This is a genomic window from Desulfohalobium retbaense DSM 5692, from assembly GCF_000024325.1.
In the GTDB taxonomy this organism is placed as follows: domain Bacteria; phylum Desulfobacterota; class Desulfovibrionia; order Desulfovibrionales; family Desulfohalobiaceae; genus Desulfohalobium; species Desulfohalobium retbaense.
In genome coordinates this window covers 1-57,671 of record NC_013223.1, presented here as the reverse complement: position 1 = coordinate 57,671, position 57,671 = coordinate 1, and the positions used below count along the sequence as shown (strand labels likewise).

The following is a 57,671-nucleotide window of genomic DNA, read 5'->3' as shown; positions in this document are numbered from 1 at the left end:
TTTCAATGGCCTCGAGATCTTCCGGGGTAAAAGAACGTTCAAAATCGAAATCGTAGTAGAAACCGTCCTCGATATCCGGGCCGATGGTCACCTTGGCCGTGGGAAACAACGACTTGACCGCTTCGGCCATGACGTGGGCCGTGCTGTGGCGAATGACGGCCAATCCTTCCGGGCTCTCGGCAAAGACCGGCTCCAACTCACTGCACCCTTCCGGCACCGGATCGCGCAGGTCCAGCACCGTTTCGCCGCACTTTCCGGCCACCACCTGCTTCATCTTTTTCTTGCTCACGGCCTGGGCCAGGGCTTCAGCGCAGCTCTGTCCGGACGGGACTTCGACCTCGTTGTCGGCAATTCGTACCTGCACGGTCATCCTCCGATTCGATCCTGCCAGCGAACACCACCGGTGCCGTTTCCTCAAGCCGGTACAACGGCCCTCCTTGCCCGGGACACTCAAACAGGACAACAAAGGACGGGATGTTCGGAAGGGCGTCTGACGCGGCGAGGTGCTGCGGCCCGCTGGCACAAGTTTAGAACAGCTCAACCCTCCAAGCGTACCACCCCACCAGGACGCGGCGCTGGTCGTTGCACCGCCGTCCTTATCGGAGGCACCGCCAAGAGGGGTTCTGAAATGAAATAGGGAGGCGCGGGGCCTCCCTATAGTGTAAGCTTCGTGGTAGGCGCGAGGAGATTCGAACTCCTGACCCCTTGCGCGTCAAGCAAGTGCTCTCACCCCTGAGCTACGCGCCTACGTGAAAACGAAGTTGGGATATATACCTGCGCCTGCTGGCTGTCAAGGGAAAATCGGGGAGAGGGTGTCGAGTATCAAATATCGGTTCGCGGAGAACGAGTGTATCGGGATCGGGATCGCTATAGCTATCGAAATCGATTCTTGGCTTCAGGTTTTGATGTAAATCCATAGAAAAATTGAGGGATTGAAGAATTGAGGGATTCGAAAAAGCGGAGGGCGAGATCCTGAAATTTGTATCAACGAAGTACGCGAAGGCACACGAAGACAAGAGGAGACGGATGCCAGATGGCCGAGCACGCCTGCATCCAAATCGAAATCGGGATCGCTATCGGGATCGAATCCGCTGCGTCGAGTGCAGCAACGCAGACTTCATCCAATTTCTCAATTGGACCACAAGCAACTACTTCAGCAGCCGATTGATAATATCCTGATACTTCTGCTCAATGACGTGCCGTTTTTTCTTCAGCGTGTTGGTCAATTCCTCGCCAAGCTTGAATTCCCTGTTCAAAAAATGGATCGAATGGAGCTTTTCATAAGGCTTAAAGCCCCGCTTCGGCTTCAACAGCTTGTTCATTTCCCGCTTGAGACTTTCCACGATCTGCTTGTCCTGGAGAACATCCCCGGCCTCGTTCACCACATGGTTGTACTGCTCAGCCACATACTGCCGGAGCTTTTCCAAATCCGGAACAATCAAGGCGCCGAGGCCTTTTTTGTCTTGTCCCACGAGAACGGCGTCCTGGACAAAGGGAAAGGTCGAAATGGTGGCCTCAATATTCGTGGGATCGATATTTTCGCCGCTGGCCAGGACAATGATCTCCTTGGCCCGGCCGGTGATGACCAGTTCCCCATTGAGGGTCTTTTTGCCCAGGTCACCGGTGCGGAAAAACCCGTCCGGGGTGAAGGATTCGGCATTGGCCTCATTGTTGTGGTAATAGCCGTGGAAAACCTGGGGGCCGCGGACCTGGATCTCCCCTTCCGTTCCGGTCGGGACCTCAATGTCGTCCTGCCCCGCGATGCGGACTTCGGTGTAGGGAAAGGGCGGCCCCAGGGTGCCGAATGTCCGGCAGTCCAGACCGCGACCGGCAATGCCCGGCGAGCATTCGGTCATCCCGTAGGCGTTGGTGATCCGTATCCCGATGGCATCAATCCATTCGTCAAGAAACGGCGGCAGGCTTCCCCCGCCACTGATAGCCAAGCGCAACCGGCCACCGAACTTCTTTTTCACCGGGGCCAACTTGGCCCGGGCCACGGCATACAGGGGCGCCAAAGCGACAACGCAAGCCAGGGCGCGGGCCTTGCGTGGGAGCACCCGCCACCACGGCTCATGCTCAAAGCGCGGCAACCGTCCCGAAATACGCCGGCTATTGAGCCGAAAGGAGGACGAAACACTCACCAAAAACTGAAAGAGCCGGGCTTTTCTGGGGCTTTCCTTTTTCAGTGCGGCATTGACCTTGCCGTAGAGCGACTCCCAGATACGCGGCACTGTGGCCACCAGGGTCGGCTTGAACCGCTCCAGGTCTGCGGCAAAGGTCCGGATGGAGGAGTAAACGATGCACGACCCCCGCGACAGGGCCACATACTCCACGGTCCGCTCGAAAATATGCCAGGTGGGCAAGATGGACAGCCAGCGATCCTCGCTGGTGAGCCGGATGAGGTCGGGCAGATTCTGCACATTGTGCATGATATTGGCGTGGGTCAGCTTGACCCCCTTGGGAGTCCCGGTGGTGCCCGAGGTGTAGATGATGGTCACCAGATCGTCGCCCCCGACCTGACGCTTGACCTGCATGAGCTGTCGCAAATCCTCAAGGCTCAAACTCCGGTTGGCCAGGAGCTGGGAATAGGTCAGCATCCCTGGTTCCGCAGGGTGTTCAGAGGCGATGACGAAAACCCCTTGCAAGGCGCGCTGCTCGATGAGTTCCCGGTGCTGGTTGAAAAGCCCCTCGGTTTCCAGGATCAGATAGGCGCATTCCGAATGGTCCAGGATATAGGCGAGTTCTGACGACGGGGTGTCGCTGCCGCGCGGCACACTGACCGCGCCGAGGGCCATCAGGGCCAGGTCGGTGACGATCCAGGCGTACCGGTTGTCCGAGAGCAGAAAGACCTTGTCCCCTTTGACGATTCCCTGTCCCCGGAAGGCCTTGGCCAAGAGCAGCGCGTCCTCGAAGAGTTTTGCATACGAAACCTCGAATTGCTCGTCGCCCACCCGGTAGATAAACGCCGTCTGGTGCTTATAATTCTTGTAGCTTTCCAAAAAAGCATCAAAAAGGGTGGGCCGGGGCGCCGGATTGGTCATGGCTGCTTCCAATGTTTGGCCGAGGTGTCGCGGGTGTACAGCAATTCGGAACATGGTTGAGGACGGAGACTGTTTGTAGAAGGACGGAACGTTTGTATCGCCTTGTGAAGCCTGAAACCAGGAATTGGAACAAACCAGGGCGGTTTTAGAAAAGCGCTCCGAACTTGGCAATAGGAAATTTGGGACAGGACGAAGGCCAATGTCGCAGTTCGAGCATGGTGGTCTGTATCAGTGCAGATCAGCGGCATCGACGTCAGTTCCCCACTTCGAATTCAGGTCCCTAGTCCTTTGAGGCTCCATGGCCTAAGTAATTTAATTTCTTATCTTTTCAGTACGACATGCCACCCCATACACCGACGGATCGAAATCGATCCCGATACCGAAAAGACTGCCCTGGTCCTCCGTCTTCAGTCCGCCGTCTTCCGTCCTCCGCCTTCCCCCTACCGGCCGCTGGCAGCCGTCACTTCAGCCAGCCAGGCAGCCACGTCTTCGTGCAGTGCTTCTGAGGAAGTCCGCCAGATCCAATTGCCCTCGGGGGCCGCGGGTACGTTCATCCGGGCCTCGCTGCCGAGCCCCAGCACATCCTGTAGCGGGAGGATCGCCGTCCGCGCCCGGCTCTCCAGGGCCAGGCGGACGAGATCCTGGGCCACGTGCGAAGCAGCGGGGGCATGACCGAGATGACGGCGGAGCTGAGACCGCTGCTCCGCAGTGATTTCTTCTTCGTACCATCCCCGAACGGTGTTCGTATCGTGCGTGCCGGTATAAACGACCAGATTGGGGTCGTGATGCTCCGGCAAAAAAGCGTTCTGGGGATCCCCATCAAAGGCAAAGACCAGCAGCGCCATGCCGGGCAAATCGAAGCGTTGCTTGAGATGCCGGACCTCGTCGGTAATATATCCCAGATCCTCGGCCACAAGTGGCAGTCGGCCCCAATGCTCCTGCAACAAGGCGAACAACGCCTCGCCCGGGACGTGGACCCAAGAGCCGTTCTCAGCGGTCTCATGTTCGACCGGCACCTCCCAGCAGGCGGAAAAGCCCCGGAAATGGTCCAAGCGCAGGACGTCGCACAGCTGCAGTTCGCCCTCCAGGCGATCCACCCACCAATGGAAGCCGTCCTGACACAACTTCCGCCAATCATAGACCGGATTGCCCCACCGCTGGCCGGTAGCGCTGAAATAGTCGGGCGGCACGCCGGCGACCACAGGCGGACGGAGCGTTGCATCGAGCTTGAAATATTCCGGATGACTCCAGACATCAGCGCTTTCATAGTCGACATAGATGGGAACATCGCCCATCAAGGCCACCTCCTTGGCGCGGCAACGGGCCTGCAGGCGGCGCCATTGGCGGAAAAACAGACATTGACCGAGCTTTTCACGTTCAATGGCCAAGGCGAGTTCCTGGCGCATCCACTGCAACGCTCGTGGCTGCCTGAGGCGGATCTCCTCAGGCCAATACCGCCAGGACCGCCGGGGACCAAAATGGTTTTTCGCAGCGCTGAACAACGCAAAGTCGTCCAGCCAGCCGCGCTGGGTGCGGCAGAAGTCCTGGAATTCGGCCTCAAAGGCGGGAAGCAGGCGACGATGGAGGCGATCCTGGACCACAGCACAGCATTCGCGTTTGGCGGCCTGAGCCCAGTCATAATGCGCCTGAGATTCCCCGGCCTGGCGCCGCCAAGGCCGGATGTGGCTTTCCCCGAGCAGCCCCTCCGCGACCAGATCCTCGGGGCTGATGAGCAGTTCGTTGCCGGCATGGGCGGAGGTGCTGCTGTACGGGGAGTGACCGGCCCCGTCCTGGGTCGGGTGCACGGGGAGAACCTGCCAATAGCGCTGGCCGGCGGCGGCGAGAAAATCCACAAACCGCCTGGCCTGCGGTCCGACATCGCCCACGCCATAGGTGCCGGGCAGGGAGGTGATATGGAGCAGGATACCGCTGGCGCGATCGGTGAGCATAGGGGCTCCATTGCAATATTTATGGATTGAGGGGATTCAAAAATTGAGGAAGTGAAAGGCCGGAGAAGGAAGAAGGGAAACAGATAACAGTGGGGGAGGGCAATACAGGCCCCGGTTACGCCGTCATTGCCCGGCCAGGGACTTTGAGTGCTGAAAAGACGCTGCGCACCGGGCAATCCAGCGCCACCGTCTGCGTTGCTGCACTCAACGCAACGGATTCGATCCCGATAGCGATCCCGATTTGGATGCAGCTGTACCTGGCCATCTGGCATCCGTCTTCTCTTGTCTTCGTGTCCCTTTGCGTCCTTCGTGGATGCAAATTCCCAGGATTTCGCCCTCCGCCTTCTTCGAATCCCTTAATGCCTCAATTCTTCAATTCCCTAATTTTTCCGAAGACTTTTACCCAAACCAAGAATCGATTTCGATACCTCTCGCCGGCCTTCTTCGAACTTCTTTTCCCTTACTTCTTAGAAACTTAAAACGTAACACTTAACACTTTAAAACGTGACACTTTAAACCGGACACTGCCCCCCTTCACGTTCGGTGACCCAGAGCGCCAGGGGCAGTTCCTGGAACACCTGCTGCACCGGAAGCCGCTGTCCGGTGGTGTGGCGGGCCCCGGTCAATTGGCAATGCCACTCCCCGCAGGTCACCCGAGGCAGAACGATCGAGGTTTCCCCCCACCGCTCTCCCACCGGCCAGGCTTGTGCCCCGGCGACACCCCTCGGCAAGCGCGGTACAGCCGCCAAAACCCAGGTGTGACCGTAATGGCGCAAAAATGCCAACACATGGTCCTGAAATTCGCCCTCCACCGACAGGGACACGAATTCGCCCTGGACAAAGGGGTCAGGATACCGGTTGCGAGTCTGTAAACAGAGGTGCAAGAGGAGCTGTTTGATCCGGCTGTCGGTCCAGGTGGCGCACACATCCCACCAGCATTGCACCGGATCCTCCTGGACAGCCTGCCGTACGGCGGCCAGACTCTCCCGTCGGCGATCAAAGTCCACGTCACGCCGATTGTCCGGATCGACCAGGGACAAATCCCAATACTCGCATCCCTGGTAGACATCCGGAATCCCCGGCAATGTGCACTTCAGGACCACCTGGGCCAAACCGTTGAGCATCCCGCCAAAACCGATCCGAGCGGCAAAGGGGGCCAGAGCGTCCCGTAACGGAGCCCCTTCCGGGGCCTCAAGCAATCGGTGCACAAACCGGGCAACCGTCGCTTCGTACTCGGTATCTGGAGCTGTCCAGCACGAATGGCGCTTCGCCTCCCGCAGGGCCTTATACATGTATTCCTGCAGACGACCGGTATACGAGGCGTCCGGGTCATGATCCAGCGGCCAGGTCCCCAGAAGGGTCTGCAGAATGAAATATTGTTCCGCAATGTCGGGCGTGCGGACGTTGCCGACAGTTTCGCACAGCGGCTCCATCAGCTCCCGCCATTTTGGCCACATCTGTTGCCACTCCTGATGGAACTCCGACAAGGCCGTTAACCGGGCCCGCACGTCCTCGCCACGCTTGGTGTCATGGGTGGCTGTGGTGTTCATGGAACGCGGCCAGCGGGCCACTCTGTTTTGCATCCAGTCGGTAAACGCGGCCGGAGTTCGTGCGGGTGCGGAGGGTTCGCAGCCGACCTCGGCGCTGGCAGCCACAGGAAAATAGCGATACAGCAGGGTGTCTTCGATCCCCTTGGCGGTCAGCGGGCTGGCGAGTTGCTGAAACCGCTGCCAGAAATCGCGCCACAACCGGCGCGCCCGCGGCAGCACCTCCGTGAAACCGTGCCAGCGCAAAACGGACTCTAGAAACATGATCTCGTTGTCGAGTTCCGGGCGCCGGTCCCGGGCCCGAGCAACAGCGGTGTCCACCGCCACAGATTCTTGGCCGGACAGGGTCTCGTGCTCGCCGTACAAACGGTAGATCGGCATGCCCGCCAGGACGGCCGCCAGGGCGTTTTCCAGACGCGAACCGAGCATATCCCGCCCCGCCGGAAAATGCGCGGCCAACTGCCGCAAGACTGCGGCCACGTTGTGCAGATCGCCTTCGAATTCTTCATACAGGACCTGTTCTTTGGCCTCGAAAGCCAGCGCTTCCGGTTCCCGGTCCCCATTAAGGCGGGCAAAGTCGTCGCGCATCGCCTCGGCACCCGCCGGGTCTGTGAGCACCCCCTGTGTCCAGGCCAGAAAGTCGTACCCCGTGCTGCCGGCGATCGGCCAATCCTGCGATAGCCGTTCTTCCGGCCCGAGGATCTTCTCCACCCAGACCGGTCCGGCTCCGAGTGTCTGCAGTCGATGCAAATACTCCTTCGGTGCCCGCAATCCGTCGATATGGTCGACCCGGAGCCCCTGAACACGATTGCGGCGCAGCAGGTCACGCAAGAGCGTGTGCGTGGTCTGAAAGACATCCGGATCTTCAACACGAACACGGATAAGATCGTTGATAGAGAAAAAACGGGTGTAGTTCAGGCATACGGCAGCGGTCTTCCACCACACCGGGGCATAGGCCTCGTTAGCGATAACGCTGTGCCGCGACCCCACCGCCATCTCCGAACAGGTCCGGTCCAAGGCCTTTTCCAGGTCGGGCTTGGCCGCACATTGCTCGGCCAGCCACTGCGCAGCCTGGTCAAAACGGGCATCAGCCAGCAGATGCAGCGCCCGGGTCACCAGAGTGGCCACCTCCCCCCGCTCAAGCCGGGGCAGCGTCTCACGAAGGATCGCCCGGACCCCTTTTGGTCCCAGAGGAAACCGGTGCTCGAAATAGGCCAGAACAAGATGGCCGTTCTCTATCTCAAAGTGCAAACGCCCGGAATGCAGTGCCTCTCCGTAAGGTTCGCCCAGCACCGGGAGGCTGAGTCGGCCGTTGAAGACGGGATCGGGGTGTTCCCAATTGATGGCAAACAGGCCGCTGTAGCGGCTCTCTGTCCCCTTGGCCAGGACATCGCGCACAAAGGGGTTACGGCTGTCCAGGGCCATATGGTTGGGAACAATATCCTGGACCCAGGCCAGTCCCAGATCGCGAGCGTTCTCCAGCACCGCCTCAAAACCGTCGGCGCCCCCCAATTCCCCGCGGATTCGGGTCGGATCAAAAATATCGTAGCCGTGGGTACTGCCGGGACGAGCTTCGAAAACCGGCGAGGCGTAAACGGCATGGATCCCGAGATCACGCAGGTACTCAAGATCCTTGTCCAGGGAGGCAAACCCCCGTTCCGGATGGAGTTGGACGCGATAGGTACTGCGAATCATGCGGCGCACACCTCCAGCAATCCGCCCAGCCGCTCGACCACCGCGACCCAGGACTTCGCCTCCGGTTCACCATCCTGAACCCGCTGGCGCATGGCCTCCAGCCAATCCTGGGTCAAAGAGAAATAGACATTCTGCGCTTTCCACAGATCGACCTGAAGGCCGAGTTCGCGCAACAGACGGATCAACCGTTCAATATCGGTCAGTAAAACGGTGTCCTGCGGCTTTTCGCGCAAACGCTCGAAAAGGGCCCCGATCCGCCAGCTTGCCCGATAGCGCAAATCCTGTCTGGCCAAAGGGATCTCCCAGCGTTGCATTTGCTGTACCAGTTCCTCGAACCGCTCCAGATCGGGCAGATCCTGCTCCAGGATCCACCGCAGATCCTCATTGAGAACATATTCCGCGGATACGGCAAGGGGTTTGGGCAACGGTCGGGGCATATCGCGCAAGAAATTGATCAAGGTGTAATTGGCGTCCACAATCTGCCGCAAATTGACCCCGACCTCGTCCAGGGTGGCTCGCATGATCTCATCCAGGACCTTTTGCTGCGGATCCTTGAACAGGTGCCACAAGGTATAGCGGTCCTCAAAATGGGCATCCATGCTCCGCACCAATTCCGGGACATCACTGCGACTGAATGCGGCGCCCAGATCCTTGCGCATGGCTTCGAAGTCACCGCTCTCACGGGCCTGCCGAATCCCGGCGATGACATTGTGGTCCCCTAGGTGCAGGGCGGCGAACCCGAAAGACGCGCTTTCCCCGGTGATCTCGGCCACAATACGTGCCCGGCCCGTGCCGAGCTTGAGAGCCCCGGCCTCCTGCCGCTGGAAATCTTCGCACTGCACGGAATAGCAATAAATGCGAATCTGCTCGAGATCAGACTCGAACAGGGACGAAATGGCGTAATGGGCCCCAACGCGGAGCAAATCGAGCTTGGCTGGAGCGACCAGGCGACGGAAGACCTCCGCGCCGTGACCGTAGGCGAGCACGTTGGAGGGGGCCTGCTCGAGATATTCCAGGAATCCGTTCTCAAGATCCAGCCCCGCGGTCTCCTCAGCCAATTGGAGCACACGGTCGGCGTACATCAAAATCTGGGTCGTCTCGATGCCTGAAATCTCATCGAAAAACCAACCGCAGCTCGCATACATGAGCATGGCGTAGCGCTGCATTTCCAGCAATTTCAAGGCCTGGACCCGTTCCTGCTGGGTCAGAATCCGCCCGGCCTGCTCTTCAAGAAACACAGCCGTGGCGTCCCAGTCCTTGTCGAAAAGCCGCTCGATATACGCGTCTCTGGCCTGCCAGGGATCAAGAAAAATCCGGGAGGCCTCTGCGGCGTACACAGGAGCGACGCTGTCCCGGACCCAGTCCAGGCCTTGGCGCAAGGGTTTACGCCATTTTTGCTGCCACCCGGGGTTAAGACCGCTGTGGCAGCCGCAATTCCCCCGCCACCGTTCCACACCGTGGACGCAGCTCCAGGAACTCTGCTCCTTGATCATTGCCTCGCGCTGCGGAGGGTGCTGGGCCAAATGGGCCCCGTAAATCGTGACCTCGGTATCGGTGTACTCCCGGATGTAGTGCAGACAATAGGCCAGGGCCATATCCCCCAGACGGTGGTGGTGGCCGTAGGTCTCGCCGTCAGTGGCGATATGCACCAGCTGGCCGTTTTCTTCCTTGGGATCGAAAGCTCCCAGGAGCCGGTGAGCAAACTCCTCGCCATTGTGGAGCAGACCGCCGAAGGCCACATCCTGGGAGATCGGCCCGTCATAGAAAAAAACGACGATGGAGCGCCCGGAAGGCAAATGGCATCGATACGGGAACTTGGGGTCCACACGGCCGCCGTCGACGTCCTCCCAGGACGTCTCGTCCAACAACCGAACCTTCTTGGCCTGCGAAGGAGCCAGGATGGTGAACTGAATGCCCATCTCCGCCAGAACATCCAAAGAATCTGTATCTGCGGCGGTCTCCGGCAGCCACATGCCCTCTGGTGTGCGGTCAAAACGGCGCTCAAAATCCCGCAACCCCCAATAGACTTGGGTCGCCTTGTCCCGTTTATTGGCCAGAGGCATGATCATGTGGTTGTAAACCTGGGCCAGGGCGGAACCGTGGCCTCCAAACCGTTGCAGGCTCTGCCGGTCAGCTTCGAGGATGGCCTCGTAAACCTCGGGCCGGTGGCGCTCCATCCAGGAAAGCAGTGTCGCTCCGAAGTTGAAACTGATATGGGCGTAGGTGTTGACCAGGTCGATGATCCGGCGCTTGCCGTCCAGGATCCGGGCTGCGGTGTTGGGGGCGTAACATTCGTCGGTGACCCGGTCGTTCCAGTCATGATACGGATGCGCCGATTCCTGCAATTCGACTTCTTCCAGCCACGGATTTTCCCGCGGCGGCTGATAAAAATGGCCATGTATGCAAATCGAACCGGACATGAAGATCCTTTACTTGGAGAAAATTTTCGCTGTGAGGAATATTGAAGAATGTAAAAATTAAATGCGTATAAAATTGACAGATTGAGGAATTTAAAAACATGAAAAATAGAGAAAGGGCCGTTTCAGTGGTCTCAGTAGAGCGGCCCAGGAATACCGACTACCAGAGACCTGATGACGGATAGCTGCTCCACCGTTGTGCCGAAAACCAAAGAGCCAGGACAGCGTATGATGGTCCGAAGAGAAGACAGAAGGCAGCGATACAGAGCGTCCTGCTCCCTGCTTCAGCCATCAGCGCCAATCTGCGGTCTCAGCTTTTGTCGGCTTCGGCTTCGTCGGAGCCGACCTACGTGATTGCTGATCCCACCGCCACCATTGCCGTCTGCAGAAATCCTAGGGCCATGACACAAAAATCGATTTCGATCCCGAAAAGACCGTTTTCTGTCTCAACCTCGGCGACCCCTTCAACTCCTCAATTTTCCTCATTTGTTAAATCCTATTCTTTCCTCGCTACTCTCTCCCAGAGCTGGACCTGCCGGGCGTGGAATTGCGGGGCCTGGGGGTGGCAAAGTTCTTCCGGACCGTGCGTTCCCGGACCGCCCCAACGACGGGCGCTGCTGTCCTCCAACCGCTGCCACGTTCCTTCAGGCAGCTCCCAGGGCGCCGGCGCTTCCGGCTGGTCCCCAAAGGCGAAGTACAGCACCACTTCAGTCTCTGCCCGCCGGGCATGGACCCACAAGCACGCCGGCGTCGCACTTTCGCGGACTTCTCGGGCCACGGCCATATCCGGCCCCAGGACCGGATGCGACCGGCGCAAGGCAAGGAGGCGCTTGTACCAGGCCCACAATTGCCGGGCCCGCTCGTCTTGGGTCTCCCAGTTGAGAACCGCGCTGGTAAAGGTTGTCTCGGCCTTGGGATCAAGGGGCGTGCCACGCCAAAAGGCCTGAAATTCTTTTTTCCGGCCCTGGCGAACAGCCTGCACAAGCTTTGGATCGGTATGGTCGATGAAATAGGGAAACGGCCGCTTTTCCCCATATTCCTGGCCCATGAACAGCATAGGCTGAAAGGGGCTCAGACACAGGGCCGCGGCTACCACCTTGAGGGTCTCGAAGGAGACCATCGTGCTCAGACGGTCACCGCGCAACCGATTGCCGACCTGATCGTGATTCTGGCTGCAAACCACAAATTGCGATTTGGCCCGGTCCACAGCGCAGTTACCGTGGCGGCGCTTACGAAACGGCGAATACTGCCCGCTGTAGACATAATTTTGCCGCCAAGCTTGGCCCAGATCCTCCACCCGCCCGAAATCTTGATAATAGCCATGCCTCTCCCCGGTCACCAAGGCGTGCAGGGCATGGTGGAAATCATCGTTCCATTGGGCATGCAGGCCGAGGCCACCCTGCTCGGAAGGGCGAAGAAAACGCGCATCATTCCGGTCGGATTCCGCGATGAGCCACCGCTGGCGACCGCTGTCCAGCGAAAGGGCGTCAACCTCGCGAGTGAGCTCTTCGAGAAAAGGCACGGCCGCAGCATCATAAATGGCGTGAACCGCGTCCAGGCGTAATCCGTCCAGATCACAGGTCTTAAGCCAGTACAACGCGTTTTCAATACAATATTTGCGCACCCCATCGCTGTAAGGGCCGTCAAAATTAACCGCCTCCCCCCAGGGCGTGTGGTAGACATCCGTGAAATAGGGCCCGAAATCGCGCAAATAATTCCCCTCGGGTCCGAAATGGTTGTAGACGACATCGAGAACAATCCCCAGGCCGAGACTGTGGCAGGCGTCCGCCAAGCGTTTCAATCCCTGCACCCCGCCATATGTGGTATGGGCTGCGAAGGGATAGACACCGTCATACCCCCAGTTGCGCTGACCGGGGAAGTGGGCCACCGGCATGAGACTGAGACAGGTCACTCCCAGGTCCTTGAGCGACGGAAGTCGGCCGATAATGGCTTCAAAGGTCCCCTGCTCCGTAAATGTCCCGACATGGAGTTCGTAAAAAACCGACTCCTCCCATTGCGGACCGGCCCAACTTGCCGCACTCCGTGTCTCCGAGAAATGGTCCACGACGACCGAGGGACCGTGAACCCCGTCGGGCTGGGCGAAAGAGGCCGGATCCGGCCGTTCGAGGTCCCCGTCGAGGACAAAGGAGTACCGTGTACCGGGAGCCACATCGGGCACCTCGGCCCGCCAGCAGCCGTCTCCGGCGGCAAACGCCATTTCCACGCGACGCTCCTCAGGGTCGAAAAGCCGCAGCTCAACGGATGACCGCAACGGCGCCCAGACCGTAAATCGGGTCGCTTCCGGCGCATACCAGGCGCCCAATTCCTGAACCACGTTCATGCTCCCTCCGGAGTAAAGACCTCCACCGCCAGGGGCGGCAAGGTCAACGTCAAGGAATCATAAAAGCCGTGAGCCGGAACAGGCACCGAAGTCACACCGCCCATATTCCCCTGACCGGAACCGCCATACAGGGGGGCGTCGCTGTTGAGCAGCTCATGCCACAAGCCGGCGAACGGGACCCCGATGCGATAGTTGGCGCGCGGCATTGGCGTGAAGTTGGCCACGACGAGAAGTGGCCGTTGGCCGCTGGCATCCCAGCGCAGATAGCTGATCACCGACTGTTCCCAGTCCGAGCAATCGATCCAGGCAAAGCCCCCGGACTGGAAATCCAGATCAGACAACGCCGGGTAGTCGCGGTAGACCCTGTTGAGATCACCGACCCAGCGGCGCAGTCCCTGGTGATCGGGATTATCCAACAGCCACCAGTCGAGCTCCGTGTCGTGATTCCACTCGTTCCACTGCCCGATTTCGCCGCCCATAAAGAGCAGCTTTTTCCCGGGATGGGTGTACATATACCCGAGCATAAGGCGGAGATTGGCCCGTTTTTGCCAGTCGTCCCCGGGCATCTTATTGATCAGGGAACCTTTGCCGTAGACCACCTCGTCGTGGGACAGAGGCAGAATAAAATTCTCGGAAAAAGCATACATGATGCTGAAGGTGAGCTGGTTGTGGTGGTATTTGCGATACACCGGGTCGTTGGCGAGGAAGTCGAGGGTGTCGTGCATCCAGCCCATGTTCCATTTCAGGCCAAAGCCGAGTCCGCCGACATGGACCGGCCGGGTCACCATCGGCCAGTCCGTGGACTCCTCGGCGGCGGTGATGATGTCCGGATGCTCGCCGTAAAGCGCCGAATTGAGATTGCGCAGAAAATCGATGGCCCCGAGGTTTTCCCGGCCGCCGTATTCATTGGGGATCCATTCGCCGTCCTCCCGGGCGTAATCCAGATAGAGCATGGAAGCCACGCCATCGACCCGGAGGCCGTCAGCGTGGTAGCGGTCAATCCAGAAATTCGCGCTAGAAATCAGAAACGACTGCACCTCATAGCGGGCGTAATTGAAAATAGCGCTTTTCCACTCCGGGTGGAAACCGAGCTTCGGATCGGCATGCTCAAACAAGTGCGTGCCGTCGAAATAGACCAGCCCGTGAGCGTCCTGCGGAAAATGCGAAGGGACCCAGTCCAGGATGACCCCGATGCCCTCCTGGTGCAGATACTCCATGAGATACATGAAATCCTGCGGTGTGCCATAGCGGCTTGAAGGCGCAAAAAAGCCCAAGGTCTGATAGCCCCAGGACCCGTAGAAAGGATGCTCCATGACCGGCATGAATTCGACATGGGTAAAACCGCATTCCTGAACGTACGTCGCGAGTTCTTCGGCCAATTCGCGGTAACTGAGGAAACGACCGTCGCGTTGGCGCCAGGAACCGGGATGGACCTCGTAGACCGACATGGGCGCGTTGAGATGGTTCCTCTCGTGTCGCTGTTCCATCCAGGTCTCGTCCTGCCAACGGTAGTCGAGATCCCAGACCACAGAAGCCGTCTGGGGTGCGGTCTCCCAGAAAAAAGCGAAGGGGTCGGTCTTGGAGAACATCTGTCCGTCCTGACCGATAATCGCGTATTTATACAATTCCCCCTGCCCGAGACCGGGGACAAACCCCTCCCAGATGCCAGAACCGTCGCCGCGGACCTGGAGCGGGTGGCTCGCGGTCTGCCAGTCGTTGAAGTCCCCCATGACCGCCACAGCGGTGGCGTTGGGCGCCCAGACCCCAAATTGCACCCCGTCCTGGCCGTCGAGTTGCATCGGGTGTGCGCCGAGTTTGTCATAAAGCTTGTAATGCCGCCCCTGTTTAAAAAGATAAATATCCATATCAGTCAGCAGGGTGTGGTCGTAGCGCATGCGTGTCATACAGAGACCTCCCAATAGGGGATGGCTGGTTCGTGGCAATGGGGCTTGCCTGAGTTAACTGTCCACATCGGGCTCCTTGCCCAGCAGGCGCAACAGGCCGCCGAGAGGGAGCCAAATCCAGTGGGGACGGTTGTTGGCTTCATAGCCGACTTCGTAGACCGCCTTCTCAATCAAAAATCCTTCGAGCAGACGCCAGATGTCCTCCGGATCCCTGGGGACGAAAGCGGCGTCTTCAACCTGGTCGAGATACCCGCGCAGATACGTCCGGCAGACCGCGGCGTACCAGGGGGCGGTCCAACTCCTGCCGACTGCTGAGGTCACCCCGCTCTCTTGCCGCGAGAGCGAGGTGTGCACCGCGTAGTCGAAAGAGCGCAGCATCCCGGCCACATCCCGCAGTGGAGACCGCTTCAACCGCCGTTCGCTCAGCGGCCTGGCTGGCTCTCCCTCAAAGTCTATAATCCAGAAATCCTCGCCGGTGTAAAGCACCTGACCGAGGTGGTAATCGCCGTGGATGCGAATCTTCTGGGCCTCGACCCGATGGGCGGTCAGTCCGCCCAGGCGTTCGAGCACCAGATGCTCATTGACCAGCAAGGCCTCTGCCTGTGGACGGATCGCCTCGGGAAGCTCGTCCAGATGGCGACGCACACTGTGCAGCGTTTTACGGACCTGATAGCGCACCGACTGGTACAGCGAGCGCTGATAAAGCTTGGAAAACGGTTCGGGGGCGAAGGGAGATTCCGGGTCCGAATCGGTCAGCGCCCGGTGGAGTTCTCCGGTCCGCCGCCCCAGGAGCTCGATCTTGTCCAAAAACTCCTGGCCGACCCGATCCAGCAGTTCCTCCGGCATCGCGGCATTGCCGGCCCGGGGAAGCCAGCCGGGTTCCGGGCCCTGCCAGCGCGTTTCATCACGCGCCACGCGATCCCAAAAACTGTCCAACTCCGATAGGACAAAGGTCCAGGCATCGCCGCGGCTCGGCACATACTGCTGGGCCAGGCCAAGGGTCACAGGTTCCTGGTCCTCCCGGCGGTATTCGAGCAGGCCCGCGAAGCCGGGAACCTTGGGCCCGTGACGCAACCGGCCAAGATGACGAGTGATCTCCGCGTCCGGATTCGTGCCCTGCTCCAGACGGCGGTACAACTTGAGGATCACCGACTGGCCATAGAGGATGGAACTGTTGCTCTGCTCCGCGGCCAAAACTCGAGAAGCGGGGATATGGTGGCCGTCCTTGATCAGGGATTTCAGACAACGCCCCCGCACACCGTGGACCTCGCCGCCGGGACCGCTCTTTTTGCGCTGTCCGAGGATCATCTCCAAAAGCACGGTGCGGAAGCTGGCGCTGAAAAGCCCATCATAGAGGACGCCGCTGCTGTCCTGAAGCTCAAGATAGGCGATCACCGCCTGGGGATGTTCCTGCAGCAGGGATTCCGCCTCGGCCCGGTCCGTATAGGACAAGGGCAGGAGATAGTGTTCCATCCCTCCTTCGGTATAGTCGACCCGCACAACGAGCAGATGGGTCTTCTCCCCGTTGTGGCCCATGTTCACGTCTTCCACGACCTGCAGATGGCGCATGGTTTTGGCCTTGGAACCGAACCAGCGGCTCTGACGCAAAAACCGCGGCAGCACTTCCATCTCCAGATACTCACGGAAGGTCCCGTGCAGCAGGTGCTTCCAGTCGGTGTCCATCTCCAGGCGCGGCGGCCCCTGCGGTGTCTGCAGTCGGGATTGCGGCTCGCGCAGCACGAACCAGAAATAGTCGTTGAATCCCAAGGTCAATGGATAGGGGTCCTCGCCGATCTCCGGGAACCGGTTGCCGCTGAAGAGTTCTTCCGGCACCCGGCCCGCGTATTCCGAGAGGTCCAGGCGTACCGATTGCGAAAACCGGGAGAGGTTGACCACGACAAGGATGTGCTCCTCGCCGTAGCTGCGAATGAAGGTCAGGACCTTTTCATTGTCCGGCAGGAGAAAATCGATTGCACCACGGCTAAAGGCCCGGAAACGCCGCCGCATGGCGATGACCCGCCGCATCCACCACAACAGGGAGGAGGGGTTTTTTTCCTGGTTTTCGACGTTGATGGACTGAAAATGGTATTCGGGGTCGTGGATAACCGGCAAATACAACTGCTGGGGATTGGCCGTAGAGAACCCGGCGTTGCGGTCCGGCGTCCACTGCATGGGCGTCCGGACCCCGTTGCGATCGCCGAGGAAAAAATTGTCGCCCATGCCGATCTCGTCGCCATAATAGAGCACCGGCGTGCCCGGCAGGGAGAGCAGGAGCAGGGTCAAAAGTTCCAGTTTGCGCCGGTTGTTGTGCATCAACGGGGCCAGTCGCCGCCGAATGCCCAGATTGATCCGTGCCCGGGGGTCGCTGGCATAGACGCGGTACATATAGTCCCGCTCTTCGTCAGAGACCATTTCCAAGGTGAGTTCGTCATGGTTGCGCAAAAACAGCGCCCACTGGCACCCGGCCGGAATCTCCGGTGTCTGCTCAATCATGTCGATCAAGGGGAAGCGGTCTTCCATCCACAGGGACATGAAGATGCGCGGCATGATCGGAAAGTGGAAAGACATGTGGCATTCGTCGCCGTCGCCAAAATAGGCCACCGCATCTTCCGGCCATTGGTTGGCCTCAGCCAGGAGCATCTTGTTCCGATGTCTGGCATCGACATGGGCCCGGAGCTTTTTCAAAAACGCGTGGGTTTCCGGAAGATTCTCGCAATTCGTCCCCTCACGTTCGTAGAGATAGGGGATCGCGTCCAGCCGCAGACCGTCGACGCCCATATCCAGCCAGAAATCCAGGGCCTCGAAGACCGCCTTTTGGACTTCAGGGTTGTCGAAATTGAGGTCCGGCTGATGCGAATAGAACCGGTGCCAATAATAGGCGCCAGCTACAGGGTCCCAGGTCCAGTTCGATTGTTCAAAATCCTTGAAGATGATCCGCGCGTCTTCGTACCGATTGGGCGTGTCGCTCCAGACGTAAAAATCGCGCCAATAGCTGCCGGGTTCGGCTTGGCGGGATTTCTTGAACCACAGGTGATCGCTGGATGTGTGATTAATGACCAATTCAGTGATGACCTTCAATCCCCGTTGATGGGCTTCACGCAAAAAGGCTTTGAAATCTTGTAGCTGACCGTAATCCTTGTGCACGGAAAAATACTCCGCGATATCGTATCCGTCATCCTTGAGCGGGGAAGGATAAAACGGCAACAGCCACAACGCCGTCACCCCCAGGCGCTCGAGGTAATCCAGTTTATGCAAAAGCCCCCGGAAATCGCCAATGCCGTCCCCGTTGCTGTCACAAAAGGACTTCACCGGCACTTCATAAATCACGGCGTCTTTGTACCATTGGGGGTCCTGGGTCACGGGGATCATCTTCTGCAAAGCCATACGTGGGTTGCTCCTGTTTACACACCAGTGGTTCCGACCGCGGGTGGTCCTCTCGATCCGGGCCCCGGTCTCAGCTCAATCTGTTCCCACCCTCCAGCACCGCAATCGAGTCCGCCAGCCTACATGAAATAGTCGAAATCCTGTTCGCGGCGCATCCGTTTGTGGAGCCGAAAGATCCTCGCCGGCTGTGACTGGGGATAGAGGGTCAGCCGCGAGTGGTCTCCCTGCCAGAAGAAATACTCCTCGCCGAGCAGGTCGTGGACCAGATACGGGGCATCCCGGCTGACCCCGAGGTCATCAAGCGGCAAGGAGACAGTGCTGGTCTGGGGCTGAAACGGATCCAGGGAGGCCACGACGAGGATAATATTCTCGGCCTCGGCATCGGTTTTGACATAGGCCAGGACCTGATCGCTGTCCGTATCTACGAACCGGACATTCCAGGTCGAGTGCAAAGCGGGGTTGGCTCGCCGGATCCGGTTGACCGCAGTGATGACTTCCCGCAAATGCCCCGGCCGGTTCCAGTCCCAGGCCTTGAGTTCGAATTTTTCCGAGTGGGCGTATTCTTCCCGACCAGGCACGGCCTCAGCCTCGCACAATTCAAAGGCCGGACCGTACATGCCGTAGTTCGAGGACAGAGTCGCCGCGAGCACCAGGCGCAGCACAAAGGCTGGTCTGCCGCCGTGCTGGAGAAATTCCGGCAGGATATCCGGCGTGTTGGGCCAGAAATTGGGCCGGAAAAAATCCCGCGGGGCCCCTTCGACGAGGTCCTCGAGGTAGTCCCGCAACTCGGTCTTGCTGTTGCGCCAGGTGAAATAGGTGTAGGATTGGTTGAAGCCGCCCTTGGCCAGGCGGTACATGACCTTGGGCCGAGTAAAGGCCTCGGCCAGAAAAAGGGTGTCGGGATAGACTTTTCTCACCTCGGCGATGCACCAGTCCCAAAACCGCAACGGTTTGGTATGCGGGTTGTCGACCCGAAAGATCCGGACGCCGCGTTCACACCAGAACAGGACCACGGACTTGAGTTCCTCCCAGAGGTTCTCCCAATCCGCGCAGTCGAAATTCAGCGGCACCACATCCTGGTATTTTTTAGGGGGATTCTCGGCGTAGCGGATACTGCCGTCCGGCAGCCAGGAAAACCATTCCGGGTGTTCCCGGACATAGGGGTGGTCGTAGGAACATTGAAAAGCCAGATCAAGAGCGACTTCCAGTCCTTGCCGCTCGGCCTCGCGCACGAAGCCCTCAAAATCCTCAAGGGTGCCGAGATCGGGATGCACGGCCTTATGCCCACCGGATCCGCTGCCAATGGCCCAGGGGCTGCCCGGGTCGCCGGGCTCGGCCTCGGGAGCGTTGTTGCGCCCTTTGCGAAAAGTGTGTCCGATGGGGTGCACCGGCGGCAAATACACGACATCGAACCCCATATGGGCGATGTGGGGCAGCATGGCAGCGGCGTCGGTCAAGGTGCCGTGTGCGCCGGGAAATTCCCCGAACGACCGGGGGAAAAATTCATACCAGGCGCTGAACCCGGCGCGCGGACGGTCGACATCAATGACAAAGCGGGGTGACAGACCGCCGTGTTCCTCGCTACGCCCAGCGTAGCGCAGCAGTCGGCGCAGTCGGTCCCCCTGGGCCGCTGCAAAAGCGTCCTCCGGGGAAGAATCGGCGAAGCGCTCCATGACTCCGGCTTGTTCCAGGGCAAAGGCCTGATCCGCGCCGTTGAGTCGGTCGCTCATTGCGCGCACCAGCTCGCCGCCGGCCTGGAGTTCAACGGCAACATCCTGTCCAGCGTCGTACTTCTTCAGGACGTCACTGAGCCAGGTCTGATAAACATTACGCCAAGCCTGGATGCGAAAGACATACTCACCGCGGTGTTCCAGAAAAATGGAGGTCGTGTAAACGTCGTTCGGCCGTGCTTGCAAGGCATGCCGCTGCCAGTGCCGTTCACCCGGCAGGGCCAGGAGTACCTCGGCCGCGAGGGTATCGTGGCCGTCGGTAAAGATATCGGCCTGAATGGTCACGGTTTCGCCCTGGACCCGTTTGGCCGGAAAACGGCCCCCGTCGACACTGGGACGAACCCGCTCGATGCACACGCGCTGCCGCGTTTTTTTGCCCATGTGGCCTCCTTCTGCTTATGCCCTACTGTGTGACAATGACACGCTGCCAGGGAACTTGCAATCCTGCGCCCCTTGTCTCAAAAGGATACACAGCACTATTCTCTAAAAATTTCCCCCTGGGTTCGTCAAACCGTCTTTTGTGTGGTTTTTTCCACTCACCGGATCAATCCGGGGGCGATTGGAAGTTGGCCAGGACCCTGGTATACACGAGTTGGTATCACGGCAGCCCCCAATCGTTCTTTGTCTTGTCCAGGCTTCAGGTACCAGCGGGTGCCCAAACGGTGGAGGGATCCCCCTTTCTTTCCAACCCACCGTCCCGCTGCCATGATGTTCTCCGGTGGGAGGCGAACACATATCGCCAAACCAGAGCACCATTTTTGAACCAGCTTTTCTGACTATTGAAAAATTCCGTATAACGCAGGGCGTTCACAAATCCCAAGGGACGGCGACTCACAGTTCAAGGTCGCAGCGCACGTATTCGTGCGTAACTGCTTGAACACATTACAACCTTGCTGTCATTGGGAGATTTTCAGCGGCCTGTTCTATGATCCAGAAGCCCCATCGGCCCAGGATACCAACCATACAGGGAGCTTTGTTTGTCCATTTCACCCAGCCCAGCGCAGCCGCAATTTACCCGCCTCGTCGGGCCGCTTGTGCTCATTTCGACCATTTTTTTTCTCAATTTCATTTCCCGGGTGGCCCTGGGTCCTGTACTTTTGCCCCTGCAAGAGGACCTCGGCATCAGCCTCAGCCGCACCGGCCTCATTTTTCTGACCTTGCAGGCCGGCTACAGCGTGGCCTTGCTCAATGCTGGGTGGGTATCCTCCCGATTGACGCACCGGCGGACTATTTTGCTTTCGATTTGGGCCATCGGCGCGGGGTGGATCTGTGTCGGTCTGAGCCCGAGTTTTCCGGTCATGCTCGCCTGCCTCTTTGCCACCGGTCTGGGCGGCGGCCTCTATCTCCCCTCCGGCGTGGCCTCGATCACCGACATCACCCCGAGCTGCCATTGGGGCAAAGGGTTCGCCATTCATGAAATGGCCCCGAGCCTGTCCTTCATCCTGGCCCCGCTGCTCGTCGAGGCCCTGCTCTTTCTGGGGTCCTGGCGCCTGGTGTATATTGTCCTGGGCCTGTCCTGCTTCGTGGTCGGGGCCATTTACCGCAAACACAGCACCGCCGGGCGGTTTTCCGGACAGCCGCCGCGGCTCAAAGCCCTGCGGGCCATCCTGACCCGCCCCGCCTTCTGGGCCATGACCCTGTTTTTCGTCCTTGTCGTGGGCGGAGAGATCGGGGTCTACAACCTCGCCCCGGCCTATTTGGTCAAAAGCCACGGCATCCCGAGGGAATGGGCCAATTTCATCCTTTCGGCCTCCCGGCTGCTCAGTCTGGGAACCGCTTTTGGGGCCGGTTGGTGTATCGATAAGCTGGGCCTGAAACGTTCCCTGACCGTGATTCTCAGCGCCGGCGGCCTGGCAACCATTGGCTTCGCCTGGGGCAGCAGTCTTTGGGTTGCGGCTATGCTCGTTCTCCAGCCGATTTTTCTCGTCGCCTATTTCCCAGCCGGGTTTTCCGCCCTGACCAGCATCTCCGAAGACAAGCAAAACGATCTGACCGTGTCCTTGACCGTGACCAGCGCCTCTTTGCTCGGCGCAGGCGGCATCCCAGCCCTGTTGGCCTACCTGGGCGAACACGTCTCTTTTAGTCTCGGCTTCACCGGCCTGGGGGTCTGCCTCGCGGCCAGTGCCCTGCTTGTCCCCTTTCTCGATTTCCGCAATGCCGCGGCGGTGCAGGAAGGACAGGAATGCCGTCACACGGAGGGGGGCTGAGGAATAAGGGGATGGAGGAATTATGGATTGAGGTATAAGACAATGATGATTGCGTGAACTGAAGAGACCAGGGAATACCAAAAAGGCGGGGAAACGAGACAGGGGGAATTGAAAGACAGAGTCCGGACTATCGAAATCCTGTCTGATGGAGAAATAAAAACATATTGTTGCGGCAAAATAGAATTGAGGAAGTGAAAAACAGTTCACTTCTCCAATTTCGGCATCCGTAATGCCTCATTTTTTTATTTTATTCCAAGAATCGCTTCGGAACCGGAGTCACCAGCGGCACACCGAGCCGGCTCTGCTCCACGAGCATGACACAGCCGTAGGCCTGTTCGAGCAAAGAGAAGGTCATGGTCTCTCCTGGCGGCCCCTGCCCCAGGACACGCCCCTCCTGCAACAAGACGACGTGATCGGCGTACAGGGCCGCCAGATGCAGATCGTGGGAGACAAGGCAGACGCACAACCCCTGCTCCCGGCACAAGCGCTGCAGTAAATCCATGATCCGCACCTGGTGCGCCGGATCAAGCGAGGCGGTGGGCTCATCCAACAGCAGCAATTGCGGCTGTTGGCACAAAGCCCGTGCGAGATGGACACGCTGGCGTTCCCCGCCGCTGAGTTCCTCCAGACGGCGCGCGGCAAGATGATCCACATGGGTGAAAACCATCGCCTCCTCAGCCAATTTCCGGTCGCGCTGCCCCTCCCAACCGAGCCAGCCCAAAAACGGTGTCCGTCCCAAAAGCACGAGTTGCTCGACCGTCAAATGGGGGACCACCGCCTGGTCCTGTTCGAGCACAGCCACCTGCCGGGCGAGTCGCCGCCGCCCCATCCGGTGGACGTCCCCCCCCTCGATCAGGACCCGCCCGCTTTCAGGCTGCAGCCACCCGGCCAGCAACGCCAAAAGGGTGCTCTTCCCGGCACCGTTGGGCCCGATGCAGACATGCAGCCGCCCTTTCTCTGCCGCCAGATCCACGCCGGAGACCACCGCGGATTCCCCGGGACGGTATCCGAATGTAATCCCGCGGGCTTCTACAAACGCCATCGGTCCTCCCGAACAAGCAGCACGATAAACAGCGGCGCACCGATCAACGCCGTGACCACACCGACAGGAATCTCTTGCGGCGGCACCGTCCGGGCAAGAACATCACAGAGCATGACAAAGCCTGCGCCGCCGCAGAAGCAGGCCGGCACCAACTCCCGGTGATCAGTGCCCAGAACAAGCCGCAGAATATGCGGCACGACCAGACCGACAAATCCGATCAAGCCACACAGGGCAACCACCCCGCTGACCATCCAGGCCACGAGGACCAGCAATAGCGCAATCACCCGCCGCACCGGGATGCCAAGCCCCAGCGCGCCGTGATGGCCCAGCAACAGCACATTGAGCGTCGGGGCCAGGCCGAAGAGCACGCCACCGCCCAGGACAACGGTTCCGGCCAAAAGCGCCAGATGGTTTCCCGGAGGCAGGGAAAAATGGCCCATGAGCCAGTACAGGGCCGATTGAAGCTGGAGTTGTGGGCTCAAGGAAAGCAGGAACAGGATGATCGCCGAACAAAAGGCGTTGGCCATGACCCCGGTCAACAAAAGCCCTTCACGCTGCACCACGCGGCGTCCCGCCAGGGCCAACACCAGGGCCACGATGCCCAGACCGCCCGCAAACGCGCCCCCGGCCACACCGGGAAAAAAAGGCCAGCCCAAAAGCAGCCCAAACACAGCGCCCACCCCGGCACCGCCTGAGACCCCAAGAATATACGGTTCGGCCAAAGGGTTACGCAAAAGGACCTGCAACACCAACCCGCCCAGCGCCAATCCCGCCCCCGCGAGGCCCGCCAGGAGGACCCGGGGCAACCGCACCTCACGGACGATACTCACCGTGGTCGGTTCCGCATATCCCCAGAGGGCGGCCCAGACTTGGGCAAGGTCCAATCCGGCCGGACCGCTGCACACGCCGATAACCCCGGAACAGAGCACAAAAACAAGCCCGGTGCAGCAGATGACGATAAGCCGAAAGGGAAAAACAGGCGAGGGCATGGTCAATCCTTACCGCAATCATGAAAGGGGAGTCAGCGACAAGCCTCCACGCTAAGAGCCCGGGGCCGGGGGATTTTGCTCACGGCTTGGCAACACTCCTGCGCCCGTGAGCTATCGTAGTCCGTTGCAAAGACAACACCTGGCGAGCGAACACCGCGACACAACACCACCTCGCGCCTTTGCCAAGCTGGAGCAAAATTCCCGGAACCGGGTCAGCGACAAGCCTCCGCGCTAAGAGCCCGGGGCCGGGGGTTTTGCTCACGGCTTGGCAACACTCCTGCGCCCGTGAGCTATCGTAGTCCGTTGCAAAGACAACACCTGGCGGGCGAACACCGCGACACAACACCACCTCGCGCCTTTGCCAAGCTGGAGCAAAATTCCCGGAACCGGGTCAGCGACAAGCCTCCGCGCTAAGAGCCCGGGGCCGGGGGTTTTGCTCACGGCTTGGCAACACTCCTGCGCCCGTGAGCCATCGCAGTCCGTTGCAAAGGCAACACCTTGCGGGCGAACACCGCGATACAACACCACCTCGCGCCTTTGCCAAGTTGGAGCAAAATTCCCGGACCCGGGCCACCCTGCACAAACCCGATCATTTCGACTCCATAACGGCCTCAGCGCCAGGATGCAAAAGCGCCGTCAGCGTCTCCAGGGCTTGCACGAGACGCGGCCCAGGGCGGTTGAAGCGGTCCGCGTCCACGATATGAACCCGGCCCTGGGTCACAGCCGGCAGATGTTCCCAGCGTTGCAGCCGCTTCTTGGCCTCCACAGCCCGTTCACGGCCGCCCATGCTCGGCAAAAGGACCACATCCGGAGCGAGACGGAGAATGTCTTCATAGCTCAACCGCGGATATCCAGCGGAATCAACGGTGACATTGCTCCCCCCGGCAGTGGCGATGAGTTCGTGCAGATAGGTATCGCCCCCGACCCCGATGAGCGGGGCCAGCCCGGCGAGATACAGCACACGGGGACGAGACGACGCGGCCTCTGCCCGGGCGCGGGCCGCATCAATGCTGTGAGACAGTCTGCGGTGCAGGATCTCGGCCTGATCGGGACAGTTCAGAATCTGTCCCAGCCTAGGGACCATTTCCAGGACCTGCTTCAGGGAATACGGAGCAAAGGCGTAGACCGGGATGCCGAACTGCTCCAGACGGTCGACGACCTGCCGGGGGTTGCCGTCCTTGACCGCCAGGCAGAGATCCGGCTTGCGGGCCAGAATGCGCTCCAATTCCGGGCGCACGTAACTGCCCACCCGGGGCAGCTTTGCTGCCTGGGGCGGGTAATCGCTGAATTGGCTGACCCCGACCACCCGCTCTCCCTGCTTGAGGGCGAACACGGTCTCGGTCAGACTCGGAGCAAGGCAGACCACCCGTTGCGGATCCTCCGGCACTGCCGCCTGGCGCCCGGCCTGGTCGGTGAGCACGGGCCCGGCGTGAACCGGGCCCGCCAGCGCCATAAGCAGCCCCACGAGGAGCAGTGCCAGGAGCCTAGAACGTATATTCGATCCCGGCCGCGACCGAACGCCCGGGCATGGGGTAGCCGTTTTTGTAACTATAACGCTTGTCAAAGAGGTTCTCCACATCCAGATAGACCTGCAAATCAACAACAGGTCTGTAGCTTATCCGGGATCCGAACACAGCAAATTCCGTTTGTCGCCCCACATTTTTTCCTTCCCATGGCCCCCGGATTTCCAACCAGGAATCCAAAGAGAGTTTGGCCCCAAGATCCACAGCTAGTCCAATCTGACCCTCATATTCAGGAAGCTGGAAAATAGTCTGACTGGATCCACCGGAATCCTCCTGCTCCCGTTTCGTATAGTACCGGGCCGTGGCATGGGGGCGGACAATGAGCATCTCGCTCCAATCGAATGCGGTTTGCCCTTGCAGTTCCAGCCCCTGCACAGTCCAGCCGTCGATGTTTACATATTTTCCAGTCTCACCAAAACTTGGTCCTTCTATTTTATCTGTGTATTTCGTATGGAAAACGGTGCCTTCAATGCGGCCATGTTGGCCGCCCCATTCCATACCTGTTTCGTAGGTTACAGAATGTTCCGACTTGAGGTTAGGGTTACCTATATATGTAGTACCATAAGAGGTAAATTTCCCTGTTAACTCCTTGGCCATCGGGGGCCGGAAGGCAGTGCCCACAGCGGCGTGAAGCCCGAGGTTCGCGGTCAGCCAATACTTGCCCCCCACGCGCCAGGTAAGCGCGTCGTAGGTTTCCGTCCCGGTTTCCACGTTCTTCAGTTCCGAGGTTTTTTCGATGCGCGCCCGGTAGTGGTCGTAGCGCGCCCCCACCCAGAGGTCCCAGGGCCCGCTGCCGAAACGGTGCTCAGCAAAGACGGCGGTCACGTCGTATTCGCTGTTGGGCTCATATACCAACGAGCCGGAACGCTCGTCCTGGATCTGCGTGTATTCCGCACCCAGGCTCAGGGTGCCGAGGCGGGCGGTCTGGTGGTTGTACTGACCCCGCACCCCGGCCATCTGGGTTATATATTTGGACATGTCATTTGAATAAAACGCATACTCGTGCTCAGAGTGAAACGGCTGCAAGCGCCAGCTCTGTTTTCCGTCTGTGCTTTCGCCCTGATAGGTAACCAGCAGATGCCGGAGGGTGTCGTCGATATAATTCTCTGCAACATTGTCATCTAGAGGCCCTGGGCTGCCCAGGTCATTGTTCCGACTTTCGAGATACACGCCGTGCAGTTGGTGCTGTTGGCCGGGCCCGGCGGTGAGCTTCCCGCCCCAACTCTGCATATCAATGGCCGTGTTCGGGTACGTCTTGCCCCCACCGATGGCGTAGTCGTCCCGAGTGCGCTTGGACCCGGCCAGGACATAACCGAAGGTTTCCTCCGAACTGCACCCGCTCACGCCCACGTGGGCGGTTTTTTCCTCCCAACTGCCGTACCCCACGCCCACCTGGCCGGCGGTTTCCTGCCCGCCGGTGCGGGTGATCACGTTAACCACCCCACCCATGGCCGAACCGCCGTACAGGGCCGACCCCGGCCCGTGGACGATCTCTACCCGCTGGACCAGATCCAGCGGAATGAGGCTCAATGTCCCGGTAGCAATACGAGTTCCATCAAGCAGGACCAACACCCCAGAGTCGAAGCCAGCGCCCAAGGATTCATAGGATTCAAATCCACGTATTCCAAAGGAGGAATAGCCACCGGGCTGAATCTCGAAATCAGCGGCCATCTCCCGCTGAAGCAACCCCTCCAGATCCCGGGCCCCGGAGCGCTCAATGGCCTCGCGGTCCACAATTTGCGTGCTCACCGGCACATCCTGCTCGGTCGCTGGCGCCGCCGTGGCCGTGACCACGATTTCCGAGAGCTGGGTGGCGTTCTGCGCCCCCACTGACGTCCCCACACACACTACTGCGACACAAAGTGCCGCTGCTAGAACAGAGCGCATAAAAAAACCTCCTGCTTCAAGAGAAGCGGAGGCTCCGAGGAAAACGCGGGGTCTGCGCCGGACCACAGTACGGCGCACCAATCCCACGGGCTCATGCCTCGAAGCCCGATTGGTTACGCCCCTCAGGCTGGTCTCCCGGCTTGAGGATCTGCCGGCCGGACACGCCTTCCCACCTGCTGCAGGCAGTGGCTTATCTGTGTCCGCCGTCCCCTCTCACGGTTGCGGGCCAGCGCCGGATTTTCACCGGACTTCCCATTTCACCCTCACGCGATACGTAAGGCGACCTGGGGGCAGGATACAACAAAGACAAACTCACGCCGAAGGGTGCGAACGCAGCGCTCCGACGCATTTGTCCCAAACCAGAACCAGAAAAAAACAGACCGTCCCGACGGCGATAATACTCGCCCCCGAGGTCAGGTCGAAATAGTAAGCGGCCATAAGGCCGAAAAGACAAAACACAGCGGCCCAACCAGCAGCGGCGATCATCATCCGCCCGAGGGACTGCGCCTTGCGTTGCGCCAGATACGACGGAATAGTCAAAAGGGCAATGACCAGAATAAGCCCTACAACCTGGATAACCATGACGACCGAAACCCCGAGCAACGCGACCAGGAGGAAATGGAGAAACGTGACCGGCACCCCGCGCGTCCGGGCGAATTCCGGATCAAAGGACATGGCTTTGAGATCGCGGTAGTACAGCCCGATAACCAGCAAAAGCACAAGGACGATGCCGGCCATCCAGATCACATCGCGAAGCGGTACGGTCAGAATGCTGCCGAAGAGATAACTCATGAGATCCACATTGTAGCCGGGGGCGAGATCCAGCAGCAGGATGCCAAGCGCCATCCCAGCGGCCCAGAACACCCCGATGACCGTGTCTGTGCGCGATCGACGGTTCAGGGTCAGTCCGGCCAGTCCCAACGAGGCCAGGAGTGTAAAGCCGATCGTGCTCGGCAGGACCGGCCATCCGGCGTAAAAGGCGAGCCCGACTCCGCCGTACGCCATATGGGCCACGCCGCCAGCCAGGAAGACCATGCGGTTGACCACAATCAGCGAACCGATGATGCCGCAGGCGACGCTGGCAAAAAGGCCGGCCAGCAAGGCGTTTTGCATGAAGGGGTAGGACAGGGCGTCGAGCATCAGGACCTCGGTTGCAGGCGGTTCAGAAATCCGGGATGGGAGGGACCAAACCCGGCCATGGGACAGGTGTGGCGTTCATGCATCCCATAGAGCAGGTCAAACATCTCCTGGGTCACTTCAGGACGGGCGTTGTACAAAAGTGTCTTGTTCACACAGGCGATGGAATCGATGTGCGCTGTGGTGATCGAAAGATCATGACTGACCACGATGATGCTGACCGACGCCTTCAACTCGGCGAGAAACTCATAGAAACAGAATTTGGCCTGTGGGTCGATATTCGAGGTCGGTTCATCGAGAATCAACAATTCCGGGTCGGCCGCCAGGGCCCTGGCGATAAAGACGCGCTGCCGTTCGCCCCCGGAGAGGTGGCCCAGTAACCGATCCGTATAGCCGCTCAGCCCCACTTCCTCCAGGGATTGAAGCGCCTTTTCCCGCTCCCGGGCCGAATACCGCATGCCCCACCGCTTTTTTGTCCGCACGCCCATGAGCACCGTGTCCAAGACGCTCACCGGGAAATCGTCACGATTTTCAGCATATTGTGGTAAATACCCAATACGCGGACGGGCCTGGGCCGGGGTCTGGCCAAAAACCGAGATTTGGCCCTGCTGGGGCTTGAGGAGACCGAGCAGGATCTTGATCAGCGTGGTCTTGCCTCCGCCGTTGGGCCCCAACACAGCCAGATACTGACCTTGCAAAATTCGAAGGCTGACGTTCTCGAGAACCTTGGGGCCGTTGGTATAGGCGAAATCCACACCCTGGATGTCCGCCACGACCTGGGAATCGCGCACTTCTGGCGGCTTTGGCGAAGAGGCGTGTCTCATGACAACTCCCTGAGCATGACCTCGGCAACGCGTCGCAGGTTTGACGCCCAATCAGCCGCAAGGGGATCGAGTTCCACGACTTGGCCGCCGATCTGGTCTGCCACGACCTGGGCCGTTTTCCGGGAAAATTGCGGTTGGACGAAGACAGTCTGTAAATCGAGTTCTTCGGCCAAACGTACCAGTTCCTGCAGGGCCCGGGGACTCGGCTGTTTGCCCTCGATCTGCACCGGGGTCTGCACAAGCCCGTACGCCTTTGCAAAATAGCCCCAGGAGGGGTGAAAGACAAGGAAATGGGGGTGATTGGCGGCAAGCGGCGCCAGCTTCGAGGCGAGTTCGGCGTCCAAGGCAGCGACCGAGGCGGCGAACCTGACGTAGCGGCTCCGAATCTGTGCGGCCTGCGACGGCAGGGCCTCGGCCAGATGTTCGGCGATGCTTGCGGAAAAGGTGCGCACCAGGGGCGGACTGAGCCAGATATGGGGATCCGGCATCCCGGAGCCGTGGTCATGCCCCTTGGCTCCGACCTCCCTGGCCATGGAGCGCCGAACCACTTCGTCTTCGAGATGCACGACCTCCAAATCGGAATGGCCCTGGCGCAACCGTGGCAGCCAAGCCTTTTCAAAAGGAACCCCGATAGCGAAGTACACCGACGAACGCTGGAGTTCGGCCATTTGCCGGGGGCTTGGTTCGTATGTGGCCGGACTCGCTCCAGGCTGAACCATGACCTGGACCTGGACGTCCTCGCCCCCGATGGCCTCAACAATGGCCTTTTGCGGCAAGATACTGACTGTGACCGTGAGTTCGGCAGCTGTCGCCCAACCCGCACCACCGGTCCAGACGAGGACCGCAAGCAAGGCCGAAATCCAGAGATACAAACGCATATTTTATCCTATTTTTTTAGAGTGATAAACGGGGAAACACCGATTTCACCATATATGGTGGAGTTTGCCTCTGGCGGAAAAAGGTGTATGACGGCTCGAACACAAAAAGGAATTCTTTGCCGCCGAAGTGGCCACCGTCAAGGAGGAATACAGCATGCCCCAACCGCTCAAGGACGCTATCGCCCTGTGCAAAACCATACGCCGCAACGGCTACGATGCCTATGTCATAAGCGCCGCTTTGCAGGAACGCCTGCTGGAAAACGAGGAACACGGCGAAGTCGATATCGCCACTGATATGCAACCCTCGGAACTGCGCAAACTTTTCCCCTTGCTCGATTCCAGCGACGAGAATGCCGACCTGGGCTCACTCCAGGAAGGCGACATGCTCATGCGCTTCTACCCCATGGATACCCTGGCCAGCAGTCACCCGGAGGTTGCCGCCTCTCGCCTGACACCGCGGCTGATGAAAAAACTGGAAGACCGGGGGGAATTGCCGACGGCCCTGGCCTGTCCCTATATCCCCGAAGTTCCCGACGCCTATGCCGGCTTCTGCGACTTTTCCGACGGGGTCGTCAATCTCATCGGCGTCCCGGACGCGACCCTGCGCCGCAACTACCTTTTAGGCGTCCGTGCGCTGCGTTTTGCCGCCAATTACGATCTGCCGATGGAGCCCAACACCTGGGTGGCCATCCTCCGCTCCGCCTCACGCATCCTCGATTATGTTCCAGTCAGTGATATCGTGGACGAATGGAAGAAGGTCGAGGCCGAAAACATGGCCCAATTTTTCGAACTCCTTTATGAGACCCAGATTTTGCACGGTCTGATCCCGGAACTCGCCGCCCTGAGCAAGATCAAACAGCGCAAGAGCGAGGACGAGCCGGAGTTGGAGACCGCCTGGCAGCACACCCTGGACAAGATGCGCTTGTACCCGGAGACCTTGCCGTATGACTGGCTAGGGACCACTGCCTGTCTCTTTCATGATGTCGGCAAACTGTACACCGCCGAGTATACCGACGGCGAATGGACCTTCCATCAGCACCCCTGGGTCGGGGCCAAAATCACCCGGAAGATCCTCAAACGGCTGCGTTTTCCCACTGAAGACCTTGAGGTCATCTGCCATCTGGTCCGCCACCACAAGCGGTTCGATTCGATGCTCACCGATCGCGGCATCCGCCGCTTCAAGGCCTTGGACGAATACCCCCGAATCATTGAAATGGCTCGTGCCGACGTCAAGGCCCGGGGCGGCAACTACACCGCCTTCAACCACAACATGAAATACCTCGAGCGTGCCGACGTGCCCGAGGAGATGCTCGAGCCGCTTTTAAACGGCAAGGAGATCATGGATTTTACCGGGCTCAATCCGGGACCGGCGGTGGGGATTATCCGCCAAGCCCTGCTCCAGGCCCAGGTGGCCGGAGACGTGACCTCTATTCCCGAGGCAGTGGAGTTCATCCGGACGTATTACGAAAAAGAAATCCGCAATTAACTGGCTCCCGGCAACGCCCGTTTCCCGAGGCGCATTCAAGCGGCCCAAAATCTGGGGCTCGGTTGCTAGAACCGCTACGACTCTAGTAATCAGCTAGGCCGGAATCCATTGCAACCAGACACGGCGCTGGCGGGGCCCGTCGAACTCGGTAAAAAAGATGCCCTGCCAGGTGCCCAGGGCCAGACGGCCATTGGCCACCAACACCTGTTGGCTGCATCCCATCAAAGACGACTTGATATGGGCATCGCTATTGCCCTCGCCGTGCTCATAGCCCGCCATATGGGGGACGCTTTGGCGCAAATGGGCCAAGATGTCGCGGCAGACGCTGGGATCCGCTGACTCATTCACGGTCAGCCCAGCGGTGGTGTGGGCGCAGTGCAGAAGTACTACCCCGTCCTGCCACCCTTTGTCGCCGCAGACCCGTCGAACCTGCTCTGTGATATCGACAAATTCTTCACGCTTGGAGGTTGAAACGGTGATCTCGAGCATAGACTCCTCCTGGTTGCGAGGTCTTCTGTGGGCCGTGTCCGCAGCCTGCGCTGTGCTGCTGGCTCTGGGGCCGGCGCCGGTAAAGGCGCAATCCGAGTTGCGGGAGGACTTCGCCTCCCTAAAGCGATGGCGGCCCCTGTTTTTTGACAACATCGACGCCCACAGCACCTATTCCATCGAACACAACGCGAGTTCGTCCTGGCTCCGGGGGGTCGCCGACAATTCAGCCTCAGCCCTCGTGTCCACAGAACACTTCAATCCCTACGAATTTCCCCATCTCTCCTGGCGCTGGAAAGTCTCCAATGTCTACCAAAAGGGCGACGCGACAAGCAAATCTGGCGACGATTACCCGCTTCGTGTCTACGTCCTGTTTGAATATGACCCGTCCACTGCCTCGGGATGGCAGAAAATCAAATACGGTCTGGCCAAAGCCGTGTATGGTGACTATCCTCCGGACTCAACGCTCAACTATATTTGGGCCAACCAGCCCCACGACGCGCGCGTTCTGATCAACGCCTACACCGACCGGGCCCGGATGATCCCTCTGCGCCAGGGAACGAGAGATGTCGGAAAATGGGTGGACGAATCGGTCCATATCATCGAAGATTACCGCGAGGCCTTTGGAGAATCGCCACCGGCCAATGCGACGCTGGCCGTCATGAGTGACGCGGATAACACCGGCGAAAGGGCAATTGGTTTTATTGACTATCTCCGGCTGTCTCCATAGCCGCCAGCGAAACCGGCACACAGCAGACGACCGGGCCACTCCACGTCCCGCCCCCGGTCAGTGCAGAAACGTTGTCCCAACGGCGGGTCCCATTTCACAGCAAGGAGCCTCTTGTAAGCCACTATGCTTGAACTTCTTCGCATCCGCAATCTGGCCCTGATACAAGATCTGGAAATGGAATTCGACCCTGGCTTGAACGTTCTCACAGGCGAAAGCGGGGCCGGAAAATCATTCATCCTCAGAGCCCTTGATTTCATTCTCGGAGAGAAACTCCAGACCAACCACGTCCGTCCCGGCGCGGATAAAGCCGTGGTCGAAGCGATCTTTCACCTGGAGGGGCAAGAATATGTCCTGCGCCGTGAACTCAACTCCGCCACAGGACGCAGTCGCGTCTACATCAATGACGATCTGAGTTCGCAAGCCAAAATCCGGGCCCTTCGCCCCAGTCTGATCATCCATACCAGCCAGCACGGCCAACAACAGCTCCTCAATCCGAATTTCCACACCCGGCTTCTTGACGGCGACATCCCCCGGGAACTTCTGGGAACCAAGGAGGACTTGCTCAGTCGCTACAAGGACATCCTGCGCAGGCTGGAACAGCTCGACCAGTCCACGCAAGATCTCGACGCCAAGCGAGAACTCCTGGAATACCAGCAACAGCAAATCGACCAGGTCGGGCCCGAGCGTGGCGAAGAAGAACAGCTCCTTGAACGCAAGACCACCTTGCGCGAGCAGGCGGCAAGCCAGCAGGCGGTACAAAACTGTCTTGAAATCTTAAACGGGGCCGGACAACCAGGAGCGCTTGATTTGGCGGGAGATCTCCAGCGCGCCTCCCAATCGCTGCAGAGTATCAATGAAGGGCTGGGCGAACACGCCCAACATCTCCAGGAGTGGTACGAATACCTCAAGGAATTGGAAACCGAACTCCGTTCCCAACCGCTGCCTTTCGACAGCACCCAGGAGCTTGAAGGAATCGAGGCCCGCCTCTGGGAACTCGCCCAGCTCCAACGCCGCTTGAACCGGAATCTGGACCAGATCTGCGACCTGCATGAAGAAATTGAGGCCACCCTTTCCCATCGGGATCAGATCGGCCTCGAGCGCCAACAGCTTGAACGGCAGTCCCAAGAAATGCATGCCGAATTGATTCAGGCCGTTCAGGAGGTCAACGCCGCCCGAGAGCACACCGCCTCCCGATTGGCCGAACAACTCCGCCAGGAACTCGTCCAGCTCGGTTTCGCCGAAGAAATCCAGATTTTTTTCGCCCTCCACGACCATGAAGTCGCTCCCGGCATCTGGGAAAAACGGGCCCGTTTGCAGTGGGTGCCCAATCCCGGCCAGCCGGTTCAGGCCTTGGACGAAATCGCCTCGGGCGGTGAATTGTCCCGTTTTTTACTGGGCCTGGTCTGCCTGCAATCCACACGCGAGCTGCCGACCCTCCTGTTTGACGAAGTAGATGCCGGTGTCGGCGGTGTAACACTCAACAGCGTCGGCCAGCGGCTCACGGAATTGTCCCGGCGCCAACAGGTGGTCCTTATTTCCCATTGGCCGCAACTCGCCAGCCGAGGCCAGCGCCACTTTCAGGTCGCCAAGGAGATTGTGGACGGGGAAACCTTCACCACCTGTCACGAGCTCGATGCCCAGGCCCGTTTCGATGAATTGGCGCGCATGGCTGGCGGTGACGAGCAAGGCCTTGCCTTCGCCCAGCAACTGCTGCACAATCAATAACTATCGGCCATTGCCTTGCCTTCCGTGGCCTTTTTTGCACCTCTAACCTGCGCCTGTCGCTGCATTGGTCCATAGCCATGCCTGAACCACAATGCCTCGAACTCCGTGTGACCTCCCTGGAATCACCGGATAATGACCTCTTCTACCATCTGAGTCTGGAATCGCCGCAATGGCAGTGGCGTCCCGGACAATTCGCCATGCTGCGCCCAACAAGCTGGCGGCATGAGCCGTTGTGGGCCCGCCCCTTCTCCATTTCCGACCAGGATACCAACGGGCTGCATTTCTTTTTCCAGCGCATGGGCAGCGGCACAGATCTGCTGAGTCAGCTCCGCCCCGGCGATGTGGTCACTGTCTGGGGCCCTCTGGGAAACGGATTCACCATCTCCCATACGACGCCGACCATGATCCTGGCCGGAGGCATGGGCCTAGCCCCTTTCATGGGGCTTATCCGCCACCATCCGATCCCCCAGAACCTGGAACTGTTTTTCGGCCACCGCCAGCCCCTTGCCAACTACCCGTTTTCGGAAATCGAAGACCGCATTCTCGCCTGGCAGGTACGCGAACAAGGGCCCGAGGATCTTGAAAAACTCTTTCGGGCCATTGAAGTCAAAATCAAAGGATACAGCATCGACGGCAACCTCCTCGCTTGCGGGCCACTGCCCTTCTTGCGCCGCATCCAGAAGCTGGCCCTGGACCATAACGCCAACACCCAGCTCTCCCTGGAAAACCGTATGGCCTGCGGCGTTGGGGCCTGTCTCGGCTGCACCGTGCCCACCAAATCCGGCGAGCTGGTCCAGGCCTGCACCCAGGGGCCTGTTTTTAAAGCTGACGCCGTCGATCTTTCGGGAGAACTCTAATGGATATGCAGGTGGCCTTCGCCGGCCTTGACCTCAAAAATCCCATCATGACCGCCTCGGGCACGTTTGGCTACGGCACCGAATTTATGCCCTACGGCAAGCTCGAAGAGCTGGGGGCCATCGTGGTCAAGGGCATCTCCCTCGCCCCGCGCAAAGGCAACCCCCAGCCCCGCATCACCGAGACCGCCTGTGGCATGCTCAACGCCATAGGATTGCAGAACATCGGCGTCGAGGCCTTTTTGCGTGACAAACTGCCGCAACTGCCGTGGCGCACAACCCCGGTGATCGTCAATCTTTACGCCCAGGCCGTGGAAGAATTCGCGGAATTAACGGACCGTCTGGCGACCGCCAAGGGCGTCGCCGGGCTGGAAGTCAATATCTCCTGCCCCAACGTCCGGGAGGGAGGCGTGCAATTCGGTCAGGACCCGGTTCTCGCCGCCCGGGTCACGGAAGCGGTCAAGAAGCGAGCCGGGGCCCTGCCGGTCATGGTCAAGCTCAGCCCCAATGTCACCGATGTGACGGTCATGGCCCGGGCCGTGGCAGATGGAGGTGCCGATTGCATCAGCTGTATCAATACCCTCACCGGCATGGCCGTTGACATCCATTCCCGCCGCCCCTGCCTGGCCAATGTTGTCGGCGGTCTTTCCGGACCGGCCATAAAACCTGTGGCCTTGCGCATGGTCCACCAGGTGGTGCGCGCAGTCGATGTCCCGGTCGTCGGGTTGGGCGGCATCAGTTCGGCCGAGGATGTCCTTGAATTCCTTCTGGTCGGCGCCCACGCCGTCCAGCTGGGCACGGCCAATTTTGTCCGTCCGGACACCGCCTTCAAGCTGGTCGACGAGGTCCGCCGACTGGCTGAAGAAATGGGCATCAGCGCCTGGGAGGACTTCCGAGGCACCCTCGAGCTGCCCTGAGCGCCCGGAATATCCCCCGCCTTTTCCTTCCTGCCGCGTCGCTGCCGACGGCAGACACCAAACGCCCCCCTTGCCTTCTGGCAAGGGGGGCGTTTGGTAGGTATCGACCGTTCAAGCCGCTTCACGATTCGCGGACAACCGAGGCGGCATAGAAAAACTCAAAAAGCCGTGAATCCCACGCTGTCTGCCACTGTCGCTCCAGAACTCCGCCGGGCTCACGGTGACACAACCATTGGATCTGGTCTTCATTTTCCTCAGGATTACAGGTGCAAGTCATGTACACCAGCCGTCCTCCGGGCGGCAGCAGGGCGAAAGCGGCCTCAAGCATGCGCCGCTGCAAACGGACCAACCCCTGAAGATCTTCAGGGGCGCGTTTCCATTTGCTGTCCGGTCGACGACTGAGTACGCCGAGCCCCGAACAAGGCACATCGAGCAGGACCGTGCGCAGCTCTCCGGAGCGAAAGGGCGGATACGCTGCGTCAGCGAGACAGATCCGACTGGACTGCTGGGCCAGCAACTGCACCCGCTGCCGATGGGGATCGCTACTATAGACTGTGAACCCCAGTTCCCGACAAAACAAGGTCTTGCCGCCACGACCGCAGCATCCGTCCCACAATGGCCCTTCCCAAGCGCTCGGCTCCAAGGCCCACAGGGCTTCCTGAGCGGCCAGACTCTGTCGTGCGGCACTCCCCTGGGCTTCGAGTTCCTCCACCGCCGCCGCGTCCACATTGTGCACAGCTACCCCGCGTGCCACAGCTTGCAAACACTCCGGACGGTGTCGCCACCGTTGCCACGCCTGGTCCCCTTGCGGGCCCGGGGCGAAGCGAAGTCCAACGGGAGGCACCTGCAGCGAAGCCTGAAGGAGTGACGCAGCCGTCTGATCGCCATAGGCCCGCCTCCACAAGCGCACAATCCATTCTGGACAGGAATAGGCCTTTGCCCAGGCTTGATCGTTCGAGCCGCGCACCGCTTGGAGTTCATGGACAACAGCGGGTCGGCCGCGGTTGTGCAGATCGTCAGCCAGGCGGCGCAAAACAGCGTTGGCCACACCGGCGCGCTGCACGGCGACCCGTTTTTTGACCGCGTTCACCGCCCAATCCACGCTGGCATAAGCAGGGATGCGGTCCAAATAGAGCATCTCGTAAGCGGCAACGGACAGAATGAGGCGCAGGCGGGGCTTGAGTCGGGTCTTCGGGTGCACAAAACGGGTGATGGCCGTTTCCAGGTGGGTCTTGTGCCGGCACACGCCGTAGACAAGTTCAGTGGCCAGGGCTCGGTCTCGGGGTTCGAGCGAGGCGGAATCCAACACCCCATCGAGACTCGCCTGGAGTTCCTGGTCACGCAAAAGGACCCCTTCCAGACAGGACAGGGCGGCCTGCCGGGCAGGGGGGAGGGCTGGGGATCGGGACACGCTCAAGCTCCTGGCACCATCAATTCCATCCGGACCCATTCCGAAACCGGGTCACGGGTAACGGGGTATCAGCCTGCCGCGACTGAGGAATCGGGCTTCGGCTTCCGACGGCCAGGATCGGGCAAGGCTTCGGGAAAGACCTTTTCCGCAGGCAGGGCCTCCGAACGCACGAACCGACGCAGGGCCCATTCGGTGCGCTGCAACGAGACCTGGGTATCAAGACAGGGGCCGTGCGGGCGCTCATTGAGCACCCCGTACACCGGCAGAGGATAGGTATCCTGGATACCACTGGCCAGATCCCGTTCGCAGGCCACGGCAATGATGACCTTCGGCCGGGTCTGGACCACGATGCGCCGGGCGATGGTCCCCCCTGTGGCCACGGTCAGATGGACGCCGTATCGGTCGCGCAATTCGAGCAGTCCAGCGATGGGACAGAGTCCGCACCGCTTGCAGTTCTCCACATTGTAGGTCAGCCGGTATTTGCACATGCTGTTTTGCAGGCAGTGGGGCATGAGCATGAGCACCTTCTCCGGCGCGTACCGTTTGCCTTCGGAGAGCACCAGTTCGTTATTGACCTTGATAAACGAGGACCGGATCTTCTCTTTCGACAAACCGACCGCACGGCCGACAAGGGTCATGACCGGCAAAAAAAGCTTGATGGTCAGCCCGCGCAACCGCTTGGAAAAGAGGATCGGGCGTTTGAAAAGGATATTGAGGACCATCGCCAGAGAGGACCAGCCGATAAGCCCGATGCCCACGGCAATGATCGCCCCCCAGACCCAGGGCGCAGCAGGGTGCAGCTCACTTAAGCCGACGTAGGGTACAACCCAGAGCAGTACCAGTACCAGGCAAACCAGGAGAGAGGTTCCGGTGATCAGCCCAATAAAAAGGCGTTTTCGGGCCACAAAAGAAGCCCGGATATCCTGTTCAATAGAACTCAAGGAAGAATCGTCGTTGTGCTGCATGCCCGCGTCCACTGGCGTGGAGTTCGTATTGGAGGGAAAAACTACGCGTCCTGCGCCGGTATCCGGAGGGGCGCTATTCCGCACAGCGGCTGAGATAGCCGCAGAAAAAACCTTTGGGGTCCAGGGCTTTCCGACCGGCAGGCTGAATACGCGGCACAAGGTAAATCTTGTCGACGCAGGCCAGGGCCAGATGGCCGTCTTCTATTCCCAGAAACTGCCCCGGTGTCTCCGTGTCCTTTTTTTCCCGGCCGATGGCGCCGGGAAACACGGTCAACCGTATCGGTTCTCCGCCGTCAGGGGGGTGCCAGATAAAGTAGGACCCCGGCCAGGGATACAGGGCCCGAAGCTGATTGTGGACCTCCTGGGCGGGTCGATTCCAGTCCACAACCCCTTCCGTCTTGACCAGTTTGGGGGCATAGGTCGCCAGACTGGGATCCTGCTCGACGGGGGCAATTCGCTCTTGGCGCAGTTTGGCCAAGGCCTCGATGACCAATCGGCTCCCGAGGTCTGCCAATTCGTCATGGAGATCAGCCGCCGTGTCATTGACGCCGACCCCAAGAGCCCGTTGCAAGAGTATGGGGCCGCTGTCCAACCCGGCCTCCATCTGCATGATGGTGATGCCGGTGACCGGTTCGCCGTGGAGCAGGGCCCGTTGGATCGGGGCGGCGCCCCGGTATTTCGGCAGCAGCGAGGCGTGGATGTTCACCGCTCCCATCGGAGCGATATCCAGAACCGTTTGAGGCAGGATCAACCCGTAGGCGGCGACCACGAGGACATCCGGCTTGAGGGAGTGCAATTCTTCCCTGGAGGCTTCGCTCTTGAAATCCTGCGGCTGAAAGACTGGAATGCCGAGTTCCTGAGCCTTTTCCTTTACCGCACAGGGCCGACAGACCCGGCCCCGGCCACAGGGGCGGTCGGGTTGGGTGTAGACGCCGACAATCTCGGCCTGGTCCCAGGCCGCCAACGCGGAAAGGGGCACTGCCGCGAATTCCGGCGTGCCCATAAAAACGATGCGCAGGGGGGTTAGTCCTGTTTCTGCCATTTGCTGACTTTCTTTGTATACATGGAGCGCTTGAGCCGGCTCACGTGGTCGAGGATGATTGTCCCTTCCAGATGGTCGATTTCATGCTGCAGGCAGACCGCCAGGAGGCCGTCGGCCTCCATATCCACCGCATTGCCGTCAAGATCCTGACCAGTGACGCGGACTTTGGCCGCCCGCTGGACCTTGCTCCGGAACTCCGGAACACTGAGGCAGCCTTCTTCGGTCTCGGTCTCACCGTCACGCCATTGGATCTCCGGGTTGACCAGGGTCACCAGTTCGGTCTGGTTTTCCGGGCCGCTGATATCCACGGTGATCAAGCGCCAGCTCTTCCCGACCTGGGGAGCAGCCAGCCCTATACCCTGGTTGGCGTACATGGTTTCAACCATATCAGAGGCCAATTGCCGGACTTCTTCCGAGATCTCCGCGACTGGTTCCGCCCGTCGGGCCAGAACTGGATCGGGATAGGTACAGATTGAAAGGGTCATGGACAGCTCCGCGCTTCTACGCTTCTGATTTCTTTTTCTCCCGCAACCGCAGGCCGAGTTCACGCAATTGCGTGCTGGCCACTGCGGAAGGAGCATCGGTCAACAGACAGGTCGCCTTCTGGGTTTTCGGAAACGCGATGACATCTCGGATCGATTCGGCACCGCACAAAATCATAATAAGACGATCAAGTCCAAAGGCAATACCCGCGTGGGGAGGGGCACCGTATTCCAGGGCGCGGAGCAAAAAGCCGAATTTTTCCTCGGCCTCGGCCCGGTCAATGCCCAGGGCGTCGAACATCCGCCACTGGTCTTCGCTGCGATGGATACGCACCGAGCCACCACCGATCTCGTTGCCGTTGAGGACCAGATCGTAAGAGCGGGCGATCACAGCCCCGGGGTCCTCAAGCATGGCCGCGATATCCTCTTCGCGGGTGGCGGTGAAAGGGTGGTGCCGGGCCACCCAGCGCTGGGCCTCATCATCCCACTCCATGAGCGGAAAATCCGTGATCCAGACCAGATCAAAACGGTCAGCGGGAACGAGATCGAAACGCTCTCCCAGTCGCAACCGCAGCTGCCCCAAAGCGGTATTGACCATATCGGCCCCGCCAGCCTGGAAAAAGACGATATCTCCGCTTTGCAGGCCAAGATGGTCGGTCAAGGCCGTGCACTCCGCGTCGCTGAGGAATTTGGCGATGGGCGACTGCCAGCCGTCATCCTTGATCTTGATCCAGGCCAGACCTTTGGCGCCGTAAATTTTCACAAACTCGGTCAGGTCGTCGATTTCCTTGCGGGTCAGCTCGCTGCCCTGGGGAACGCGCAGGGCTTTGACCATCTCCGCCTGGGCAAAGAGCTTGAACTCCGAGCCGCGCACCAGCTCGGTGACCTCCTCGAGCAAGAGTTCGAAACGGGTGTCAGGGCGGTCCAGGCCGTATTTGTCCACCGCTTCAGCATAGGTCATTCGCGGCACAGGGTTCGGCAAGTCCACGCCCAATGTCTTGGCAAAGACCTCAGCCACCAATCCTTCGGCCACTCCCATGACATCCTCCTCTTCGGCGAAGGACATCTCCATATCGATCTGGGTAAATTCCGGTTGCCGGTCGGCTCGAAGGTCCTCGTCACGAAAACAGCGCACGATCTGGTAATACCGATCCATGCCGCCGTACATGAGCAACTGTTTGAACAATTGGGGGCTCTGGGGCAGGGCGTAGAATTCCCCTTGGTTCAGCCGGCTGGGGACCAGGAAATCCCGGGCGCCTTCCGGGGTCGACTTGGTCAATACCGGAGTTTCGATTTCAAGAAAATCCAATTGGTCAAGGTAATTGCGAATCGCCTGCGTGGCCTTGTGGCGCACCACCAGATTGCTGCCAAGGCCAGGGCGGCGCATATCCAGATAGCGGTGGGCCAAACGGACATTTTCTGAGACCTCGGCCCGCTCTTCGAGGACAAAGGGAGGGGTCTGCGCCACATTGAGTAGCTTCCATTCAGTGACCACGACTTCGATCTCGCCAGTGGCCAGACGAGGATTGACCATCCCCTCAGGGCGTTCACGGACCGTCCCTTTGACAGCCAGGACATATTCCGGACGCAGCACATGGGCCTCGGCATGGGCTTGCTCGTTTATCTCCGGGGAGAAGACGATCTGCGTCAGCCCCCGGCGGTCCCGCAGATCGATGAAGATAAGCCCGCCGTGGTCCCGGCGAAACTGGACCCAGCCCATGAGGCAGACCTCCTGCCCCAGGTTTTCGCTCGTGAGTGCGGCGAGATGGTGTGTCCGTTTCCATCCGCCGACCGATTGCAGGAGATCTTTCCCTTTACGCTCTTCCATTTTTTTTCCTCAATATACCTGAATAGTTATTTGCGAAATCATGGCCGGTTCCTGTGCAGAACCGTTGCTGAAAAACCCGAGGGCACCCCTGGCTTGTCCGCGCATCGCCTGGATACGCGGTTGAGGTGCTCCAACTTCCGCCCACGTTTTTCCCAGACCGGGCGTCCAACGCCAAAACCGGTTCACAGACGCCCTGAAAGCTTGGCAAACGGTTAGACCCGCTGCTGGCGCAGGGCCCGCCCCGTCTCCTCCCAGGAGACGGTCTCCTGGGCCCCGCTTTGCATATTTTTGACCACAAAAGCCTTTTCTTGCAGTTCCTGCCCGCCCAGCAAGAGGCAATACGCTGCTCCGGCCTTGTTGGCGTGGCGCAAGTGGCTTTTGGGACTTTTGGCCTCATAGCCGACCTCTCCGGCCAGGCCCTGTTTCCGCAATTGCTGAGCCTGGAGAATAGCCTCGTCACGGGCCTCGTCGTCGAGCACGGCCAGAAAAAAATCCACCGGGGTACCGGGTTGCTCCTGTTCCTGGAGCAGCAGGGCCAGCCGTTCCATACCGCAGGCGAAGCCGGTGCCGGGCAGGGCTGGACCGCCGAGATCGCTGACCAGTCCATCATAACGCCCCCCGCCGGCCACAGCGGTTTGGGCACCGATATTCTCGGCCACGACTTCAAAAGTGGTCCGCTGGTAATAGTCCAGCCCCCGCACGAGACGCGGATTGATGGTGTACGGAATGCCGGCGCGGTCCAAAATGGTGCGCACGGAGGCGAAATGGGATTGACACCCGGAACACAGGTGGTCGGCCAGACGCGGGGCCTGCTGCATTACAGAGCGGCACCCCTCAACCTTGCAGTCCAGGACCCGCAGGGGGTTGGTGGTCTTGCGGCGCCGGCAGTCGTCGCAAAGCTCGTCGGCATCGACCCCGGCCAGATAGGAGCCCAACGTCTCGTGGTAGGCTGGGCGGCACTCCCGACACCCCAAAGAATTCAAATCCAGGTGCAAGCCGTCCAAGCCCAGGGCCTGCAGATACTCCCACAACATGAGAATCAACTCGGCGTCCGATTGGGGGGCCTCTGCGCCGAGCAATTCGCAATTGACCTGGTGGAATTGGCGCTGACGTCCCTTTTGCGGACGCTCATACCGAAACATGGGCCCGAAGGTGAACATCCTGCTCACCGATTCACTGGCGTAGCGCTTATTTTCGATATAGGCCCGGACCACGCTGGCTGTTGCTTCAGGCCGCAGGGTCAACGACCGCCCCTTGCGGTCGGGAAAGGTGTACATCTCCTTCTGCACGACATCGGTCTCATCACCGATAGAACGGGCAAAGAGCTCCGTCTTTTCCAACAAGGGCACCCGGATTTCGTAGTACCCGTAACGGCTGAAAACCTCCCGAGCGGTTTGTTCCATCCGGCTGTAAATAGCGCTCACAGGAGGAAAAAGATCGTTGAAACCTTTGATTTTCTTGATTGTGCTCATTGGTTTGCCATTTCGATAGTGTGTCCGGGAAAAAGACCGTATTCTCCCCACGCTGCCCCTGATGGTCGCACCGCACACCCTGTGCAGCCCTCTGATAGCGCGCAAAATCCGCTTTTTGCAGAGGGGTCCCTGGAAGGGCGTCGGGTTCTGGTTGGCGGGCCACAGGCACAGGCGGGATGAGCCGGCGCTTGGGACTGACTGTTGAAAACCACCGTATCACGCAGCCAGTGGGAAAAGTGCAAAGGGCTTCTAGGGAGCTGGCTGGAAAAAGCGAAAAAGTTATTCGAAAACCCTTTCCCTGTCAAAGACACCATCCCGGCAAACAGGGGGTTGCAGCGCGTTTTCCCGTTTTTGGGCGAACGCTCCTCTGACCATCCCCGCCGTTTGGCTTTGGATCCAGACTTGCACTTCCCTTGCCCAATGCCTAACGTGGGCGCCAAATTGGAAAAAACACACGGTCTTGTGCTCTGGCACCGCCCGTGTCCTACAGCCCATTGTTTGCAAATCACCCGCCAAAGGAGTCCTCCCATGCAAGCTGCTGTTGCCCTGGTGGGGTACAAAAAAAGCGGAAAGACCTCCCTTGCCGTGGCCCTGGCTCGCGAGTTCCAGAGTCGCGGCTTTTCCGTTGCCGCCGCCAAATGCGCCCATACACCTCTGGACAAAACGCAAACCGACACCGGCCAACTCCACGAAGTCTGTGATGTCGTGGCCGGACTCGGCCCAGCGGAGACCACGGTATCCTGGTCCAGCAGGCACTATCTCGCGGATCTGCTCCCGCTGTTGCAGGCCGATGTCCTGCTCGTTGAAGGCTGCAAAGACCAGAAATGGCTCCCACGGATTCTGCTCAGCTCTCCGGAGCAACCCGCGGACGCGGCCTTGGAACCGGAACTTGCCCTTGGCTGCTGGGGCACGCCCCACTTCACCGGAATGCCTGTATTCACCGAAGTGCCGGAGTTGGCCCAGCATGTCCTCGAGCACGGCTTCCTGCTCCCCGGACTCGATTGTGGCGCCTGTGGTCGTGAGGATTGCGCCGGCCTGACCCGGGACATCGTAGCCGGCAAGGTCACCCCGGCCGCCTGTCAGGCGCGCAAGGCAGACCTGAGCGTCAAGGTCAACGGCCAGGAGCTTGGGCTCAACCCCTTTGTCAGGGACATCATCGGCGGCTCCATCCGGGGTATGCTCTCCCAGCTCAAAGGCTACGCCCCCGGGACCATCGACATCACCATGGAGGCCTGAACCCATGCAGCACGGTTTTTTTAATGTGGTCAGCACGCAATGGCTTCTGGAACAATTCACTGCGCTGGGCCGGGTCGCCGGGGTGGAGAGCTGTTCCTTGACGAACGCCCATGGCCGCGTGCTCGCTCAGGACATCGTCGCCAAAGAAAACCTCCCTCCCTTCACCCGCTCAAGCATGGACGGCTACGCCGTGAACGCCCAGGACACCTTTGGTGCCAGTGAGTCCAACCCGGGATATCTCGAATGCGTCCAGGAAATCGCCATCGACCGCCTGCCGGACTTCACCCTGCACCCTGGCCAATGTGCGGCTCTGGTCACCGGGGCCGGGCTTCCCGATGGTGCGGACAGCGTCATCATGGTCGAACACACGCAGGAGATGGGCACCGGAACCATCGAAATCCGGCGTTCGGTGGCCCCCGGGGAAAACACCATGCTTGAGGGTGAAGACCAGGCGGTCGGATCCACGGCGCTGCATGAAGGCCGGCGACTCCGCCCTCAGGATGTCGGACTGCTGGCGGCATTGGGCGTGACAGACTGTGAAGTGATCCCCCGGCCCAAAACCGCCCTTCTCTCCACCGGTGATGAAATCGTGGACGTCGCCGCCACACCACGGCCGGGTCAGATCCGAGATGTCAACACCTCGACCCTCGGCGCCCTGATCCAGCGGGCCGGAGGCGAGGTCACATCAACAGCACGGGTTCCAGACGACCTTGAGGCCATTTCCACCGCCTTGCAATCCGGCCTCGACGTCGCCGATCTGGTCTTGATTTCCGGTGGCAGTTCCATCGGTGCCCGGGACCACACCTTGACCGCCCTGACCCGCCTGCCCCAGTGCACTATTCTCGCCCACGGCGTGGCCATGAGCCCAGGAAAGCCGACTATTGTGGCCACCGTCGGCGAGACGATGGTCATGGGACTGCCCGGCCAAGTGACCTCGGCCCAGATGGTCATGGAAGTCCTGGGATTGCCCCTTTTAAAGCAACTCGGGGGGGAAGATCCTGACCTGGCGCCTTTCAAGGCCACCGTCCCTGCGGTGTTGACCCGAAATATCGCCTCTAGACAAGGACGGGAGGATTACGTCCGGGCCCGGCTGGCGACGGGGCAGTCCGGAAGAATTGAGGCCACGCCGGTTTTGGGCAAATCCGGCTTACTCAAGACCATGCTCCAGGCCAACGGCTATCTCCGCATCCCCGCCCACGCCGAAGGAATGCAAAAAGGCCAGACGGTCACCGTCCACCTGTTCTAGACGAGCCCCTTTTTCCGGCACAAAGGCCCTGCAACCAAAAGGTTGCAGGGCCTTTGTTGTCAAGCCGCAGGCTGATGGGTCCAGCCGAGAAGTGGCGTACCCACTGGCTGGCCGACCAGATCGATGCGAACCCCCTGGTACGCGCCGATATTCGGGGGATAAATCCGGGCATTCAACGTATTGCAGACTCTGTTGTTCCGCCAGGAGACCATTGGCCCCGGCAACACGGAACGGCAGGTCATTGGTCTCGGGCCGGCCTCCTGAAAAATCATGCACCGCAACCTGGGCCAGCTCAGCCACTTCGCCCTGCGGAGCAGACTGTTCCGCACTCCGGGCCAGGGCAAGCCGTGTGTCAGGTAATAGACGGAAAAGGGGTTGAGAAAACTGACTACCACCCCTTTGCGGGCCACCCGGCAAGCTTCGGCAAGGACGGCCTGGGGATTGGAAACGCATTCCAGCACCGTCAACACCAAAACGAAATCGAAATCGTTGTCCCAAAACGGGAGGTCTTCTGCCGTTCCCAGATGGAGATCCGCCCGCGGGCCAAGCCGCTCCCGGGTCGCCTGGAGCATAAGGGGCGACCTGTCCAGCCCGGAGACAGAAAATCCTGACTCCCAGGCCGCTTCCAGGAAGAAGCCGGTGCCGCAGCCGACTTCAAGCAACCGTTGGCGCCGGCGCGGCCAGCCCGACATGAGCCGGAACAAGAGCGAGCGTTCCATACCCAGAGCGTAGCGACCGGGAAAGCTGTGCTCCCAGGCCCGCAGCCGCTCCAATTCCTCTTTGCCCCAGCATACCGAGTCGGCCATACATGCCCCTTTCAAAAAAAACGCAGAACCGGACAGGAATAGGAGTCGCCTTACTCGTCGTCGCGGTACACCGCTCCCTGGGCTGCGGAGGTGGCCAACTTCCGATACCGGCGCAAAACCGGGGACTGGACTTCTTTATGCACCGGCTGCCAGACCTCGCGACGGCGCTGAAGTTCGCTTGCCTCGACCTCGAGTTGCAGCCGCCGTTCCGGGATATTGATATGGATGGTATCCCCTTCTTCGATCAGGCCAATAACCCCGCCCTCAGCCGCTTCGGGAGAGACATGACCGATGGCCGCGCCGCGTGTGCCCCCGCTGAAACGTCCGTCAGTGATCAAGCCCACATCAGCGTCCAACCCCATGCCGGCAATAGCCGAGGTGGGGGAAAGCATCTCTCGCATCCCAGGGCCGCCTTTCGGTCCCTCGTACCGGATGACGATGACATCGCCAGCCGAGATCGCATCGCCCAAAATGGCCTCCACCGCGTCTTCCTCACTGTCAAAGACTCTCGCCGGTCCTGAGCGGACCATCATGTCCGGATGGACTGCGGACTGTTTGACTACCGCCCCGTCCGGCGCGATGTTGCCGCGCAAAATGGCGATCCCTCCCCGCTCGGAATACGGGTTGTCCAGCGATCTGACGACCTCCTGGTGCCCGGGGCGCTGCACAGAGGCCAGATTCTCTTGCAGGGTGCGACCGGTCACAGTGGCGACACCCGTGTTCAACAGCCCACCGGAAGCGAGTTCCTGCATGACCGCCGGAATTCCGCCGACCTGATCGAGGTCTTCGATATGATCCGGACCGGCAGGCGACAACCGGCAGAGGTTCGGGGTCTTGCTGCTGATGGCGTCGAAGATGTCCAGACCGAGTTCGAGCTTGGCCTCCCGAAAAATCGCCGGCAGATGGAGCACCGTATTGGTCGAGCACCCCAGAGCCATGTCCACGGTCACTGCATTGGCCACACTCTCGGCCGTGACAATGGAGCGTGGTGTGATCTGCTTTTCAACCAGATGGAGCACCTGCTGCCCAGCGGCCTTGGCCAGACGGACTCGGCCGGCGGCCACTGCTGGAATGGTCCCGTTGCCGGGCAGGGCCAAGCCGATGGCTTCAGCCAGACAATTCATGGAATTGGCAGTAAACATCCCTGAACAGGAGCCGCAACCGGGGCAAGCCGATTGCTCCAACTCGTCGAGTTCTTCGGAGGGCATGGTGCCGCGCTTGACCTGCCCAACTCCTTCAAAAACCTTGATCAGATCCGTCGCTTGCCCCTTAGACTTCCCAGCCAGCATCGGCCCGCCACTGACCAGGATCGCCGGGATATTCAACCGCAGCATGGCCATGAGCATAGCCGGGACGATCTTGTCGCAGTTGGGGATGAGCACCAGACCGTCAAACGGATGAGCGGTGGCCATGAGTTCGATGGAATCGGCGATGATCTCCCGGCTCGGCAGACTCATGCGCATGCCTTCATGCCCCATGGCCAGCCCGTCGCAAACCCCGATGGCCGGAAACGAAAGCGGTGTCCCGCCGCCCATGCGCACGCCGTCTTTCACGGCCTGGCTGATGGTCCCGAGATGGATATGCCCCGGAACAATATCATTCGCGGCGTTGACCACCCCGATCAGCGGACGGTCCATTTCTTCCCGGGTCATACCGGTCGCATAAAGCAGTGAGCGATGTGGGGCACGCTCCAAACCTTGGGTCATTTTCCTGCTGCGCATGTCTCCTCCTGTGCACCAGGCGTTCGCAACCTAGCTCGCGAACACGCATCGTCTATTGGGTGTTGGTTCATAACTTCAGTTTACTCCTCCTTCACCGCGATCCAACTACTTACAGCCCCAACCGCTGTAACCCCGGCCACAACTCCCCCGACCAGATGCCAGGGCAGGTAATGGACCTGGATCCACAGCGGTGCCGTGTTCAAGATCGATTCCAGACCGAGCTGAGCCCCCTTGAGCAGCCCCAGCGCCAATCCGGCCCCGGCAGCGCCCTGCAAGGCGCCGCCGACGAGTAAAGGCATCTGGATATACCACCGTCCGGCCCCGACAAGTTGCAGCAACTCGACTTCATCCCGCCGGTGCAATAAAGCCAGCCGGAAGGTATTGCCGACCACAAGGGCCAGCACAAGAACAAGAAATCCGATAACTGGCCATACCAGGCGCTGACTGATCTGGACCCAGGATCCGGCGGTCTGCAATTGCAAAGGATTATAGTGGACCTCGGCCACCCGTGGCAGAGCCCGCAACCGGTCCAGGCGCTGCTGCGCCCATTGCTGCGCGTTCTCGCCGGGGACCCGAAAACGCAACAACGCGGTCGCTGGCAAGATATGGCTCCGTTCGCTTTTGAGCTCCACCTCCCCTTCCAGAGCCCCATCCAGCGATAGGGCTGCCTGTCTGGGCGTGAACTCCTGCAGCGACCGCAGCCCCGACCACCCTTCCAGGCTTCGCCAATCCTGCTGCACGGTCTCCAGCGTGGCGTTGCGCTGCCAATAGACCTGGAATTGGACACTGCCCTGGCGCTGCACGAGTTGCGTATCCAGGTTGTGGACCAGAAGGAGGAAACCACCAGCGAGAAACGTGACCAGAGTGACCGCCCCCAGCGTGAAGAGCTGGACCCATTTGTCCAGACCGATATCCCGGACGCCCCGGACCAGGAGTCGCCACCACAAACCAATCACAGGCCTTGCTCCGCTTCGCTTTGTCCCTTGAGGAAATTGTCACCGACCATCTTGCCTTCCTTGAGGCACACAATCTTGGCCTGCGGCTCGCTTTCCAGGACCTGGCGATTGTGCGTGGCCAGAATAACGGTGGTACCATGAGCGTGAAATCGCCGGAAAACGTCCAGCAGACGTGCCGACAACCGCGCATCGAGGTTCCCGGTCGGCTCGTCCGCCAATAAGAGGTCGGGATTGACGACCACCGCCCTGGCGATGGCCACCCGTTGTTGTTCGCCCCCCGAGAGCTCGCCGCAGGGGCGATGCTGTTTCGCCTCCAGACCGAGGCTGCGCAAGACGGCCCGCACCCGGCGTCTGAGCTGTTCGCGTTGCATCCCCCGGACCTCGAGGGCGATAGCCACATTGGCGAAGACGGTCCGCCGTGGCAACACCTTGAAATCCTGGAAGACGACACTGACATGGCGCCGCAGTTTGGGGATATGGCGCCGTTTGAGCGTGTTGAGCTCAAATCCGGCCACCCGGGCCCGCCCCCGCTGCACCGGCAGCGACCCATGCAGCATACGCAGCAGGGTCGTCTTGCCCGCCCCCGAGGGACCGGTCAAAAAAAGGAAATCCCCTGGGTCGATGCGGAAAGAGACATCCTGAAGGGCCCAACTCCGCCCAAAGGCATACGAAAGATGCTCGATCTCAACCATTTCTTCGGCCCTGTTTCTCTTTACAAGCCGGAATCCTGGCCCTTCCAGGCCTCAGCCGCATTTGGTGTACCCGCAAGCCTGACAGAGAAAACACCCCTCTTGGAAAACCAATTCTCCACCGCATTCGGGGCAAGAACGCTTTGTCAAATCCTTCCCGGAGCCGCTGGTGGCCAGTTCGTCCTGCAGATAGCGCTGTTCCAGAACACGCCCCACAGCGTCAGGGATGGAAAGCAAGAGGCCTTTTTCCTGAAACACCGGGTGCTCCCCGCCGATGCCCTTGAGTTGCTTGACCACCTCGCGCACGGGAACACCGGAGCGCAGGGCCAGAGAGACCAGCCGCCCAATGGCTTCAGCCTTGGCGGTTATGGACCGTCCGGAACGACCGATGGTCGCAAAGACCTCAAAGGGCCGCCCATCGACCTCATTGACGGTCAGATACAGCTCTCCAAGTCCGGTCTTGACCTTCTGGGTAAAGCCGTAGACCACGTCCGGCCGTTGGCGGACCGGGGCTTTTCCTTCCTCTTCAGCCTGGCGTTGACTGCGGCTTTCTTCCGTGCTCAGGACCTGGACCGATTTGCAGCCGTCGCGGTAAACGGTGACCCCTTTGCACCCCTGTTCGTAGGCCAGCCAATAGATGTGACGGATGTCTTCCTGGGTGGCCTCGTGGGGCAGATTGACCGTCTTGGACACGGCATTGTCCGTGTATTTCTGAAACGCGGCCTGCATCCGGAGATGGGCCTCACCGTCGATATCCATGGCGGTCACGAAGACGTTGCGCATATCATCGGGCACGAGTTCCATATCACGCACCGTCCCTTTGCGGGCCACCTCGTCCAACAGCCGTTGGCTGGCGCAGCCAGCCTCTTCCATGGCCTGACGGAAAATGGGGTTGGTTTCTACCAACCGCTCACCGTCCATGACCTCGCGGACAAAACTCAAGGCAAACAACGGTTCGATCCCAGACGAACACCCGGCAAGTATGGACAAGGTCCCTGTCGGGGCAATGGTTGTGGTTGTGGCATTGCGATAGGGGCCGAGATTCTGCTTGCCAAAAACCGAATCGGCATAGGCCGGAAAAGGACCTCGCTCCCGAGCCAGATCTTTTGAGGCTGAGCGTGCCTCCTTCTGGATAAAATCCATGACCTTCTCTCCGAGAGAAAGCGCCTGTCGGCTGTCATAGGCTATGCGCAGCTGGTACAAAAGATCGGCCCAACCCATGATTCCCAGACCGATTTTCCGGTTGCGTTTGACCTGATCCGTGATCTGGGGCAACGGGTAGACCGAAGCGTCGATGACATTGTCCAAAAAGCGCACCGCGAGGTGGACCGACTCCCTGAGTCCCTCCCAATCGAGCTCCTGGGCCGGTGCATCGGCAAACCGGCTCAGATTGATGGACCCCAGATTGCAGGCCTCATAGGGCAGCAAGGGCTGTTCTCCGCACGGATTAGTGGCTTCGATGTCGCCGAGTTGGGGAGTCGGATTGTCCCGATTGATCCGATCCAGAAAGATAATCCCCGGATCGCCACTTTCCCAGGCTTTTTGCACCAACAGGGTAAAGACCTCTCTGGCCCGCAGCCGCCCGACCTCTTTCTCGCTTTGCGGCGCGATCAGCGGGTATTCCGCGTCGGCTTCGACCCGGCGCATGAAGTCTTCGGTTAAGGCCACCGAGAGGTTGAAGTTGTTCAACTCTCCCTCCCGTTCCTTCACCCGGATAAATTCCAAAATATCCGGATGGTCCACCCGCAGGATGCCCATGTTGGCGCCACGTCTGGTGCCGCCTTGTTTGACCTGCTCCGTGGCTGTGTTGAAGATGCGCAGAAACGAGATGGGGCCGGAGGCAACACCCCCGGTGGATCCGACACGGCTGTCGGCCGCTCGCAGGCGGGAAAACGAAAACCCGGTGCCACCACCGGATTTGTGGATCAGTGCGGCATATTTGATGGCGTCAAAGATTTCTTCCATGGAATCGCCGACCGGGAGCACAAAACAGGCCGCCAATTGTCCGAGTTCGGTGCCGGCGTTCATCAAGGTGGGCGAATTGGGAAAGAACCGGCATGAGGCCATCAGATCGTAAAACCGCCGCGCCAGCGCCTCTTGTGAAAAAGGAGTCTGCTCATAGGCCGTTTCGCTGGCCGCAATAGCCGCTGCGACCCGCCAAAACAATTCCTGCGGGGTTTCCATTTCCTCACCCTCAGGCCCCTTGCGCACATACCGTTTCCGGAGCACGAGTTCAGCGTTTTCGCTCAAAGAGAGGTCGGGGAGATCGTCCGGCATCTGCATAGTCTATCAATCCTTTTTGTCCGTTTGTGTAAAATCCATTTTTCCCTGGCGACGCGCTCGTTGAGCGCCTGACGCGACCAGCCCCTTATTCCCAGCGACTAAAGGCCAGGCCATGCTTTTCTTGCAATGTCTGCCCCAGCTCTTCAGCCGTGACACTGGCTGCACCGACCTGGGCAACGACCACCCCAGCGGCAAAATTGGCCAGGGCGCAAGCATGGGCCAATTCCAGCCCGGCAGACAAGCCAAGGGCGGTGACACCGATCACCGTATCCCCGGCGCCAGTCACATCGAACACCTTCTGCCCACTGGTCGGCAGGTGCCAGACTTCTCCAGACTCTAAAAACAGGGCCATGCCATCTCCGCCCAAGGTGATCAGGACATTGGCGCAATTGTTCCGTCGCAGCAGGCGACGTCCCGCCATGAGGACATCCTCCCGGGTCTCGACCCGCATCCCTGCTCCTTCTCCAGCCTCTTTGCGGTTTGGGGTAATAAGATAGGGTTCGGCATAGAGATGAAAATTCTGGATTTTCGGATCAATGAGGATTTTGGCCCCGGTGTGGTGCGCCTTGCGGCGGACAGCCTCGAGCAAGGAATGGTCCAGAGCCCCTTTGCCGTAGTCGGACAAGATGACGACATCGAAATCCGGCAACGTCTCCCCCACCAAGGCCGCAAAGCGCTCCCGTCCGCTATCCCGAGCCTGCCCCATACGTTCATGGTCAATGCGCACGATCTGCTGGCCGGCAGCCATGACCCGAGTCTTCCGAGTCGTGCGCCAGTGTGGATCACTGATCAGGGAATGCTGGACCGCTTCGGCCTTGAGCAGTTCGGTCAAACGCTCCCGGGCCGCATCCCGTCCAACGCAACTCAACAACGTCGGTTCGCCGCCCAGGCTCTTGATATTTCGGGCCACATTCCCCGCCCCGCCGAGACGATACTCCTCGGATTCGACGTGGACCACAGGCACCGGTGCCTCGGGCGAGATACGCTCAACACTGCCCTGCTGGTAGTGATCGAGCATGACATCACCGACCACGAGCACCCGCTTACCATGAAGGCGTGGAAGAGCGCCCTCTAATAGGGAACTGGTCAATTGATTCGGCATACGTTCATGCACCCTGCTGCTGTTTTTTCCAGGCCAGCGGCCCCACAATCCCGTGGCCCCTGGATACACAGATCACCCTAGCGCCACTGTTTCACGTGAAACACCTTGTGTGTATCCCTCCGTATCATGCTGAAGGTGTTTCACGTGAAACACCTTCAGCAGGCACGCCAAGCATGGATAGGATTTGTTCCAACTGCTCCGGGGAATCGTAGTGCATGGATATTTTGCCCTTCTCACGTCCTCCCCGCAATTGGATCTTGGCCGGCAAGTGGTCTTTGAGGACCTGCTGCAGGTCCTGCAGGAACCGGTCCCGCTGGGCAGCTGCAGGGGCCCGATGCTGCGATTTGCCGCCGTAGGGGGCGGGAAATTGGCCGTGCTCCTTCCAGTAGGAGACAATTTTTTCGGTCTGACGGACCGTGAGCTCGTGCATAAGCACAATCTCAAAAAGATCCATGCGAGCGGCGGCATCGTTGACCCCCATCAAGGTCCGGGCGTTACCGGCCGACAGGGAGCCGTCCAAAACAGCCTGACGGATCTCTTCGTCCAGTTGGAGTAAACGCAGACTATTGGCCACCGCAGAACGGCTCTTACACACATGCTTGGCCAACTCGCTCTGCGAGACTCCCATCTCCCCTTGCAACCGTTCCAGGGCTTGGGCTTCTTCCAAGGGGTTGAGATCTTCACGCTGGAGATTTTCCAAGAGGGCCAAAACCAGCGACTCTTTGTCGCTCAAGGACCGGACCAGTGCAGGAACTTGCTCCAGGCCAGCCAAGCGGCTGGCGCGCCACCGCCGTTCTCCAGCCACGATCTGGTATCCGTCGGCTACAGGACGGACCAAAATCGGTTGCAGGACGCCCTGCTCAGTGATGGACTGGGCGAGTTCCTCAAGACTTTCTTCGGTAAAGGTCCGTCGGGGTTGTTGCGGATTGGGTTTAATCTGCGTCAGGTCCAAAAGTTGGACATCGGTGGTATTCGCTGCGGAAGCCGCGAGGGCATCGTCAGGCTCACTGGCACTGCTGTTGAGCAGCGCGTCCAGGCCCTTACCTAATCCTCGGGACATGCTGGCCATAACGTTTTCTCCTTGACACACAATACAGGCCTTTTGGCCTTGGAATATCGAATACAACTGTTTCGTCTGTACGGGTGTTCCCGGTGCCGGAGCGTAGCAACGCCCGGTAAGATGGCGAGCGGGCCATTGATTCGTGTTCCGGAACCAATGCAAGCACTGGCGACTCCCTGCTTGGACACCCAATCAGGACACCGCTCGCTTCCAGGACAGAGGGAGCGTGCTGGGTGCCTATTCACCATGAACTCTGAGGGACAATTCACCAAGCCTTTTCAGGTTTGTGTTGAGAAACACACCGGCTCTTGCCCCCCGACCTGAACGACCCGCCAAGCCGGGAAATCACGCTGACCATAGAACAGGGCTGTGGCTAGCCCGGAAGGAAACGGAGAACAAAAAGCGGACCTCTGGATATGGACGAGGGGAGAGGCAATGCCTATAGTCCATTGCATACCAGCGATACTCAACGTACCGTTTCAGACGGATTCAACTCGGCCCTTCATAGCCGCCCCACTGCAAATAGACAAGGAGTTCTGCCCATGTCCGAAAGCTTTGAACCCGTCCAGCCGCTTTACGACGGCAATGGCCGCCTGTTGGGAATTTTCATCTCTGCCCCGATCTGGGACCAGGTCGATGTCCAGGTCAAACCCATCCTGGAAAAAGCGTTGGGGAACCAGGGCGTGGGGAGCGACCCCAAACCACTGAAAGAACCGATGGAAGATTGGCAGAATCTCCTGCACTTCTGGGATTTCAAATACCCGGTCGACACCTCGGTCCATTGTGAACACTGTGGCAACAGTACTGAGAACTGGGAGACCGACGATCCCCGGAAGTTCATTCTCAAAGCGGCCAATCTCGGTGGACTGGCGGCCTTCGAATGCTGCCAGTGCCAGGCCCGGATCACCAAACGCCACTTCAAGGACCACATTGCGGTGGAAACCGATCCCCCAGCGGACTCCTGAGGTCCGCAGCACACTAGGGCTGACACCGGGACACAAAACAGGAAAGCTCATTTCCCCTCTTCAGTGAAGAGTGCGGAGATGAGCTTTTTTTTTAAACAGGACCCGAACGTTTCGAAACGATTTCTGACCCAGTGGCCAAGCGTACAGGGAAATGGTGGTCGGATTCAGCTTGCCAGTCACTTCGGGACAGCGAGAGGATTCAGGCCGAGACCGGCTCGGTGTTCTGCTTTTCAGCGTCAGCATACCGCCGCGTCAATTCAGAGGCGAGGGCGAGATAGGCCTGGGTACCCTTGGAACGGTGGTCGTAGCACAGTGCAGGCTTGCCGTAGCTGGGGGCTTCAGAAAGTCGGACATTGCGGGGGATAATCGTCTCAAAGGCCTTGCCGGCAAAATAGTTGCGCACTTCGTTGCGCACTTGCGTTGAAAGCCGGTTGCGGCGATCAAACATGGTCAGGACCACACCCAGAAAATCGAGGCCAGGGTTCAATCGCTTGCGCACCAACTCATAGGTTCGCATCAAATGGGCGATGCCCTCAAGGGCGTAGTATTCGCATTGCAGAGGCACAAGAAGCGCGTTCGCGGCACACAGGGCATTGACCGTCACCAGACCGAGGGAAGGCGGGCAATCGAGCAGGATATATTCATACCCTTGACCAATATTCTGTAGCGCTTCCCGGAGATAAAACTCCCGCCCAATACGGTCGACAAGTTCCAGTTCAGCCCCAACAAGGTCTGGTGTGGACGGGACCACATCCAGATAGTCGAGTTGGCTGGGGTAAATGGCATCGGTGATGCGCTCCGGTGAGAAGAGCGCCTCATAGATGCTCCCCTTCCCAGTATCGGACGCGATTCCTAAACCACTGGATGCATTGGCTTGCGGATCACAGTCAACGACCAGCACCCGCTTTTCCATGGCGGCCAGCGAGGCCGCCAGATTGATAGCGGTCGTGGTCTTTCCCACACCGCCCTTCTGGTTCGCCAAAACAATAATCTGTTGCATGGTTGCCATCATCGTGCTTGCCTTTTGACGTCCTGTGGCCTGGAGCGTGCCTGGGCACCCTCCTTAGCCTGTTCCTGGTCAGCTCTTCAAGCAAACGTTCTTTTCCTCTCCGCAGGACTTACGGCATTCCCGGTAAACACGCAAGCTGACAAACGCAAGAGCGCAACCACAACAACGCAATCGCAGCAATCCACGGGGTCGGCACCGTAGACAGGATGAGCCTCACGAGTGAGCCAATACAGCGCTCGCCCCTCCTTCATCCATAATGGCAGCGGTATTCTCGGGACCTGTTTCGCGGCACTCGAACTGAATCAGGTCCCAAGCCCCCTGCTCAACCCACCGCAAACCGGGCGGTAAAGAGCGGCCTCAAGCGAAGCGGTTCAGAAACAGGATCTAATCCCGGAAAGTGCGGTGGCAATAGGCGCAAGCATCTTCCAGGGAGTCCACCAGTTGGACAACCTCGGGAAGTTCCCCATTTTTGACCGCCCGAGACAGTTGGTTGGCCAGATGGAGGAAATCCTCAGCCTCCATCAACCACTCCTCCTCGGCAAAATCGTACATCTGTCGACACAAACGAACAAATTGAGAAACATCGTCATGACTCGGGAGTTCTCCGTCGGCCACACCCGTTTTCATCCGCTCAAAAAGGGGCTCCATGGATGACTTGACCTTTTTCAGATGCATGAGCTCAATCCTCGTCTACTTTCCTCTTGT

The 57,671-nt window shown here is 59.7% G+C and carries 42 protein-coding genes, 1 tRNA gene and 1 riboswitch (1 of these 44 running past the window's edge); of the genes, 9 read left to right on the top strand and 34 right to left on the bottom strand.

Annotation, left to right across the window (positions count from 1 at the left end):
• From thrS to DRET_RS00170, 11 genes are all read right to left on the bottom strand, one after another.
• Window positions 1–364: the 5' portion of a threonine--tRNA ligase gene (thrS, locus tag DRET_RS00215; protein WP_015750505.1), read on the bottom strand. 1,586 nt of this gene lie to the left of the window's left edge; the window shows 364 of its 1,950 coding nt (coding positions 1–364); it begins with the start codon at window positions 362–364; the stop codon falls past the left edge of the window.
• 307 nt (window positions 365–671) lie between these two features.
• Window positions 672–747 (bottom strand) — tRNA-Val (locus tag DRET_RS00210).
• A 401-nt stretch (window positions 748–1,148) separates the two neighbouring features.
• Window positions 1,149–3,041: an AMP-dependent synthetase/ligase gene (locus tag DRET_RS00205; protein WP_015750504.1), complete on the bottom strand. Its 1,893-nt coding sequence runs from the start codon at window positions 3,039–3,041 to the stop codon at window positions 1,149–1,151.
• Window positions 3,042–3,481: 440 nt separating this feature from the next.
• A complete protein-coding gene (gene malQ, locus DRET_RS00200; protein ID WP_015750503.1) occupies window positions 3,482–4,990 on the bottom strand; it encodes a 4-alpha-glucanotransferase in 1,509 nt (502 codons plus the stop codon).
• Between the two features lie 115 nt (window positions 4,991–5,105).
• Window positions 5,106–5,255, bottom strand: coding sequence for a hypothetical protein (locus tag DRET_RS13720; RefSeq protein WP_015750502.1), 150 nt, complete (start codon window positions 5,253–5,255; stop codon window positions 5,106–5,108).
• A gap of 247 nt (window positions 5,256–5,502) precedes the next feature.
• Window positions 5,503–8,232, bottom strand: coding sequence for a malto-oligosyltrehalose synthase (gene treY / locus DRET_RS00195; protein ID WP_015750501.1), 2,730 nt, complete (start codon window positions 8,230–8,232; stop codon window positions 5,503–5,505).
• Entirely contained in the window at window positions 8,229–10,652 is a 2,424-nt protein-coding gene (locus DRET_RS00190) for a DUF3536 domain-containing protein (RefSeq protein WP_015750500.1), read from the bottom strand. The genes treY and DRET_RS00190 overlap by 4 nt, the downstream gene beginning before the upstream one ends.
• A 493-nt stretch (window positions 10,653–11,145) precedes the next feature.
• A complete protein-coding gene (gene treZ, locus DRET_RS00185; RefSeq protein WP_015750499.1) occupies window positions 11,146–12,990 on the bottom strand; it encodes a malto-oligosyltrehalose trehalohydrolase in 1,845 nt (614 codons plus the stop codon).
• A complete protein-coding gene (gene glgB, locus DRET_RS00180; protein WP_015750498.1) occupies window positions 12,987–14,894 on the bottom strand; it encodes a 1,4-alpha-glucan branching protein GlgB in 1,908 nt (635 codons plus the stop codon). The genes treZ and glgB overlap by 4 nt, the downstream gene beginning before the upstream one ends.
• Before the next feature lie 54 nt (window positions 14,895–14,948).
• Entirely contained in the window at window positions 14,949–18,278 is a 3,330-nt protein-coding gene (gene treS / locus DRET_RS00175) for a maltose alpha-D-glucosyltransferase (RefSeq protein ID WP_015750497.1), read from the bottom strand.
• 119 nt (window positions 18,279–18,397) lie between these two features.
• On the bottom strand, window positions 18,398–20,389 hold the full coding sequence (locus tag DRET_RS00170; RefSeq protein WP_015750496.1) for an alpha-1,4-glucan--maltose-1-phosphate maltosyltransferase: 1,992 nt from the start codon (window positions 20,387–20,389) through the stop codon (window positions 18,398–18,400).
• A 596-nt stretch (window positions 20,390–20,985) separates the two neighbouring features.
• On the opposite strand from DRET_RS00170, the gene DRET_RS00165 reads away from it, so the two are divergent.
• Window positions 20,986–22,215: an MFS transporter gene (locus DRET_RS00165; RefSeq protein WP_015750495.1), complete on the top strand. Its 1,230-nt coding sequence runs from the start codon at window positions 20,986–20,988 to the stop codon at window positions 22,213–22,215.
• A gap of 247 nt (window positions 22,216–22,462) precedes the next feature.
• On the opposite strand, the gene DRET_RS00160 is transcribed toward DRET_RS00165, so the two are convergent.
• The 7 genes from DRET_RS00160 to DRET_RS00130 all read right to left on the bottom strand — a co-directional run bounded on the left by DRET_RS00160 (window position 22,463) and on the right by DRET_RS00130 (window position 30,495).
• Window positions 22,463–23,257: an ABC transporter ATP-binding protein gene (locus DRET_RS00160; RefSeq protein ID WP_015750494.1), complete on the bottom strand. Its 795-nt coding sequence runs from the start codon at window positions 23,255–23,257 to the stop codon at window positions 22,463–22,465.
• Window positions 23,245–24,246, bottom strand: a complete 1,002-nt coding sequence (locus DRET_RS00155; RefSeq protein WP_015750493.1) for a FecCD family ABC transporter permease — start codon at window positions 24,244–24,246, stop codon at window positions 23,245–23,247. The genes DRET_RS00160 and DRET_RS00155 overlap by 13 nt, the downstream gene beginning before the upstream one ends.
• Before the next feature lie 589 nt (window positions 24,247–24,835).
• Complete coding sequence (locus DRET_RS00150) at window positions 24,836–25,699, bottom strand: ABC transporter substrate-binding protein (RefSeq protein ID WP_015750491.1); 864 nt, start codon at window positions 25,697–25,699, stop codon at window positions 24,836–24,838.
• 31 nt (window positions 25,700–25,730) lie between these two features.
• Window positions 25,731–27,656, bottom strand: coding sequence for a TonB-dependent receptor plug domain-containing protein (locus DRET_RS00145; protein ID WP_015750490.1), 1,926 nt, complete (start codon window positions 27,654–27,656; stop codon window positions 25,731–25,733).
• A 108-nt stretch (window positions 27,657–27,764) separates the two neighbouring features.
• Window positions 27,765–27,959, bottom strand: a riboswitch (cobalamin riboswitch).
• A gap of 9 nt (window positions 27,960–27,968) precedes the next feature.
• Window positions 27,969–28,796 (bottom strand): metal ABC transporter permease, encoded by an 828-nt coding sequence (locus tag DRET_RS00140; RefSeq protein WP_015750489.1) that lies wholly within the window; start codon window positions 28,794–28,796, stop codon window positions 27,969–27,971.
• Window positions 28,796–29,617 carry a metal ABC transporter ATP-binding protein gene (locus DRET_RS00135; protein ID WP_015750488.1) on the bottom strand — a complete coding sequence of 274 codons (822 nt, stop codon included), beginning with the start codon at window positions 29,615–29,617 and terminating at the stop codon, window positions 28,796–28,798. Before DRET_RS00135 ends, DRET_RS00140 begins: the two co-directional genes overlap by 1 nt.
• Window positions 29,614–30,495, bottom strand: a complete 882-nt coding sequence (locus DRET_RS00130) for a metal ABC transporter solute-binding protein, Zn/Mn family (protein WP_015750487.1) — start codon at window positions 30,493–30,495, stop codon at window positions 29,614–29,616. Before DRET_RS00130 ends, DRET_RS00135 begins: the two co-directional genes overlap by 4 nt.
• 154 nt (window positions 30,496–30,649) lie before the next feature.
• Here DRET_RS00130 and DRET_RS00125 point away from each other — a divergent pair, with 154 nt between their 5' ends.
• Window positions 30,650–31,981 (top strand): HD domain-containing protein, encoded by a 1,332-nt coding sequence (locus tag DRET_RS00125; RefSeq protein WP_015750486.1) that lies wholly within the window; start codon window positions 30,650–30,652, stop codon window positions 31,979–31,981.
• A gap of 93 nt (window positions 31,982–32,074) precedes the next feature.
• Here the strand turns inward: DRET_RS00125 and DRET_RS00120 are convergent, their stop codons facing one another.
• Window positions 32,075–32,470: a secondary thiamine-phosphate synthase enzyme YjbQ gene (locus DRET_RS00120; protein ID WP_015750485.1), complete on the bottom strand. Its 396-nt coding sequence runs from the start codon at window positions 32,468–32,470 to the stop codon at window positions 32,075–32,077.
• Between DRET_RS00120 and DRET_RS00115 the strand changes: the two genes are divergently transcribed.
• The 4 genes from DRET_RS00115 to DRET_RS00100 all read left to right on the top strand — a co-directional run bounded on the left by DRET_RS00115 (window position 32,457) and on the right by DRET_RS00100 (window position 36,693).
• Window positions 32,457–33,197 carry a DUF3047 domain-containing protein gene (locus DRET_RS00115; RefSeq protein WP_167317774.1) on the top strand — a complete coding sequence of 247 codons (741 nt, stop codon included), beginning with the start codon at window positions 32,457–32,459 and terminating at the stop codon, window positions 33,195–33,197. The two genes, DRET_RS00120 and DRET_RS00115, sit on opposite strands and share 14 nt — an antisense overlap.
• Window positions 33,198–33,320: 123 nt before the next feature.
• The gene (locus tag DRET_RS00110) at window positions 33,321–34,922 is read left to right on the top strand and encodes a DNA repair protein RecN (RefSeq protein WP_012813872.1); all 1,602 of its coding nucleotides are present in this window, start codon (window positions 33,321–33,323) and stop codon (window positions 34,920–34,922) included.
• Window positions 34,923–34,999: 77 nt separating this feature from the next.
• Window positions 35,000–35,779, top strand: a complete 780-nt coding sequence (locus DRET_RS00105) for an iron-sulfur cluster-binding protein (RefSeq protein WP_012813871.1) — start codon at window positions 35,000–35,002, stop codon at window positions 35,777–35,779.
• Window positions 35,779–36,693: a dihydroorotate dehydrogenase gene (locus tag DRET_RS00100; RefSeq protein WP_012813870.1), complete on the top strand. Its 915-nt coding sequence runs from the start codon at window positions 35,779–35,781 to the stop codon at window positions 36,691–36,693. The genes DRET_RS00105 and DRET_RS00100 overlap by 1 nt, the downstream gene beginning before the upstream one ends.
• 121 nt (window positions 36,694–36,814) lie before the next feature.
• On the opposite strand, the gene DRET_RS00095 is transcribed toward DRET_RS00100, so the two are convergent.
• The 6 genes from DRET_RS00095 to hisS form a co-directional block, all read right to left on the bottom strand.
• Entirely contained in the window at window positions 36,815–38,104 is a 1,290-nt protein-coding gene (locus DRET_RS00095) for a transcription antitermination factor NusB (RefSeq protein WP_012813869.1), read from the bottom strand.
• A 68-nt stretch (window positions 38,105–38,172) separates the two neighbouring features.
• Window positions 38,173–39,069, bottom strand: a complete 897-nt coding sequence (locus DRET_RS00090; protein ID WP_012813868.1) for a DUF116 domain-containing protein — start codon at window positions 39,067–39,069, stop codon at window positions 38,173–38,175.
• Window positions 39,070–39,142: 73 nt separating this feature from the next.
• Window positions 39,143–40,111 carry a methionyl-tRNA formyltransferase gene (gene fmt, locus DRET_RS00085; RefSeq protein ID WP_012813867.1) on the bottom strand — a complete coding sequence of 323 codons (969 nt, stop codon included), beginning with the start codon at window positions 40,109–40,111 and terminating at the stop codon, window positions 39,143–39,145.
• Window positions 40,093–40,596, bottom strand: coding sequence for a peptide deformylase (gene def, locus DRET_RS00080; protein ID WP_012813866.1), 504 nt, complete (start codon window positions 40,594–40,596; stop codon window positions 40,093–40,095). Before def ends, fmt begins: the two co-directional genes overlap by 19 nt.
• 16 nt (window positions 40,597–40,612) lie before the next feature.
• Window positions 40,613–42,421 (bottom strand): aspartate--tRNA ligase, encoded by a 1,809-nt coding sequence (aspS, locus tag DRET_RS00075; RefSeq protein ID WP_012813865.1) that lies wholly within the window; start codon window positions 42,419–42,421, stop codon window positions 40,613–40,615.
• A 212-nt stretch (window positions 42,422–42,633) separates the two neighbouring features.
• A complete protein-coding gene (hisS, locus tag DRET_RS00070; protein ID WP_012813864.1) occupies window positions 42,634–43,893 on the bottom strand; it encodes a histidine--tRNA ligase in 1,260 nt (419 codons plus the stop codon).
• 528 nt (window positions 43,894–44,421) lie between these two features.
• Here hisS and DRET_RS00065 point away from each other — a divergent pair.
• A complete protein-coding gene (locus DRET_RS00065) occupies window positions 44,422–45,129 on the top strand; it encodes a molybdopterin-guanine dinucleotide biosynthesis protein MobB (protein WP_012813863.1) in 708 nt (235 codons plus the stop codon).
• 4 nt (window positions 45,130–45,133) lie between these two features.
• The gene (locus tag DRET_RS00060) at window positions 45,134–46,375 is read left to right on the top strand and encodes a molybdopterin molybdotransferase MoeA (RefSeq protein ID WP_012813862.1); all 1,242 of its coding nucleotides are present in this window, start codon (window positions 45,134–45,136) and stop codon (window positions 46,373–46,375) included.
• 59 nt (window positions 46,376–46,434) lie between these two features.
• Here the strand turns inward: DRET_RS00060 and DRET_RS00055 are convergent, their stop codons facing one another.
• The 7 genes from DRET_RS00055 to DRET_RS00025 form a co-directional block, all read right to left on the bottom strand.
• Entirely contained in the window at window positions 46,435–47,181 is a 747-nt protein-coding gene (locus tag DRET_RS00055; RefSeq protein ID WP_012813861.1) for a class I SAM-dependent methyltransferase, read from the bottom strand.
• A gap of 50 nt (window positions 47,182–47,231) precedes the next feature.
• Window positions 47,232–48,902: a dihydroxy-acid dehydratase gene (ilvD, locus tag DRET_RS00050; RefSeq protein ID WP_012813860.1), complete on the bottom strand. Its 1,671-nt coding sequence runs from the start codon at window positions 48,900–48,902 to the stop codon at window positions 47,232–47,234.
• Window positions 48,903–48,982: 80 nt separating this feature from the next.
• Window positions 48,983–49,858: a cell division protein FtsX gene (locus tag DRET_RS00045; protein WP_012813859.1), complete on the bottom strand. Its 876-nt coding sequence runs from the start codon at window positions 49,856–49,858 to the stop codon at window positions 48,983–48,985.
• Window positions 49,855–50,550, bottom strand: coding sequence for a cell division ATP-binding protein FtsE (gene ftsE / locus DRET_RS00040; RefSeq protein ID WP_012813858.1), 696 nt, complete (start codon window positions 50,548–50,550; stop codon window positions 49,855–49,857). The genes DRET_RS00045 and ftsE overlap by 4 nt, the downstream gene beginning before the upstream one ends.
• A gap of 51 nt (window positions 50,551–50,601) precedes the next feature.
• Entirely contained in the window at window positions 50,602–52,830 is a 2,229-nt protein-coding gene (locus DRET_RS00035) for a vitamin B12-dependent ribonucleotide reductase (protein ID WP_012813857.1), read from the bottom strand.
• Between the two features lie 85 nt (window positions 52,831–52,915).
• The gene (rfaE1, locus tag DRET_RS00030) at window positions 52,916–53,932 is read right to left on the bottom strand and encodes a D-glycero-beta-D-manno-heptose-7-phosphate kinase (protein WP_012813856.1); all 1,017 of its coding nucleotides are present in this window, start codon (window positions 53,930–53,932) and stop codon (window positions 52,916–52,918) included.
• A gap of 124 nt (window positions 53,933–54,056) precedes the next feature.
• The gene (locus tag DRET_RS00025; protein ID WP_012813855.1) at window positions 54,057–55,001 is read right to left on the bottom strand and encodes a ParB/RepB/Spo0J family partition protein; all 945 of its coding nucleotides are present in this window, start codon (window positions 54,999–55,001) and stop codon (window positions 54,057–54,059) included.
• 533 nt (window positions 55,002–55,534) lie between these two features.
• On the opposite strand from DRET_RS00025, the gene DRET_RS00020 reads away from it, so the two are divergent.
• The gene (locus DRET_RS00020; RefSeq protein ID WP_012813854.1) at window positions 55,535–55,957 is read left to right on the top strand and encodes a hypothetical protein; all 423 of its coding nucleotides are present in this window, start codon (window positions 55,535–55,537) and stop codon (window positions 55,955–55,957) included.
• A gap of 199 nt (window positions 55,958–56,156) precedes the next feature.
• Here DRET_RS00020 and DRET_RS00015 read toward each other — a convergent pair whose 3' ends face one another.
• On the bottom strand, window positions 56,157–56,957 hold the full coding sequence (locus DRET_RS00015) for a ParA family protein (protein WP_041282070.1): 801 nt from the start codon (window positions 56,955–56,957) through the stop codon (window positions 56,157–56,159).
• A 393-nt stretch (window positions 56,958–57,350) separates the two neighbouring features.
• On the bottom strand, window positions 57,351–57,641 hold the full coding sequence (locus DRET_RS00010; protein ID WP_012813852.1) for a GAK system XXXCH domain-containing protein: 291 nt from the start codon (window positions 57,639–57,641) through the stop codon (window positions 57,351–57,353).
• Window positions 57,642–57,671: the final 30 nt, after the last annotated feature.

What these genes read in the sequence shown, in the direction of transcription:
- ilvD (WP_012813860.1), bottom strand. Translation starts at nt 48,902, where the DNA reads ATGCGCAGCAGGAAAATGACCCAAGGTTTGGAGCGTGCCCCACATCGC.
- DRET_RS00140 (WP_015750489.1), bottom strand. Translation starts at nt 28,796, where the DNA reads ATGCTCGACGCCCTGTCCTACCCCTTCATGCAAAACGCCTTGCTGGCC.
- def (WP_012813866.1), bottom strand. Translation starts at nt 40,596, where the DNA reads ATGACCCTTTCAATCTGTACCTATCCCGATCCAGTTCTGGCCCGACGG.
- DRET_RS00170 (WP_015750496.1), bottom strand. Translation starts at nt 20,389, where the DNA reads ATGGGCAAAAAAACGCGGCAGCGCGTGTGCATCGAGCGGGTTCGTCCC.
- treS (WP_015750497.1), bottom strand. Translation starts at nt 18,278, where the DNA reads ATGGCTTTGCAGAAGATGATCCCCGTGACCCAGGACCCCCAATGGTAC.
- DRET_RS00135 (WP_015750488.1), bottom strand. Translation starts at nt 29,617, where the DNA reads ATGAGACACGCCTCTTCGCCAAAGCCGCCAGAAGTGCGCGATTCCCAG.
- DRET_RS00150 (WP_015750491.1), bottom strand. Translation starts at nt 25,699, where the DNA reads ATGGCGCTGGCGGGCCCGGTTCACGCCGGGCCCGTGCTCACCGACCAG.
- malQ (WP_015750503.1), bottom strand. Translation starts at nt 4,990, where the DNA reads ATGCTCACCGATCGCGCCAGCGGTATCCTGCTCCATATCACCTCCCTG.
- aspS (WP_012813865.1), bottom strand. Translation starts at nt 42,421, where the DNA reads ATGGAAGAGCGTAAAGGGAAAGATCTCCTGCAATCGGTCGGCGGATGG.
- hisS (WP_012813864.1), bottom strand. Translation starts at nt 43,893, where the DNA reads ATGAGCACAATCAAGAAAATCAAAGGTTTCAACGATCTTTTTCCTCCT.
- DRET_RS00100 (WP_012813870.1), top strand. Translation starts at nt 35,779, where the DNA reads ATGGATATGCAGGTGGCCTTCGCCGGCCTTGACCTCAAAAATCCCATC.
- DRET_RS00090 (WP_012813868.1), bottom strand. Translation starts at nt 39,069, where the DNA reads ATGCAGCACAACGACGATTCTTCCTTGAGTTCTATTGAACAGGATATC.
- DRET_RS00020 (WP_012813854.1), top strand. Translation starts at nt 55,535, where the DNA reads ATGTCCGAAAGCTTTGAACCCGTCCAGCCGCTTTACGACGGCAATGGC.
- DRET_RS00125 (WP_015750486.1), top strand. Translation starts at nt 30,650, where the DNA reads ATGCCCCAACCGCTCAAGGACGCTATCGCCCTGTGCAAAACCATACGC.
- DRET_RS00205 (WP_015750504.1), bottom strand. Translation starts at nt 3,041, where the DNA reads ATGACCAATCCGGCGCCCCGGCCCACCCTTTTTGATGCTTTTTTGGAA.
- treZ (WP_015750499.1), bottom strand. Translation starts at nt 12,990, where the DNA reads ATGAACGTGGTTCAGGAATTGGGCGCCTGGTATGCGCCGGAAGCGACC.
- DRET_RS00060 (WP_012813862.1), top strand. Translation starts at nt 45,134, where the DNA reads ATGCAGCACGGTTTTTTTAATGTGGTCAGCACGCAATGGCTTCTGGAA.
- DRET_RS00105 (WP_012813871.1), top strand. Translation starts at nt 35,000, where the DNA reads ATGCCTGAACCACAATGCCTCGAACTCCGTGTGACCTCCCTGGAATCA.
- DRET_RS00065 (WP_012813863.1), top strand. Translation starts at nt 44,422, where the DNA reads ATGCAAGCTGCTGTTGCCCTGGTGGGGTACAAAAAAAGCGGAAAGACC.
- DRET_RS00055 (WP_012813861.1), bottom strand. Translation starts at nt 47,181, where the DNA reads ATGGCCGACTCGGTATGCTGGGGCAAAGAGGAATTGGAGCGGCTGCGG.
- DRET_RS00120 (WP_015750485.1), bottom strand. Translation starts at nt 32,470, where the DNA reads ATGCTCGAGATCACCGTTTCAACCTCCAAGCGTGAAGAATTTGTCGAT.
- glgB (WP_015750498.1), bottom strand. Translation starts at nt 14,894, where the DNA reads ATGACACGCATGCGCTACGACCACACCCTGCTGACTGATATGGATATT.
- DRET_RS00160 (WP_015750494.1), bottom strand. Translation starts at nt 23,257, where the DNA reads ATGGCGTTTGTAGAAGCCCGCGGGATTACATTCGGATACCGTCCCGGG.
- treY (WP_015750501.1), bottom strand. Translation starts at nt 8,232, where the DNA reads ATGATTCGCAGTACCTATCGCGTCCAACTCCATCCGGAACGGGGGTTT.
- ftsE (WP_012813858.1), bottom strand. Translation starts at nt 50,550, where the DNA reads ATGGTTGAGATCGAGCATCTTTCGTATGCCTTTGGGCGGAGTTGGGCC.
- DRET_RS00015 (WP_041282070.1), bottom strand. Translation starts at nt 56,957, where the DNA reads ATGCAACAGATTATTGTTTTGGCGAACCAGAAGGGCGGTGTGGGAAAG.
- DRET_RS00025 (WP_012813855.1), bottom strand. Translation starts at nt 55,001, where the DNA reads ATGGCCAGCATGTCCCGAGGATTAGGTAAGGGCCTGGACGCGCTGCTC.
- DRET_RS00130 (WP_015750487.1), bottom strand. Translation starts at nt 30,495, where the DNA reads ATGCGTTTGTATCTCTGGATTTCGGCCTTGCTTGCGGTCCTCGTCTGG.
- DRET_RS00155 (WP_015750493.1), bottom strand. Translation starts at nt 24,246, where the DNA reads ATGCCCTCGCCTGTTTTTCCCTTTCGGCTTATCGTCATCTGCTGCACC.
- rfaE1 (WP_012813856.1), bottom strand. Translation starts at nt 53,932, where the DNA reads ATGCCGAATCAATTGACCAGTTCCCTATTAGAGGGCGCTCTTCCACGC.
- DRET_RS00110 (WP_012813872.1), top strand. Translation starts at nt 33,321, where the DNA reads ATGCTTGAACTTCTTCGCATCCGCAATCTGGCCCTGATACAAGATCTG.
- DRET_RS00010 (WP_012813852.1), bottom strand. Translation starts at nt 57,641, where the DNA reads ATGCATCTGAAAAAGGTCAAGTCATCCATGGAGCCCCTTTTTGAGCGG.
- DRET_RS00035 (WP_012813857.1), bottom strand. Translation starts at nt 52,830, where the DNA reads ATGCAGATGCCGGACGATCTCCCCGACCTCTCTTTGAGCGAAAACGCT.
- DRET_RS00190 (WP_015750500.1), bottom strand. Translation starts at nt 10,652, where the DNA reads ATGTCCGGTTCGATTTGCATACATGGCCATTTTTATCAGCCGCCGCGG.
- DRET_RS00145 (WP_015750490.1), bottom strand. Translation starts at nt 27,656, where the DNA reads ATGCGCTCTGTTCTAGCAGCGGCACTTTGTGTCGCAGTAGTGTGTGTG.
- fmt (WP_012813867.1), bottom strand. Translation starts at nt 40,111, where the DNA reads ATGGCAGAAACAGGACTAACCCCCCTGCGCATCGTTTTTATGGGCACG.
- DRET_RS13720 (WP_015750502.1), bottom strand. Translation starts at nt 5,255, where the DNA reads ATGGCCAGGTACAGCTGCATCCAAATCGGGATCGCTATCGGGATCGAA.